Source organism: Planktosalinus lacus (assembly GCF_014640155.1).
In the GTDB taxonomy this organism is placed as follows: Bacteria; Bacteroidota; Bacteroidia; order Flavobacteriales; family Flavobacteriaceae; genus Planktosalinus; species Planktosalinus lacus.
The window spans coordinates 57672-115342 of sequence record NZ_BMGK01000003.1 but is presented as its reverse complement, the minus strand read 5'-3'; the positions used below and the strand labels follow the sequence as shown (position 1 = coordinate 115342).

Here is a 57671-nt window from a genome sequence, read left to right as displayed (position 1 = left end):
AACTCATAAAAAGTGGGATGACGATACACCTTGTCTGCGGCGGGCTCAAAGAATTCGCCATTTTCTTCGGGGTTGGAGGCTGTGATGTGTTTAGATTCCACAACCCAAATGCTTACGCCTTCATTACGGCGTGTATAGACATCCCGAGCGTTTTCCATAGCCATATCGGCATCGGCGGCGTGCAGGCTACCAAAGTGACGATGCTCCAATCCGTTTTTGCTTCTTACGAAGATTTCCCAGAGGGGCCAGTTTTTCTTTTCACTCATAATTATATGTTTTGAGTTCTTTTATTTTAAATAATTAACTTGCTTTTTCAACTTTCTTAGCTTGCTGCTTTTCGGCGTAAGCCATTGCAGCATCGCGCACCCATTCTCCATTGTTCCAGGCATTGACTCTTGCTGAAATACGCTCTTTGTTGCAGGGGCCATGACCTTTTACCACTTGCCAGAATTCATCCCAATCGATTGGTCCAAAATCGTAATGTCCGGTTTCTTCGTCCCATTTTAAATCCGGATCCGGGATGGTGATTCCCAGAATATCGGCTTGCGGGACCGTTTGGTCAATAAACTGCTGACGGAGTTCGTCGTTGGTTTTTCGCTTTAGCTTCCATTTCATGGATTGCGCGGTGTGTACCGATTCATCATCTGTGGGTCCCAGCATCATCAATGACGGCCACCACCAGCGGTTCAAAGCATCTTGTGCCATTTCCTTTTGCTCGGGTGTGCCGTTGCAAAGGGTGAGCATAATTTCGTAACCCTGACGTTGATGGAAACTTTCTTCCTTACACACACGCACCATCGCACGGGCATACGGCCCAAATGAAGTATTACACAGCGGCACCTGATTGATAATGGCGGCACCGTCAACCAACCAGCCAATTGCTCCCATATCTGCCCAGGTTAATGTGGGATAATTAAAAATACTGGAGTATTTGGCTTTTCCGCTGTGAAGTTGCTCATAGAGTTCGTCTCTGGAAATGCCTAATGTCTCACAGGCACTATATAGATAGAGTCCGTGGCCGGCTTCATCTTGCACTTTGGCTAGCAATGCTACTTTTCTGCGTAAAGAAGGCGCACGGGTAATCCAGTTGCCCTCAGGCAGCATGCCTACAATTTCAGAATGGGCGTGCTGCGAAATTTGCCTAATGTGCGTTTGACGATACTTCTCAGGCATCCAGTCTTTGGGTTCGATTTTTTCGTCGCGTACTATTTTGGCTTCGAAAATTTGTTCCAGGTTTTTTATTTCTTTTTCGCTCATAGCTTTTTGGTATTAAGTAGTGAGTATTAAGTACTCGCTTTAAGAATTAAAATTTCGTCTTTTTGTTGACGAGACACCCGCATTACTACTTCGCAAAAGCTTCGTAGCACAAAGTCGCGCGTGTTGGGTTAGACGTCAAAGTCTAATACAATTTTATCGGATGTTGGCACTGCCTGACAGCTTAATATTAAGTTTTGGGCGACTTCTTTTTCATCCAATGCATAGTTGACTTTCATTGCTACTGTGCCGTCTTTGATTTCGCATTTGCAGGTGCTGCATACTCCGCCTTTGCAGGCGAAGGGTAAATCAGCTCCGGCAGCGAGGGCTCCGTCCAGAAGATTGTCATATTCATCACTCATCACAAAGTGGAATTCTTTTCCACCGTCTATTATGGTGACTTCTGTTCCCTGCACCCGGCTTTCCATTGCCTTTTGGGCGCGCTCTTTATCGGCTTCTGTAAGTCCGGTAACAAAGAGTTCATAATGGATTTTGTTCTTATCTAATCCGGCATTTTGTAATTCATCGCGGATAAGGAAAATCATATCTTCGGGCCCACAGATAAAACAATGTGCCGTGTCTTGTATGTCGATGAACGTTTTGGTGAGCACGTCCATTTTTTGCTTGTCAAAACGACCGTTTAAAAACTCGATATCACGCTTTTCTTTGGTCAGGAAATAGAATATATGAAAACGGTCAAAATATTTATTTTTAAGCTGTTCGATTTCCTCTTTAAAGATAATGGATTTTGAATTACGATTCAAATAAAAGAGCTTAAAGGTGCTTTCCGGCTCCTGGCTTAAGTGTGCTTTGATCATCGAAAGCACGGGCGTGATTCCACTTCCGGCTGCAAAGGCGATGTAATTTTTTGGCGTTGAGGGGTCACAAGCTACACCAAACTCCCCACTGGGTGCCATCACTTCCAGTTCATCACCGGCTTTGAGCTCGTGATTCACAAAGGTGGAAAACTTGCCTTCAAATATTTGTTTTACAGCTACTTTCCATTCATTTTCTGATGGGTTGGAACATAGCGAATAGGTGCGGCGCACGTCTTCGCCGCCAATCATTTTGCGCAATGTGAGGTGCTGTCCTTGCCGAAATTGAAATTCCTGATGCAATTCCTGAGGCACATCAAAAGTGATGACCGAGCAGTCTTTGGTTTCTTTATAAATGTCTTTTACACGTATGTTGTGAAATGTTGCCATAGGTATTATAACCAACTATTTGTTGGATCGTTACAAAACTAACGATTGTTAGTTGTTTTTGCAAATGATTGTTTATTCAAATATATTACTTTATGATTCCTTTAAGGAGTGTGACAGGCAAATCGTTTTTTAAACTTACTGCGCTTACTCCGTCTTTTTTTGTATACCAAATATAAAGTGTTCTCAATGTGGAAAGCATGGAAAAAAGCATAATTTCAATATCACGGGAACCAATTTCGCCCTGAGCGATTCCTTTCTTTAAAATAGCACGGAAATTTTCTTCATAATCTTCCCGCATTTTAACAAAATAAGGTAATTTTTCTTCCAAATGCATCCAGTCGTTGTTAAGGCAGGCCATGGCTTCAGGGTTTTTTACTGTTAAATCGATATGTAATTCAATAATCTTTTGAAGTTTTTCCTGAGTGGTGAGCTGTGGTGTTTGAACTTCCACCATTCCACTTGTAAATGCTTCAGCAATTTCAATAATAATTGTCGCCAGTATTTCCTGTTTTGAATTGATATGGTTGTACAAACTGGCTGCTTTTATATTAAGGGAGTCAGCAATGTCGCGCATAGTGACTGCACTATAACCGCGTTTTTTAAAAAGCCTTGCTGCTTTGGAAATAATTTCTTTTTTTCTGGGGTTGTTATTCATTCCTAACGTGGTGTTACTATCATTAATTGGATAAATTCATTTCTGTAAATACTTCCGGTGAGCGGACTTCTTCACTGTTATATCGCAATGTCCATCCCATTGTATTTGTCAAAACATACACTTTTTGAAGTTCGGAAATGAGTCTGTTTTGTGCATTTGATTTTAAGCTTGAATTTTCAATTTTTTCTTTGATGAGTTGATCTACTTTACTTTTAACGATATTAAAATCCCTGGCTTCAAATTGATTGAGATAATCCTGAGTAACATCATAATATTCAATGGTGGGATGAATGGTGATTTCTTTTTCGGGAATATATATAATACTGACGGTTTTATTTTCCTCATCAATAGCAGTTTCTATTTGACTTAGGTCATAGGCTACTGTTACATTTGCATTGACAATAACAATGGCTTTTTTTCTTGCTGAAACCGCATCAAAGAAGTATTTTTTTGAATCTTCATATGTAAAAACCTGAGAAAAATGACCTTCTGTCACAATCAGCTTACCTACATTTTGAATCTGAAGCTGGATGAGCGCAGAATTCTCTGTAAGCTGTTCCCTATTCTCTCTTTTGTTTTCGCAATAGCGAAAAGCAAAAACAAAAATGAGGGTAAGTATCACACCAACGATTATTTTTCTCATAAAACAGTTTTTGTAAAAATAATCAAAATATGTACCCTGATTCTTAAAATTGAAAGTAATTGGGAAAGGTTTTAGATAATATTATGCCGTTTAGCTTTTTGAACGGCTTCCATTTTGCTGTGAACCTGAAGTTTTTTATAGATGTTTTCGATGTGCTTGCGAACAGTACTGGGTGAAAGAAAGAGATTGTCTGCGATAACGGTATAACTGAGCCCCTTGCTGAGTTGCTCCAAAACTTCCACTTCTCGTGTGGTGAGCGAAATGTCCTCCTTGTCCCTTGGGTTGTCAATATCAATAGGGTTTCTAAGCAATTTGAGTGTTTTCAATGCGATGGAAGGGTTCATTGCAGCACCGCCGTTTAAGGTTTCCTCGATCCCTTTGTGCAATTGTTCCGGATTTACTTCTTTGAGAAGGTAACCGTCCGCACCCGCTTTTATAGCATTAAAAATATTTTCATCGTTATCAAAAACCGTGAGCATGATGATTTTGATCTGGGGATATTTTTGTTTGACAATTTGGGTCGTTTCAATACCATTGAGTACAGGCATTTCTATATCCATCAAAATCACATCGATATTGTGGTTGTCTTCTAGTTTGGTAAGTAGTTCAGAGCCATTCAGAGAGCTGTGTTTTATTGTTATATCATCAAAAAATGACAGTTTTTCTTTAATGCTGTGTATCAAAAAAGTGTTATCATCAACAATGGCGACTTTTAATGACATGGACTAGAAGGTTTTAGAATTCTAAATTTACAATTTATTACTTTTATTTACATAGGGCAATTGCCTTATTTAAGAGGCTCTTTTAAGTCTGGCAGGAATTACTTTTTTGAGTGTGAGATGAATTTTAGTGCCTTTGTCCAAAAGGCTTTCCATGGAAATACTGGCCTTAATTTCTTTAGCCCTTTTTCTCATATTACTGATACCATTACCCATTTCAACTGATTCCTGATCATACCCAATACCATCATCCCTGATTATAATTTCAAGATTGGTTTGCGCTTGGTTTATTTCAACTGTAATGTTTCTTGCATTAGCATACTTCAAAGCATTGTGCACCGCTTCCTGAATAATGCGATAAAGATTCATACCTTCCACTGAAGAGAATGAAATATCATCCGAAATGTTCTTTATTGTAAAATCAAAGTTGATATTTTCTAAACTCTCCCTTGCTTTGTCCATAAAATTTGTGATACGCACTTTCAAGTCTTCAAGTGAAATTTCGGGCCTGTTCATTGCCCAAATAGTATCCCTAAGCTCAAAAATTGTGTTTGATGTGAAGTCACTTATGTTTTTAATTTTATCACCTAGTTTATCATTTTGCAATTTGAATCCATACTTGATGTTGTCCAGTGCCGAAATGATGAAAGTGAGCTGTGAACCGATATTATCGTGGAGATCACGGGAAATCCGTAAACGTTGTTCCTGCAATTTGTTTTGTGTTGCAATTTGATTAAGAGCTTCTTTTAACTCGTTCTCTTTTTGTAATTGCCTGTTTTTTAGTTTTTGTTGGTTATACAATAAATAACCCAAAATGGCCAGCAAGATTGCAAGTGTTGAAGTGCCATAAATAAGTAGGTTTTTTCTTCCCAACTTCAGTTCATTTTCAGCAAGCGCTGCACGTGTTTCAGCTAGTTGGATTTCTTTTTCCTGAGTTTTGAATTTAACTTCCAATCCTGCGATGGCATCTGCATTGTTTTTAGAAAAAACACTATCATTGATAGCAATATATGTTGATAAATATTCACTTCCTTTTTTGGTGTAGCCAAGCAAGTAATTGCTTTCAGCAGCATGTTTATAAAGAGTGCCTGCAAAATTTTTAAGAAGGGGATCATCATCAATTATTTCAAGTCCTTTTTCTGCAAAAGTTAGTGCAAGTTTTGGCTGGTTTAATAAAGCGTATGCAGCTGTTAAATTGCTGTATGTGCTTAAATCTGATTTTGGGTTTTCTCCCAGTGAAGCAGGTCTATCCAGTGCTTTTTTATAGTTATTAATTGCTGATTCATAATCTCCCATTTCTTGATATACATTAGCCAAATTGTTATGAAAAGAATAGTAGTTTCTCATACTATTTGCACTTTTTGCAAGTGCTATCGCTTTTTCATATGATTGAACAGCTTCTTCATATTTAGAAAGGTTATCATAACATACACCAATATTTGACAGCGAAATAGCTTGTTCTGATTCCAGCCTAATATCTTCCCTTATTTTAAGGGCTCTGTAATGATACTCTAGGGCTTTGTCATATTGCTTAAGCTCCTGATAAATGAGTCCTATATTGTTTAAATAAACCGATTCTCCCTGAATATTATTAGGGGTATTGATTCGGTTCATTTCGAGTGCCTGAAAAAAGTAATCTAAGGCTTCCTGAAAGTTTCCATTATTCCAATTGAACATTCCTAAGTTGTTCAATGACATTTGCTCTATGTTTTTATAGCCATATTTTTGGCTTAGTCTGAGTCCTTTCCCAAAATAAAACTTTGCAGAGTCTTTAATTCCAAGTACATCAAAATAAATTCCTTTAGTGTTTGTCAACTCAGTGTATCCAAAGTTGAAATTTATTTTTTGGGATTCCTCAATGCCATCATTCAAAAGTGTTGCTGCGTGTTCAATATCATTAAAAATAAAATAAAAAGAAACTTGGTTTGTGAGTCGTAATTTGATTGAATCGCTTGATGTGTTTTTAATTACCTGAATGAGGCTATCTATAACTTTAGGCTGTTGTGCATTTCCGGCAACGAAAAATAATATAATGATAAAAGTATAATGTAGTTTTTTCATCATCAATAAAGTCTTAGAGGTGAGTTAGTTTGATATAAATTTAGTAAAAAAAGTGATTGATTTACAGGATAAAAAAAATAATCAAATAATGGAGTGCTTGGATAATTGATATAAATGGTGGCATTTCACTTTTATAACATCAATTTTATAAAAGAGTACTTTTTCCCTTTTTATGAACTCATTCTCAGTAACTTTAATATCTTTAAATGAATTCTGCTCTGCAAGAATTTGAAAGAGTAATTTCTGTATTCTGCTTTTATGCAGTTGTTTTTCAAATCTTATTTGCTTTTGCATTAAAAAATTTATGAATAAAATTGTTATGCACAAAAACACAACTATTCCCATAATGACAATTTCAATTGAAATTTCACTTAAAATATATACTAGAAATATTTGTTTAGATAAAATAATCATGAGTCAAACTTTACATTAAATGAAAACCCCGAGAATTAATATCGGGGTTTTTCTTTCCCTAAAATCATCCCCATAATTTCAGGTACTTACAATTAAACAGCTTATTTTTTCAAATCATAAACATAAATAATACTATTGCTTGCCTGATAATACAAAACCCCGCCTATTTCATCCACTATATATTCCGGTTTTTTATCTTTCAGTACAATTTCTTTTGTAACAAGGCCTGAGTCCTTATTCACTTTTACAAGACCCACACCATCGTCAAGTTTAGCAAGTATAAACCTGTCATTTTTTGTAGCCGAAGTAGCCTTAAACCGCTTTAGCATTTCTGCAACCGAAGCCCCAGAAGCCATGGCCATTCCACTACCTAAATCTGCATAATTTTCCCCACGGTCTGTATATTGTCCTAATTTGTTTCTGTTTTGATTTGCTGCATTATATGCGGCCATTGCTGTTGCTGCTGTTGCCACAGCTGTAACGCCCGCAAGTATGGCCCCAAAAGCACTTTTACCGGGAGCACGATAATAATTGTGAAAAATCTGTTTGCCATCCCAATCAAGCATCATTATGTTTTGATCTGAAGTAAGCAATATTCCCTGACCCCTCACTTCAACCCCTGTAGGAGCTTCTTTTCCATCAAACTTAGAATTTGCCAGCACACTTGACTCACCTGTTTTAGCATCAATAGCGTGTAACTCTCCGTCTGCGCTTATCAAATAACGATTGTTTTTGGTATCAAAACCTGAGCTCACAGCATCTGCACGCTTGTATTTTAATGGTTTTTCCCATACCTGGTCACCGCTTTGAAGGTTTACTATGTTAGCATCACTGTCTGTAATATAAATCAATCCCTGTGGAGTTTCAGCCATTACCTGGATGTTTTCGCCGGTTTTTAAAGGCTTCTTAAAAAGGGTATTGCCGTCAAATGATATTTTATTAATCCCTCCTTCATAAATTCCGAAAAGGATACCGTCATCCATAATGTAAAAATGTTGCACGTAGCCTTTGGTTTTTGGTGCTTTATCCCAAAGATCCTCACCGTTTGCAGCGCTTAAAAAAGCTATTTTTGACTCTGATCGTGAGGCGGCAAGTTTAGCGATTCCACTTTTACCGCTGTTGTCAACATCACTTACCACGGCAAGGCCCTGTGGCAGTATTTCAAAATGACTAACGCCCCCTTTAACCCGTTGTTCTTTGGGCCAAAGAATACTGCCGGTGGTGCTTATTTTGGAAATTTTGGTATCACCGTTATTAGTGCCTTCAAATGTGTAAACTTCCTTGCCAGCATCATCTTCCTGCATCCATTTTACGCCTCCAACCTTTGCTTCCCAGGAAATGTTGCCTGAATTCATATCAATGTTGATAATTTCCTTTGTTGTGGGAAGCAGGATGTTGTTTTTTAACAACAAAGGCCTGCCACTTACAATCCTATTACCTTTTAAAATAAAAAAACTTTCCTGGTTTCCGGTATTTAAATCATATACAGCAACTGCATTGGCAAATTGTTCCTTTGATCTTCGCTGCCCGCTCACCACAAGTTTGTTTTCAGGCATTATCACATCGCAAGAATTGACTGTTTTCCACCCATTGCTTTCAGTACTAAAAAGCACTTTTCCTGACATATAATCGATAACAGCTTTTTTGGAAGATATTCCGCCAAAACCGCTTTGGTCTACCATCACATAAGGTGCATTTGGAACAAAAAACAGTTCTTCGGGTTTCACTCTGCCGTAATCTGTAAAATTAAAAATAGGATTAGTGACTCCGGGTTTAATTCCGGCAAGGCCGTCGTTAGTAGCAATCACAAGGGTTCCACCTTGTGTCAAGGTTGTTTCATTGATTTTTCCACCTAAGTCATAAGTAAAATCGGGTTGTTCTGCCTTTTGGGCCGTTAGTTGTGCAACATTTAAAATAATTGAAAGCAACACAACTGTTACTGAAAATGAGTAAAATGACTTCATAGAACTTGGTTTTTAGTTTATTCAAATTTGGCCTAAATATCAGTTGATTACAATAAGGCAATTGACCTATTTTAAAACAAAAAACCGAAAACAATATTTGTTTTCGGTTTCTTATATAAGCCTATAAATTTCTAAAAATCCATATTAAATGAGCCTTCTGTAATTTCTTTTGTAGAATTATCACCATTTACATTTTTACCTGTGAATTCAAACGTTCCCACTACTTTAGATGCTGTAAATTCAGATATGTTTATTTCACCTGCAACTGATGAATCGAAAGGTGCCTGCCAGGTTTGAGCAGCTGTGGGGTTTGATGCATCAACTTCAATGTAGCTGGCGCTTATTGATATATTTGCACCGCCACCAATATTGTAACTTCCCGTACCATCAACCCCGTTCATAACAAGAACGATTCCTTTGCCTGAGTTGTCATTGCCCTGAACAGTAATTGTGGTTGAGCCACCGGCATTTATTTGCGTGGCTGCACTTAACTGAGGGTTTGAACTGAAGTTTGACCCTGCCACTTTTGCTTTAATGGTCCCTGCTGCTGCATTTCCACCACTACCGCCATCATCATCTTTACTACAAGATGTTGCTGTAAAAATAACTGCAATTGCGATTAGCAGTGTATACATTGTGTTTTTCATTTTTTTCATAATAATTTGGTTTTAGTTTATAGTTGATTGTTTCTCTTAATTAAAAAATTGCTATCAAAACCTAAAAATTTTAAAAAGGTAAAAACTCAAACAATTTTTACTTTAAATTTTTCTTAACACAAAGATGTAATATGGAGATTTGTAATTCAATAAGGCAGATGCCCTATTTATTAAAAAGGATATGAGGAAATTCTTGTTGAAGTAAATTGATTTTCTGCTGAATATTTTTTAAAAACTTTTGATGAGAATCACTTTGAGGGTTAAACGGTTTATGAGCCAGCCCTTTTTGAATGTTCTCCACTTCAGTCATTGTTTTTTTAACTTGAATGGTAAAATAGGTTTCACCAAATCGCTCCCAAATATAATTTACAGCCAGCGAATTGGGGTGTACCATATCTGCTGTATAAAACCGGTAATCGCGCAACTCATCCATCATGATTTCATAAGAAGGAAAGTAATTCAAACCCTCTGCCAATCCAGAGTTGAGAGGAGCGCTTTTTTGTTTTAAAAATTGATGCATAGCCGCAATCAAATGGGATTTGCTGACCTGGTTTTCGGTAAATCCGTCTTTTAGATGACGAACGGGAGAGATGGTGTAAATGAAACAGATATTTGAGTTAACCCCTTTTACTTTCGTGACTATATTTTCTAAACTCGTAGTTATTTCCTCTATCGAGAGTAGCCTTTTTTCAAATGATTTTTGGGGTATTTTATGGCAATTAGCTACAGTCTCATTTGATTCTAAATAATGATACACCCACGCGGTTCCCAGGGTTAATATAAAATGTGAAGATTCTAAAATGTTATGACGAGTAGCCTTTAAGGTTGCATTCAGATTGGTAAGCATCACTTCTTTATCGGGATGACTCAAATTAGAATGTACATCAAAACAATGCCAACGTTCGTTGTGATAAAATAGATCTTTTGATTTAAACTGCTTTTCGCTTAAAGCGAAATTTATGACTTTCTCAATTGCCAAAGGATGGAAAAGTACCCCAAACGGATTGGTAAACTGCCGAAACTTGTAATAATCAAACTTTTTACCCACCTCATCTGCAAAGCAGGAACCAAAAGAAACTATCTTCGAATGGTAATCCACCGGAGAATTACTTTTTGGAATGGGTATGTTTGTTGACAGTTCCATAGTCCCCTTTCCCCAGACCTCTCCCCAAAGGGGAAAGAGTGAGGTTATCTTATATATTCTATTGCTTGATTCAATGCTTTAGATATTCCTTCTGGATCTTTACCGCCTGCTGTGGCAAAAAACGGTTGTCCGCCGCCACCGCCTTGGATATATTTTCCTAATTCACGAACAATTTGCCCGGCATTGAGTCCTTTCTCTGCAACCAATTCTTTTGAAATATAACACGTCAACATCGGTTTGTCATTTTGAACCGTGGCCAGGAATAAGAACAGGTTTTTTGAATTCGCACCCAATTCATAGGCTAAATCTTTCAAGGCATTGGCTTCCAAATCCACTTGTTTGGCTAAAAACTGTACACCATTGATTTCCTGAAGCTCAGTCTGTAACTCAATTTTCAGTCCTTTGGCCTTGTCTTTCAACAACTGTTCAATTTGTTTCTTTAATTCGTTGTTTTCTTCCTGAAGGTTTTTCACAGCCTTTACAGTATCCTGCGGGTTTTTAAAGAATTGGTTTATCGTTTCCAGTTTAGTTTCCTGTTCTTTAAAATAGTGCTTTACAGCATCTCCGGTGATGGCCTCAATACGGCGTATTCCAGATGCAACGGCACCTTCACCGGTTATTTTAAAATGCCAAATATTGGCTGTGTTCTTAACGTGAATGCCTCCACACAATTCCATACTATCACCAAATTTAATAGCACGAACACTATCACCATATTTTTCACCAAACAATGCAATAGCCCCTTCATCTATGGCTTGATTGTATGTAATGTTGCGCTTTTCTTCTAATGGCAATTGTTCTTCAATGCGTGTATTTACAAAATATTCTATTTTTTGCAATTCTTCGGTTGTAAGTTTTGAAAAGTGTGAAAAGTCAAATCGCAGGTAATCCGGACTCACAAGCGATCCTTTTTGTTCCACATGTGTTCCTAAGATATCTCGTAATGCTTGGTGAAGCAAATGTGTCGCTGTATGGTTTTTAGATGTTTTGTTTCGTAATTTGGTATCCACCTTTGCTAAAAACGTATCCTTGACATTTGCCGGAAGTTTTTCGGTGAAGTGCAAAATCAAATTATTTTCTTTTTTGGTGTCCAGGATTTTTACTTTTTCATCTTTTGATTCAAGAAATCCTTTATCTCCAACCTGTCCACCACCTTCAGGATAAAACGGAGTGCTATCCAATACAATTTGATACAACTCGCCGTCTTTTTTGGAATTCACTTTTCGGTAGCGGGTGATTTTTACTTCGGTTTCAGTATGGTCATAACCAATAAAGGGTTCTTTGTTTGAATTGTTTAAAACCGTCCAATCGTCTTTGGCTACTTCAGAGGCGGCACGTGAGCGGTCTTTTTGCTTTTGCAGTTCTTCATTGAACTCCTTTTCGTTTAATGTATAGCCTCTTTCACTAAGAATTAATGCCGTAAGATCAATGGGGAAGCCAAAAGTATCATACAATTCAAATGCTTTTTTTCCGGAAACTGTTTTGTTTTTCGCGTTAGCAATTACAGTATCCAACAATTGTAAACCTTGATCAAGGGTGCGTAAAAAAGAAATTTCTTCTTCCTGAATGACTTGAGAAATGAGTTTTTTTTGTGATTTGAGTTCAGGAAAAGCAACTCCCATTTGATCACTTAAAGTATCGACAAGTTGATAAATAAACGGCTCTTTGGTGTTTAAAAATGTAAATCCATAACGAATAGCGCGTCGCAGGATTCTTCGAATCACATAGCCCGCACCATTATTGCTTGGCAGCTGGCTATCAGAAATGGAGAAGGATACCGCACGAACGTGGTCGGCAATCACCCGAATGGCTATGTTGGTTTCTTCTTTTTTGCCATATGTTGACCCAGTAACTGTTTCTATTTTTTTAATAAGTGGTGTAAACACATCGGTATCATAGTTGCTTTGCTTATTTTGTAATACCATACAAAGGCGTTCAAAACCCATTCCGGTATCGACATGTTGTGCAGGAAGTTTTTCCAGCGTACCATTAGCTTTGCGGTTGAATTGCATAAAAACTAAGTTCCAGATTTCAACTACTTGCGGATGGTCTTGATTGACCAAATTCTTCCCGGGCACTTTGGCTTTTTCCTCTTCAGAACGGATATCAACGTGGATTTCAGAACAAGGCCCGCAGGGTCCCTGGTCGCCCATTTCCCAGAAGTTGTCTTTTTTATTTCCGTTTAGGATGCGGTTTTCGGGCACAAATTGTTTCCAGTAATTGTATGCTTCTGTATCTTTTTCTAATCCTTCTTTTTCATCGCCTTCAAATATGGTAACGTACAGGATACTTTTGTCAATTTTATAGACTTCGGTAAGTAATTCCCACGCCCAATCGATGGCTTCTTTTTTAAAATAATCACCAAAACTCCAGTTACCGAGCATTTCAAACATGGTATGATGGTAAGTATCTTTACCCACTTCTTCCAGGTCGTTGTGTTTTCCGGAAACTCTTAAGCATTTTTGGGTGTCTACAACGCGGCTACTTTTGGGCACTGAATTACCCAAAAAATATTCTTTAAATTGATTCATACCCGCATTGGTAAACATCAATGTAGGGTCATCTTTTATCACCATGGGTGCAGACGAAACAATGGTATGTTGTTTGGATTTGAAAAATTCTAAAAATTGTTTGCGAACGTCTTGTGACTTCATAAAAGCTAAAGGAATATTAATTTAAGAGCAGGTCTTATACTATTTTATATTTTTGCAAGTTAAAAAGTAATTGTTACTTTTAACCCACGATGCAAAAATAGCACATTTTAACTTATGTCAAAGGTTAAATATTATTACGACAGCGATACCCTATCCTACCGAAAAATAGAGAGAAAAAAAGGCCGGCGCTTTGGATTGATTTTAATCTATATCCTTGGTATGGTTCTGAGTGGTTTTATTTTACTTTTGGTTTATTTAAGCATTCCTTCTCTTGAAACACCCCGAGAAAAATTATTAAGCCGAGAGCTTGCAAACATGGAGCTTCAATATGAGTTGTTAAACCGAAAAATGACCGATATTGAAGATGTTCTAGCAGAAGTTGCTGAACGAGACGATAACATCTACAGGCTTTATTTCGAGGCAGAACCCATTCCCAAAGAGCAACGCAAAGCCGGATTTGGTGGTGTTAACAGGTATCGTGATCTTGAAGGTTTTGACAATTCCAGGTTGATTATGTCAACCCATAGAAGAATGGACATTTTAACCAAACAGTTGGTTGTACAATCAAAATCACTTGATGAAATTACTGTTTTGGCAGAAGAAAAAGAAAACTTATTAGCCGCTATTCCAGCTATACAACCTGTAGCTAATGAGGATTTATCACGTATGGCATCCGGTTATGGTTGGCGGAATGACCCCTTCACTAAAGTGAGAAAATTTCACTACGGGATGGATTTTACAGCACCACGAGGAACTCCTATTTATGCTACAGGAAACGGACGTGTAATGCGAGCAGACAACCGAGCCACCGGTTATGGAAACCATATTGTCATTGACCATGGGTTTGGATATGAAACGCTTTATGCTCATTTACACAAATACAATGTTAGAGTTGGGCAACTTGTGGAACGCGGTGATATTATAGGTTTTATTGGAAGTACAGGAAGGTCGCAAGCCCCTCACTTACATTATGAAGTGAGTAAAGATGGTCAACAAATTAACCCTATAAATTTCTATTACGGAAACTTAACTGCAGAAGAGTTTGAAATTCTTTTAAGAAAATCACAACAAGAAAATCAATCGCTGGATTAAAAGCCTGTGAATTATCATATTTTTATTTTAGCTTTATACTTTCCTTGTAAACCAAAACTGAAGCCTACATTTACACACCCTTTGGGTTAAAAAATAAAGATGAAAGCAAACCTTCCCGAAAAAAGATACTATAACATTGGTGAAGTGGCCAAGGCTTTTGATGTTAACCCTTCATTGATTCGTTTTTGGGAAAAGGAGTTTGCCGAAGTGAAACCAAAAAAAAACGCCAAAGGTAATCGAAAATTCACCCCTGATGATATCAAAAATCTGGAGCTCATTTTTTACCTTGTCAAAGAACGCGGTTTTACTTTAGAAGGAGCAAAAACACATTTAAAGGAAAACAGAAAAAAAACCATGGATTCGTTTGAAATCATTCAAAAGCTCGAACACGTCAAAGCTGAACTTCACAAATTGAAAGAGGGTCTATAAATAATCCACAAGAGGCTGTTACTCTTTACATTCCTTTTTTTAGTACCTTGTTAGCGATTAAACCAATCATTTTAAATTATGAAAGCACTTTTTACAAAATGCATGGGATTGATGTGCATTCTCTTTTTAAGCAGTCTAACCCTCTCTTCCCAAAACAAAACACCTTTTGATTATTTAGACGTTTTTGAAATGCAATATGCCGCCCAACCGGAAATTTCACCTGACGGAAGCCAAATTGTATATCTTAGAAACCAGTTTGATATCAAAACCGACAAAAAATTCACTAACCTGTGGCTGATTGATTATGACGGAACATCAGAAGTACCGCTCACCTCCGGAAAACAAAATTACAGCAATGCAAAATGGTCTCCCGATGGCGAAAAAATAGCCTATGTGAGTGCTGAAGAAGGAAGCTCACAAATTTTTGTGCGATGGATGAAAACCGGACAAACGGCTTCCATAACCAACTTAACAAAATCACCGGGAAACCTCAGCTGGTCACCCGATGGAAAGTGGATTGCTTTCACCATGTTTGTACCCTCGGAGGAAGCCAAAATAGGCAAATTTCCAGGTCCACCTGAAGGTGCTGAATGGGCAAAACCGGCAAAAATTATTGACAAGGTAAACTACAGGTCTGACGGGAATTTTGGTTTTGTTGAATCAGGTTTTAGGCATCTTTTTGTCGTAAGTGCCAATGGAGGGGCTGCCAGACAAATTACCTTTGGAGACTTCAACCATTCCACTTTCAGCTGGATGCCTGATGGGAAAACAATCATCGTTTCGGCCAACCGCGAAGAAAATGCTGAGCTCAACCCTAACAATTCACACCTTTATAAAGTCAATACGCTTTCAAACAGTATTGCTAAAATAACGACAGGCAAAGGGCCCTATCAAAGCCCCAAAGTTTCACCAGACGGCAAGAAGGTTCTTTTCTCACACTATGAGGATAAGTTTGTGGGCTATCAATTATCAAAAATATTCCATATGAATCCTGACGGGTCTCAAGTTACAGAAATCAAACATAACCTGGGATTGGATATTGATGATTATGAGTGGGATCGGAATAGTAAGAGTCTTTTTATAAAATATACCAAACACGGTGAAGGGGTTTTGGCGTCTATGGACCTCAATGGAAATACAACAAACATAACATCAAAAATTGGGAGTGAAAGCTATGGAAGACCATACAGCTCTGGTTCTTTTTCAATAGCCAAAAATGGGAATTATGTATTTACACAAGCAAGCACCTCACGTCCTGCAGAGCTTGCCGTGGGAAAATATCCTTCCAAAACAGAAGCGAAAAGAATCACTTCATTAAATGACAATTTTCTTATAAACAAAACAATTGGTGACGTTGAAGAAATCTGGTTTAAATCCTCTTATGACAACAAAGAAGTACAGGGTTGGATTATCTATCCACCCGATTTTGATGCTTCCAAAAAGTATCCTTTAATCCTTGAAATCCACGGTGGCCCATACCTTAGCTATGGCCCGCATTTCACTCCTGAACTTCAGCTAATGGCCACGCAGGGCTATGTAGTTTTATACACCAATCCGCGTGGGAGTACCAGTTATGGAGAAGAATTTGCCGCTTATATCAACAACAATTACCCCAGTGAAGATTATGACGATTTGATGAGTGGTATTGATGCTGTGATTGCAAAAGGGTTTATCAACACAGACAGGCTATACATCACAGGTGGAAGTGGCGGCGGTGTACTTTCCAGCTGGAGCATAGGAAAAACAGACCGTTTTGCTGCAGCCGTGGTTAGCAAACCTGTGATCAACTGGTATAGTTTTGCTTTGACCTCAGACGGCGGGTCGATATATTATCAATACTGGTTCAACAAAAAACCCTGGGAAGACCCCGATCAGTATTTGGATCATTCACCCATTTCACTGGTTGGAAACGTAAATACCCCGGCGATGATTATTTGCGGGGAAAATGATTACAGAACCCCCATGAGCGAATCTGAACAATATTACAATGCGTTGAAGATACAAGGCAAAGAAGCCATGTTAGTGCGCATCCCTGAGGCAAGTCATGGCATTACGGCCAGACCCTCAAATATTATCAGGCAGGTGGGCTATATCGTGGGATGGTTTGACAAGCATCAATAAATTTGGTACAGAACAACTTTTATATTCCTAAAGTTATTTTTAAAATGGTATTACTCTAGAAAAAGAAGAAAGGGCTACCCGTTTGGGTTTCGCCTTTCTTTCCCAATGTGTTAAATTTCCAGCTGAAGCTCACCATAAAATACTGTTGAAGCACGGTGCTTTGGACATCTTGTATATAATTTTGGCTAACAGAACGCCTGGCATTTGTATTTTGGTTTAACAAATCATAGGCTTTCACTGTAATGATGCCCCGGTCATTTAATATAGTATATGCGAGCGTGCTGTTCCAGAACCACGAACTTCTTTGGAATCCGGCTGCAACATTTGGATTGTAATTATAATTTATATCATTGCGCCACTCCAAGTTTTTGGGTAAAAAGGTAGCTGTTTGGAATCTTAGATTATGGCTTATGAATTCTTCTTCCTCAAAAATATCAATATCATATTCATTTTTGTTAAAACTAAGTCTGTAACTCGGTTTTATTTCCAAAACGTCCTTCCAGTTATAGGTAAATCCTACATTGGGTGTTAAACTAATAAACTTGGAGGCAAACTTTTCATCATTGTTAAAGTTTATTGCTTTTGTTAAATTGCCCCATATACCCGCATTGACCTTTAGCGTATGGATTGTATCGAGCTTAATTGATTTGCTGTAGTTACCTCCTAAATACCCGTTATAATTCCCATTAACATTGGTATAGGTTGTGGTTCTTTTTAAGTTTTCATCAAAAAATATGATGGGTGTTACCTGATTGTTTACGATAGAAAAATTGGAATAAAAATTCACTCCTGTCCCCTTTTGGAAATCATAGTTGTTGTAGCTTACATAAGCCCTGTGGGTATTGATTGGTTCCAAATCTGGGTTTCCTATGATTGTATTGAGCGGGTCAGAAACATCTTCAAAAGGCTGAAGCTGTTCTAAAGTTGGGGGTGAATTATTGAGGCTATAATTAAAATAAACCGACTTTTGAGGTGAAAACCTGTAGTTGAAAAAAGTGTTGTATTCCAGCGCTTCAAACTCTTGTTTGGCACTCAGCCCGGGTCGTAGTTTATCGGTGGTTTCAAGAACCCTATTCATATAGGAGCCGCTCACACTAAACGTGTAATCTTCTTTTCTTATCGTAAGACCAATGGCAGGGGTACTACGGTTGTTCTTAAAAATAAAATCTGTACTTAATAAAGAATTAAAGTCATCATACTCCTGTGTGTTTTCATTGAAATCAAAGGTGCTGCGCAAACTTTTTCGAGTGTCAGCACGATAGCTGTACCTTAAATCAATAAAGACTTCTTTTGCCACTATTGGAATATTGTATCTTACTGAGCCAAAAAAGCTGTTAAAAGTCTGGTTCCTGTCTGTTAACTGATTTCTGATTTCGTCATTTAAAGGATCTCCCGTAAAAATTGTTTCCGAATTAAGCAAATCGCTCCCCTCCAGATCATTCCATTCATTATTTATATTGACAGCCAAAGAAGCGCCTCTGTCCCCAAAACGTTTTGTAATATCCAGCGCGTTTTTGAAAACTTTGGAAGTTGAATTGGTCCTGTTATCCAGTGTGCTTTGGTTGGTGGTTTCTCCGTTTTCAGTAAGGGTCACTTCATCCCGCATATGGATACTTTCAGTGGTTCCGTAACTTATAGAAGGTTTTATATTGATTAAAAAAGTTGAATCTATTTTTACATCAAACTTCATATTGGAACTGTGCAAATCATTATTCTGCCTTGTGGATGCGGTTGAATTTGTAAAGAAACGCGTGTCAGGAAATATATTTTCCCTTTCTATTGTCTCATCATCCATTGAATTTGCCCCGGAATAAAAATAATCTGCCGAGAGATCCATTTTTTCCCCATAGGCATCAGCAAAGCTTGCACCAGCACTTCTGGAGTTAACAATTCCTTTGCCAAAACCAAAAGCCTTATCGTCTATTTGAAAGCCGCCTGAAGAGTTCATCATTACCATACTTCCCCCGCCAAACATTTTCTGTATTTCCCCAAAACTAAATCCCGGCGAATTTGTATTGTTTCCGCCGCCAAGGACACTGAGTCGCCTGTCACCGTCAAACCGGTTTACGATTCCTGCATATTCAAAACGCTCATCTGTGCCACCCCCGGCTGATAAACGGCCAAAAGTGCCTTTGTTTTTCTCCTCACTGATGGTTAGGTTAACCGTTTTATTTTCCTGGTCTCCTTCTTCATCTGTAAAGGCTTCTGCGTCGGTTTTGGTATCCATGACCTGCACTTTTTCAATCATTTCTTTGGTGAGATTGCGGGTAGCGATGGTAGGGTCATCACCAAAAAAGGGTTTTCCGTTGACTAAAAGCTTATTGACAGGTTTTCCATTTACAGTGATATTCCCTTCAAGATCGACCTCAACGCCGGGCAGTTCTTTCAATAAATCTTCAACGGTTGCACCAGCCCTTGTTTTAAAAGAAGCGGCATTAAATTCTAAAGTATCTTTTTTAATGGTGATGGGAGCTACAGAGCGTATGACAATTTCATCCAGCGCATTTGAGTCCAATAGCAATGCAATGGGCTCATCGAGCTCTATTTTCTCTGCATTAATAGCAACAATTTGTTTGTGAGGCGCATAGCCTACATAAGAAACAAACAAACTCAGTTTTTCTTCATATGTTTTCCCGAAAAGTTCAAAATTTCCGTTTTTGTCAGAAATGGTGTAGGTATTTAAAGTGCTGTCTCTTTCCCTCTCAAGGTAGACCGTAGCAGATTCCAATGGCTCGCCGGTGTCGCTGGCCACTATTTGTCCGGTAATTTCAAAGGGTTTTATTTGTGATTGTACAGTAGCTGTGAGTAGTAAAAACAATAAAAAAAAACCTATTCTCATAAATTGTATGCAATTAACCAATATCAATTTTTTAAATCAAACTTTAAAAATAGTTTAATTTATCGATAGAAATACATTTCAATTGAAAAATACGTGTAATTACGTAGTACACAAATGACTTAACCAATGATACTTTACCAACATATTCCTAAAAAAAAGTGAAGCATATTGCTTGATTCTTATTTTAATATTCATCAACAGAAAGACCTTATATGTAGATATATACTATTCTTTTTGATAATTTATTTAGACATATTAATTTATTTTCTAAATATTACTACATTTGAAAACCAACCAAACCAATTTATATGTATTTTAACTATTTTAAAGTAAGCCTATTGACCCTTGGCTTGATTTTCTGTTTCTCTACAGAAATATTAGCGCAAGGCTGTGTTGCCATTCGTGGAGGTTCCAGTTGCAGCACTGGTTTCGGAAATGTTTTTAACTTAAGTAAAGGAGAAGTTTTAGCCGGAATCAATTACAGACATTTTAAGTCTTTCAGACACTTTAGAGGTGACCATGAAGAACCCCATCGCGTGGAGCAAGGTACCGAGGTAATTAACTATTCAAATCTTTTAGATTTTAATGTTACTTATGGTATCACCAATCGACTGTATGCTACTGCAACTCTTCCTTTTGTTCATTTTGACCGTTCATCAATGTATGAACACGGCGGAAATCCTCCAAACGGACTTGGAGAAAGGCATTACACAACTGCTTATGGACTTGCAGACATTCGTGTTGGCGCCGGTTACTGGCTTTTTGATCCCATTGAAAACCATTCTTACAACTACGCCGTAGGCCTAGGCTTCAAGTTACCTACCGGAAAACATGATTATACCGATACTTTTTACAACCAAGGACCAGACAGAGATGAAACCCGAGAAGCTGTTGTTGATCAATCAATTCAACCCGGTGATGGAGGGTTTGGAATCACAGTTGACTTTCAAGGAAATCATTTTGTTAGTGATCACTTTGTGATGAGCACTTTTCTATACTATATGCTAAATGTCACAGAAACCAATGGTGTTTTAACCAGGAATGGTAATTCTGAATTTTCAAGTCCCGATCAATTTGCTGCTCTTTTAGGAGTTACATATATATCAAATTTAAAAGGTTTGGGTATTTACTTTGGAGGTAGGCTGGAAGGAGTTCCATCCAGTGACCTTATTGGTGGAAGTGAAGGTTATCGCAGACCCGGGTATGCAGTTTCTTTAGAACCCGGATTAAATTTCGCTAAAAACAATTTCATTTTTAACTTAACAGTTCCAATAGCTATTTATAGAAATAGAATCCAAAGTTATGCAGATAAACTCATTACACAGCAAACCGGAGAATTCAGAATAGGTGATGCCGCTTTTGCAGACTATCTAATTAACTTTAGTGTTGCATATAAGTTCGGTGGCAACCAACAAAAGGAAATTGAAGGTAGTGAGCTTGAATTTATAAATGATAGCAACTAATCATTATAAAAAAGATTCAGGGTTAAAATGATTATTTTTTTCTAAAATAAATAGTAATAGGTACCCCATGAAAATCAAATTTATCTCTCAATTTGTTTTCTATAAATCGCTTGTATGGATCTTTAATGTATTGAGGTAAATTACAGAAAAAAGCAAATGTTGGATGTGGAGTGGGTAGCTGTGTGCAGTATTTTATTTTCACATACTTCCCTTTATAAGCCGGTGGTGGAGTGTGATTAATGATTTCGAGCATGACATCATTAAATTTACTCGTGGGAATGCGTCTGCTTCTGTTTTCATACACCTCAACTGCAGTTTCAATTGCTTTAAAAATGCGTTGCTTAGTTAGTGCAGAAATAAAAACAATGGGCACGTCTGTAAAAGGTTCACAACGCTCCCTGATCATTTTTTCAAAGGTTTTGGTGGTATGGGTATCTTTTTCTACAAGGTCCCATTTATTGACCAATATGACAATTCCTTTATTGTTACGTTGGGCCAACCAAAATATATTTTGATCTTGTCCTTCAAAACCTCTTGTTGCATCAATTACTAACACGGCTACGTCACAATGTTCCAAAGCACGAACACTGCGCATCACTGAATAAAACTCCAGATCTTCTTTTACTTTTGATTTTCTTCTGATTCCGGCGGTATCGACCAGGTTAAATTCAAAACCAAACCTGTTGTACTTGGTATCAATTGCATCTCTTGTTGTTCCTGCCACATCGGTAACAATATATCGTTCTTCACCTATCAAAGCATTGATGAAAGATGATTTTCCGGCATTGGGTCTACCCACAATAGCGAAACGTGGAAGCTCGTCTTCCTCTTTTAGTTCTTTTTCAGGTAAGGTCTCAACCAAATCATCTAAAAGTTCTCCGGTTCCGCTTCCGTTGATGCTTGCAATAGTATAAATCTTTTCAAACCCTAAGGAATAAAATTCAGCAGCATCACCGGCTCTTTTTGCATTATCCACTTTATTGACGGCAAGAAATACCGGCTTACTGGTGCGGTGTAAAAGTTTGGCGACAACTTCATCCATTCCTGTCACACCGGCCTCAACATCCACCATAAAAATAATGGCATCTGCTTCATCAATGGCAAGCTCCACCTGTTTGTCAATTTCAGCTTCAAATACATCTTCACTGCCTTTTACATAACCACCGGTATCAATGAGAGAAAACTCTTTGCCGTTCCAGTCACTTTTTCCGTAATTTCTGTCACGGGTCACTCCACTCACAGCATCAACAATCGCTTCACGACGCTTGATCATTCTGTTAAAAAAAGTTGATTTACCAACATTGGGTCTTCCGACCACGGCTACAATTGCAGACATCCTTGAATTTAATTTTTTGCAAAGGTACGTGTTTTGTTGTTAGTTTTACATCAAGTTGCTATTTTAGGCGCTTCTATATAAAGTGTTATGGAAATCGAAAATCAAATTCAACTCAGGCCGCGTTTTGAACGCATAACACATAAATCAATGGAAGCAATCACGAAGCGGGTTATTTCGTTAAGCGAAAAGCTAAACCCTCATTTTGTCTTAAAACAACTTGATGAGCATTTATGGATTTCGATTGGGTCAGAAAATAAAAAGTATTACTCCCCTCATCTTCATATAGAATTTGAACCTCTTGAAGATGGAACTACCAAAGTAAAAGGGTTGTTTGGACCTGAACCTGCACTATGGACCTTGTTTATGTTTTTACATTTTGTGGTAGCAGGAATCTTCATCATTTTTGGCGTATTTTCTTATTCCAACTGGTCATTGAGACAGCCCTATGGAATTCATATACTCATTATGTTATTGATGGTTATTGCCTGGTTCAGTCTTTATTTTATAGCGAGAAGCAACCGAAAAAAAGGAATGCCTCAAGCCTATGAGCTTGAGAAAGTGATGGAAGAGTTATTGAAATGAGAGGAGTTGGATTTGGCATATTGGTTGAATGGGAAAAATTCCAAAAATTCAAGCATCAAGTCCCAAAGATTCACAAAGAAAATTTGTTAACTTGTGTAATTTAGCGCTTGGGTTTTGGTGCTTTCAAACACTCACCCTAGCTTCGGCAGACAAGCTCTGCTCAATAACCTCTATTTACTAAGAATCGTATCCAAACCTCCTCAACTGTCTTGCATCACTACGCCAGTTTTTATTAACTTTTACATACAGTTCCAGATGCACCTGTTTACCGAAGAATTTCTCCAGGTCTTTTCTTGATTCAACGCCCACACGTTTCAAAGCTTCGCCTTTGTGACCAATGATGATTCCTTTTTGGGTGTCACGTTCAACCATAATGACTGCCCGCATTCTGATGATGTTTTCTTCTTCAAAAAACTCTTCAGTATCCACCTCAACACTGTAAGGAATTTCCTTTTTGTAGTGCATTAGTATTTTTTCCCTGATGGTTTCATTTACAAAAAAGCGTTCGGGTTTATCGGTAAGCTGGTCTTTGGGATAAAAAGGGGGTGATTCAGGTAAAAGTTCAATTATTTTATCAAACACTTCCTTTACCTGAAAACCTTCCAGAGCCGAAATGGCAAATATTTCAGCATTGGGCACTTTTTGGGCCCAGAGCTGCACCTGCTCTTCCAGTTGCTCCTGATTGGATTTGTCAATTTTATTGATCAACAACAAAACGGGAATTTTTGAATGGACAATCTTATTAAAAAAAGCTTCATCTTTTAGTTCCTTTTCGCCGATTTCCACCATATAAATCAGTACATCTGCATCTTCAAAGGCAGATTTCACAAACCCCATCATCGATTCCTGCAGCTGATAAGCTGGTTTGATAATTCCGGGAGTGTCGCTTAGAATCATCTGAAAATCATCGCCATTCACGATGCCAAGAATACGATGCCTTGTCGTTTGTGCCTTGCTGGTGATGATGGACAGTTTTTCACCCACAAAGGCATTCATCAAGGTGGATTTTCCCACATTGGGGTTGCCTATAATGTTAACGAAACCGGCTTTGTGTTTTTGCATAGCAAGAATTTGAACTGCAAAAGTACGGCAAATTTTTCATCCAATTCTTTTGATTTCAAACCATCAGGTTTTAAAAAATCAATAAAATATTCTGAGTATTCCTAAAAATAGCTTAGCTTTGCCGCTGATATTAGCGATATAAAAAATCGAAAATAAATATCACTACTCTTTTTCTTTCCTAAGTTTCGGAAATAACCCTCCAAATTACATTTAAAGTTTAAGCAGTACAAAAAAGAATTCCTGTCTCAAAGACCGAGACAGTGAACCTTTTACAATTTATTCGGTCTTAAACTATATTAAAATGACATTTGAAAATTTAAATTTGATAGCCCCTATCCTTGAGGCTTTAAAAACGGAAGGATACACAACCCCCACACCCATACAAGCACAAACCATCCCACTCGCACTTGAAGGAAAAGATGTTTTGGGTTGCGCCCAAACCGGAACCGGAAAAACCGCCGCCTTTGCCATTCCCATCATTCAACTGATGAGTCAGGACCGTACACATCATAACGGAAAGCGTCCCATCAGAAGTTTGATCTTAACCCCCACACGAGAACTCGCCATACAAATTGCCGAAAGTTTTGAAAACTATGGTGCCAACACCAATCTAAAATATGAAGTGATTTTTGGCGGTGTGAGTCAAAACAGTCAGGTGAAATCATTACGATTGGGCATTGATGTTTTAATTGCCACACCGGGTCGTTTGCTGGATTTAATCAGTCAGAAATTTGTACATCTCAACCAACTGCAGTTTTTCGTGTTGGACGAAGCCGACCGTATGCTCGATATGGGTTTCTTAAACGATGTTAAGAAAATAATCGCCAAGATTCCCCAGAAAAGGCAATCCTTATTCTTTTCAGCTACCATGCCCGACCCCATAGTAAAACTCGCAAATACCATATTGGTCAATCCTTCCAAAGTGGAAGTAACACCGGTTTCCAGCACTGCAAACACCATCAATCAGGCGGTGTATTTTGTGGATAAAGAAAACAAAAAGCATCTCTTAAAAGAAGTGCTTTCAGATAAAAATATTGACAGGGCACTGGTCTTTACACGCACTAAACACGGTGCCGATAAAGTGGTAAAAGACCTTGTAAAAGCCGGTATTAAATCACAGGCCATTCACGGTAACAAATCACAGAACGCCCGCCAACGTGCGCTGAGCAGTTTCAAATCAAAAGAAACACGGGTGCTTGTTGCAACTGATATTGCCGCAAGGGGAATCGATATCGATGACCTGACACACGTAATCAACTATGAATTGCCCAACATTGCTGAGTCTTATGTTCATCGCATCGGGAGAACCGGAAGGGCCGGTGCTGATGGGATTGCTATCGCTTTCTGTGATGCTGAGGAGAAAGCCTATTTAAAAGATATTCAAAAACTGATTGGAAAACCTATTCCTGTATTGGAGAATGACAATTTTCCTTTGGTCAACCACCACGTGGAAAAAACCCCACAGCGTCAGCAACGTTCCTCAAGAGGATCCGGACAACGCAACAGTTCAAGAAGAAGGTAAAAAACCAATTTGCTAAAAAAAAAAACACCGCTATTTCTCCAATCTTTTGATTGAATTAATAGCGGTGTTTTCAATTAAATAATCCAGACTTATAGATTATTTATTTTTATACCTATCTAATGGACGGAATTCAAACTTTTGGCCACCCACGGAAACTTCGGCCATTAAACCAGCTTTGGGTTTCACAAATACAGCCAATCCGTCAGTAAATTTTGTATTCATTGATGTTCCTTCTTCAACTGCAATGGCAGCTACCTGTGAGGTTAACTCCAGTTCATTATTTTTAAGCTTCTTAAAAGCTTCTTCACTGTTGAAAAAAATCACCTCACTGTATGCTTTACCACCTATCTGGGCACCTACATCAAGCTGCTTCATACTGGCCATACCTACCAGTTTACCGTTTTTGTATACTGCTCCGTGACCGGAAGCGGCTCCTACAACTACAGCTCCTTTCCCTACATTTGGGAAGATTACATATGCAGTTGCATTGTCAAACTGGCTTTCAAGACCTCTGTCCAAGGCGATGAATTCCACTTTTACTGTTTCAGCATCGCTGATTATTTCCTTGTCTTTATCACTCTTTTGTGCAAAAACAATCATGCTCATAAATAGCATTGTTACTAAAATCAATTTTGTCTTTTTCATAATCCCCATGTTTTTATTGTTAGGCTCTGTAAATGTATACCTTAAAGCTACCTAACTTAGTTAAGGCCGTGTTATAAAGTGTAAATGTTCTATTAAAAAACCCATTCCGACAATTACTAGAATTATACAAAAAAAAAACGGTCTGGGCTTGATGTTTCATTTACATTTTTGTAAACGTAAGGGATTTGTTTACATCAACTGTTTCATACACCAACTGAATGGATATCGATGATGCAGCAACGATTTCCCAGTTTTCAGTCAGGCGGTCGAATGGTTCTTCAGGATTACTTCCAGTAAAGTTTATCTGAAATATTTCAGTAGATCCATTTTCATCAGAGCCCAAATAGTCCCAGCTTCCCGTGGCTGAAAAAAGATCAGTGCTGGCAATGACAGTGCCGTCAATAAAATCAAAGACATAGCTTTCAAACACGAAGGTTTCATTTTCACCGGCATTGGTATAGGTGCTAATTTCCCAGGAACCTTCTTGTAAATCGGTTTCAATGTTCTGGAATTGATTTTGAGCAGTATCATCATCTGAGCTACAGCTCATCATTAGTAGTGCAAAAAGTAAATAGAAATAATTTTTCATGATATTTTTCTTCTTGTTGATGCTTCAACTCTAGTTTATTGTAAGCCTTTTTTTACTGAAGAGGCAATCTTAAGAGTGCGTTTTGTCTGATGTGCTACTGCTTTTTGAATGATCTCTGTAACATTTTCAGGCCCATCAGAAACACTCACTCCATATGGGTTTCCTGCAGCTTCAAACTGTATTTTATCAGTATAGCCCGGTGCAGCAACAATTGCTCCCCAGTGACACATGGTTTTGTAAATGGAAAGCAACGTGGTTTCTTGTCCGCCGTGAGGGTTTGCGGCACTGGTCATAGCGCTTACTACTTTGTTGGCCAGTTTGCCGTTGGCCCACAAACCGCCGGTGGTATCGATAAAGCTCCCCAACTGTGAGGGCATATTACCATAACGTGTGGGTACGCTGAAAATAATGGCGTCTGCCCATTCCAGATCATCGAGCGAAACGGTGGGTGCATCTTTTGTTGCATTGTGATGCTTTTCCCATTTTTCATTTTGAGTGATGGCTTCCTGAGGCGCGGTTTCGGCTACCCGCAGAAGTTTTACTGTTGCACCGGTTTCTTTGGCTGCTTTTTCGGCAGTTTGGGCAAGTTTGTAATTGGTTCCGGTTGAACTGTAATAAATAATAGCAAGTTTTACATCTTTCATAGTCTTAAGTTTTGATTGTTAAAGCAATAATATACTGTGAAAGAGAGATAAACTGTAATAAAGTCCTTATAAAATTGTCCTAAAAAAAGTTAAGGATTAAGATGTTGAAGCTGTTTTAGGATGTGTTTCCTCTTTCCAGGTTTTATAAAGAACAATGTCTTTATAAACCAGTTTTAAACAAAATGCCAGCACGGTCGCATCGTCCAAATAACCGACAAAGGGAATAAAATCAGGTATGAGGTCTAAAGGCGAAATTACATAAAGTAAAGCTGCTCCAATGGAGGAAATGATAAACCAGGGCACTTTAGTGTATTTACGGGTAGCATAATCCCGAAGCATTGCAAATAACACCATAAAATCACTGAAATGCATTTTGAGCCGCTCTTGTCTTGTGAATTTTTCTTTCAGGGTTTTTTCCTTGGAAACCAGGCTCAAGAGGTCTTTTTTGGAAAAACGTTTTTGGCGCTTTTCCAGCTCAGATTTAGCCTTTTTGTTATTGAATAGTGCCATAAAGTATTATTGAATTAAAATAGATTAGATTGTAAACAAAGGTAAATCCTAAACAAGTAATTTTTAAAAAAGTAGCGTTAAAAATATAGCTTTATCTGGCAAGTTGGAATTTTCACTAACCGGAGTAAACTATTTGACTAATTATTCGTTCATTGATATTTATCATTCAATAAATGTTATAAAATCCCTATTTTTGAGAATATTAACCAGAATATACTTTCTATGACCGATTTAGACATCGCCAAAAAGGCCACTCCGATTCATATCGCAGACGTTGCAAAAAAACTAGGCATCAACCCTGATGCGTTAGAACTGTACGGAAAGCATAAAGCAAAACTTCCACTTTCACTAATAGACAAATCAAAAGCTGAAAGAAGCCATCTGATTTTAGTTTCAGCAATATCTCCTACTCCCGCAGGAGAAGGAAAAACCACCATTTCAATCGGGCTTTCTGAAGGTCTTAATCAAATTGGCAAAAAAACCACTGTTGTTTTAAGAGAACCCTCTTTAGGACCTGTTTTTGGAATTAAAGGCGGTGCGACTGGTGGCGGCTATGCACAGGTGATCCCTATGGAAGACATCAACCTGCATTTTACGGGTGATTTTTCAGCCATTGAAAAAGCACACAATTTACTTTCTGCTTTGATTGACAACAACATTCAAAGCAAAACAAACTCATTGGGAATTGATTCCCGCACAGTTGCCTGGAAACGCGTGATGGATGTCAATGACCGTTCGTTGAGAAAAATAGTTATTGGTCTGGGAGGCACAGGTTCAGGAGTTCCACGCGAATCGGGTTTTGATATAACAGCTGCTTCAGAAATTATGGCCATTCTCTGTCTTTCAAACAATTTGACCGATTTGAAAAAAAGACTGGGTAATATTTTTATAGGTTATACGTTTGATAAAAAACCCATCTTTGCCCGCGACCTGAAAGCTGAAGGCGCCATGGCAGTTTTGCTAAAAGACGCTATAAAACCTAACCTTGTTCAAACTCTTGAAGGTAATCCGGCGATTATTCACGGAGGTCCTTTTGCCAATATTGCACAGGGAACAAACACCGTGATAGCAACAAAAATGGGTATGAGTTTGTCTGACTATACTGTTACCGAAGCCGGTTTTGGTGCAGATCTTGGTGCAGAAAAGTTTTTGGACATCAAGTGTCAAAGTGCCGATTTGAAACCCAAAGTGGTCGTACTCACAGCTACCATCAGAGCCTTAAAATATCACGGTGGCGCTCCTTTAGATGATTTAAAAACACCCCATACTGAAGCTCTTAAAAAAGGATTGCCCAACCTAGAAAAACATCTTGAAAACATTCTTCAGTTCCAATTAACTCCGGTAATCGCCATCAACAAGTTTATCACAGACAGTGATGAAGAAATTGAAGTCATCAAAGCGTTTGCAAAATCAAAAGGTGTTCGTGTGGCACTTGCTGAAGTTTGGGCTGAAGGCGGAAAAGGCGCCATCGATTTAGCAAATGAAGTTGTTGCCGCTGTTGAAGAAAACAAATCAAACTTCACCCCTCTTTACGATTGGGAATCTGATGTACAGTCAAAAATTGAAACCATTGCAACCAAAATTTATGGTGCAGCCAAAGTTGAATATGCTTCAAGAGCAAAGCTTGATTTAAAGAAAATTGCCAATCTGGGACTCAATCAACTTCCTGTGTGTATAGCAAAAACTCAGAAATCACTTTCAGACAATCCGGCGTTGATTGGACGACCATCGGGCTTTACAATCACTGTCAGGGAAATTGAAATAGCAGCAGGTGCCGGGTTTTTGGTGCCTATTACAGGTGATATGATGCGCATGCCCGGATTGCCTGCACATCCGGCTTCTGAAACTATTGATATTGATGATAATGGAACTATTACGGGATTGTTTTAAAGAAAGTTTTATTCATTCGTATTGCAGAAATAGAAATCTGTTGTATATTTGCAATCCAAAAGGAAAGATGGTCAATGTATGGTTGACATTAAAAAAACATTTTTTCTTTTAAATCCATATCGCGGGAAAGAGCAGTAGGTAGCTCGTCGGGCTCATATCCGCCAAAGGCGGACACAGGTTCGAGTTGAAAAGTAATAAAGTATTGAAAATATATATCGCGGGATAGAGCAGTAGGTAGCTCGTCGGGCTCATAACCCGAAGGTCACAGGTTCGAGTCCTGTTCCCGCTACTAAGCAATAGGGCTAAATGGTTGATAAAAAGCTATTTAGCTCTTTTTTTATACCTTAAATCCCCTAATAATCCCCTAAATTAAGTGAATTTTCCTTTTATTTTTAGGCTTGTTAATATGTCTGATAGATGCTTTAAGAATGAAATTGTCTCCAAGAAATATTTTTTCTTACGCTCACCAAGATTGTTTTTTTTTTACAGATAACAAGACCTAAAAGAGTTTATTAAATATACAATAGAAGAATTGAAAAGCTTATTATTAAAGAGTGAGAGTATTTTTTAACATTTTCACAAGAATATGTTAATATATAATGTATTTTGTCGAAAACAACATCAACTACACTTCTAAACAGATATCTTATATTATCTTTGTTCCAATCGAACTCGCCACGCTTCCCTCGATCAGCGCACCCAGGCGGGTCTTTTTTTTTAATTTTGAGCAAAGAAGACTATCCAAAAAATATTCTGACTATTGATAATCAAATCAAGCAACTAAAGCAAAGAGGTTTAGTTATTGAAGATGATAATTTAGCTAAACAATATTTAAAAAATATAAGCTATTTTAGATTACAGGGTTTTTGGTGGGAACTACAAGCAGATAAAAAAAAGCATCTTTTTAAAAAAGGAACAACATTTGAAACAGTTGTATCCCTATATACATTTGATAGAAAATTGAGACTCTTAATTTTTGATGCCATTGAAAGAATTGAAGTTGCATTAAGAACTAAAATGATATATTATATTTCAATTGAAAATAATAATTGGTGGTGGTATGAGAACAAAAATCTATTTTTTAATATGGATTTTTTCGAAGAGTCAATAAAAGATATTGATAAAGAGCTTAATAGATCAAAAGAAGTATTTATTGAAACTCATTTTGAAAATTATGGCTCCCAAGATAGACCGCCTTGTTATAAAACTTTTGAAATATTGTCGCTTGGAACTTTGTCTAAAATTTATGGCAACTTGAAAAATGATTTAGATTGTAAAAAAAGACTTGCAATCGAATTTGATCTTCCTAATGAAAATTTTTTAAAAAGTTGGATGAACTCATTTAATGTGGTAAGAAATATTTGCGCCCATCATAGTAGATTATGGAACAGAAATATTCATATACCTCCAAAGCAATTATCTAAGCCAAATAGTAATTTTATTTTAATACCAAATAATGATATGTCTGTTTATTATTCTTTGTCTTGCATCATATACATATTAAACAAAGTTTCTCCAGGTCACACCACAAAAGAAAGTCTTGTTAGCCTATTTAATAATAATCCAGATAGGTTAGCTGAAATGGGATTTTCTGAAAATTGGAGAAATCAATTATTGTGGGCGTAAAAAACCATCAACGGCTCCGTTTCAGTTTGAGCAACAATTACTTTTTGATAATGTACTATATTTTCATATTTCCTAAATCAAGCTATTTTTCCTTTTGTTTTTAAGCTTGTTAGAATGTCAGATAAATACTTTAAAAAAGAAATTGCCTTTAAGCTATTTGTTTTGTTTCCATAACTAACTGAAGAACCGTGTATAATTTGATGTCTATTAAATTTACAAGGGAAACCGCCTAAATATTTTTCATTTACCATTATTGGAGTTTGGTTTTGAAGTGGTGAAATGTAATAATCTAAAAAGCCTTCAGTTTCTGCTTTAATTAATGCTGAAAATTCAGGTAAATGATTGTATTTTTTTTCTTTTTTTGTAAAAAAAGCTTTTTTAGTAAAGTCATTACTTATCCCATCTATTTGGGTAAAAATACAAGGTATGATCATCCGGTAATTCTTTTCTTTATATCCATTCAAAATATCTTCAAGGATAAATTTTCTTCGTTTATGTCTTTTTTTAAGTGTATCAAATACATCATCAATATATTCATGATAATAATCTCCAATTACCTTGTCTCCTGCCTTTATATTTCCTGACTTAAACAAAGTATAGGCATTTGCCGGCATATCTATTGGAGCTATTAAATCTATAAACCATCCGTGTCTTGAAACCAGCAATGTATGAACAGAAACGTTTTGTGTATATTCATTGAGCCTTTCACCAATAGCCTTAAATGCATCATAGTCAATGTTGATTTCTATTTTGTTTTCTTCAAAGACTTTTAAACTTTTAACGAGTCGTTCAATTGATGATTTAAGTTCATCAGGAAATTTTAATTTAGGTTGGAACTCATCAATTGAATCTCTTAAATTTGATAAAATTTGATCAAGATTAAAATTTCTATCGTTTTTCATTCAGAAGGGATATTTTAAAAAATTACATTTGCTTTAAGATTCTTTTTCCCCATTCATAGGTTTATTCTCATTCTTAATTTTATCAAGCAACATATTCAAAGCTCCAACATCTTTATCAAATAATTTCTCTAAAATTTCTTTATCACTGTCTAATGCAATTTTTAAAATTTCGAATTGTTCTTTATGTATTTGCTTTCTCATTTTTAGAATATATTTTAAAATAAATAAGCCAAATAACATTACAATTATTACAGCCAAGAGACTTACAATGATTAGATTAATTTCCCCTTTGTAATTGATAATAACAAATAATACTAATACAATTGTTAAGGATAAAAATAAATTTTTTAAAATTAGATTGAGTATTTTATTTAATTTTAGCTTAATAAAAAATTTGAAAACTATATGAACTAAAAGACTTACAAATGCTGTATACAATGTAAACAAGTGCTCTTCATAAGTCATGTCATATAAAAACTCAATCATAAAAATAATATTAATTAATCCCAAAATTATCAAACTCCACCATAAACCATAAAGTTTCCGAATGCTAAATAATGATTTTTTAATGTTGAAATACCAATGTACATGAGGAAATAAGATTTAATGATACACACTTAATTCTTTAAAAACTTAAATAATTCAATGCTGCTTTTATCTGTTTTAAAAATTTCATCAAGTAATAATAGTCGCAAATTCTTTTTTGACAAGGTGTATTCAGGTCTCCAAAATGAATTATAATCTGTTTTTTCTATTGTTTTGGATTCTTGAAGATGAATCTTATTTCTTAATTTTCTTAAATGATTTAAATCTTTAAAAAATTGATTTTCTTGATTTAACACTTTTTTTCTCTCGATTTTCTTTATCATTTGATCAAAAGTCATTGATTCAAATTCAGTTACTGTATTTTTCTTATAGATTTTAGTTTCGCTTTTAAGAGAATTACCTTCAAGGAAAAACTCAGATTTTCCTACTGTCTTAATTTCATTCCAAACTATTTTTTTTCTTAAATTCTCTTTGCAACATATTATGTAAAAAATAGCTTCTATTATTGACGTGCTAATGATTATAAAGCTTTTTATTGTCTGAATTAACAATACTTCTGAAAGATTTAGTTCATTTAAAGTTTTTCTTAAATATTCAATATATTGAATGTTATAACTAATGTTTGCTATGATGTATTTTGAGTCAGAATTAATGGTGTGATCAAAACAATATTTTGATAAATGATTCTTTATTTTATGTATAGGAATAGGGTACCATCTTTCTTTAGAACCTTTTCCAATTAATTCGCTCATACTATTTTTATTTATATATGTTTAGTTTATTATATAAACTCTGGGTCGCGTATTTTTTAGTTATTCATTTTTGCTATTCTTGTCCTTATCAGTAAGATTAACCACAATATTAATTTTATTTTTTTGAATCTTTTAAGCTCTCTTTTCCATAAATTTCTGATAAATCAAAATAATCTTCATACCTGCTAACTAAAGTGTTGATTATTATTTCACTTTCTAAAACAATTTTGTCCGCCGTACTTTTTCTTTTAAACTGTCCATTATGAACAACTGAATTTCTTTCTTTATTTATATCTTGTACTTGCTTAAGTAGTTTTTTTAATTCATTATAATAGTCTGTTCCTTTAAATATTGGCAGTAAAAGCTTGTCAAATTTACCTTGAATCCCATTTGCCCAACGTAATAAATGATTAACAAAATCTGAATCTAAATTCCTTTCTCCTTCTAATTCCTTTCTTATCACAAAATTTGCAGATAATTCAACAGCGGTTGCTGCTCGAATTATTACTGAAGACCATTCTTTTCGGCTATAAAGTCCTTGGACTTTGTTCCAATTGGATATTATTTTCGCAATATCATTTCTCTCAAGGTAGTTTTCTTTCTTTAAAGATTTTTTCATATATTATAAATTCATTCAAATTAACTTTCAATAATTACTCCTGCCAAACCCCATCAACCTCCCCCATCAACCGCTCCGTCTCCGAAAGCGCAACAATAATTTTTTGATAGTGTAAAATATCATCAAAGTTTAATTCACGGCCAACCCGGTCTTTAAGCCATTTTTGGGCGGGTTGGTAGCCTCCAATGTAAAATTCCCACGCAACGTGGGGCACGTTGTCAAAATATTGCGTATCGTTGATCCAAACACGTCCCGTTGCGGTGTCGTTGTCATACGGTTCATAACCAGGGCTGTTTTTAGTTTGTTTCCGGGTGATGATGTTATCTCCTGTTTCCGGGTAAGTTGTGATGCATTGCTCTACAACCGGGCTTTCCAGTAAATGTATTTGCCTAAGTTGGCCACCCAACGCAACCAGATGCCAAAACGCAACCGGGTCAGTTGGATAGGGAACTCTTGGGAAGTCAATTTTCAAAAACTCCTTGTATTTTTCCCGGTATTCAGAGGAGTGTAAAACCGCATAGATATAATCTAAAATTTCAATGGGAGCAAAAGTACTTTCACGGTTTTCTCTTTCAGGAACAAACTCCAACCCTAATTTTTCTTCAATTTGTGTGAGAATTTCCGGGTTTAGGTTTGGGGTTCTCTTTGGATAAGTTTCAATGGATTGCTGTTTTTTATTTTCGTGGTAAATATACAATGGTAAATTCATTGCATTAGAACCCGTTTGTGAAGATAAAAAAATCGCTTCTGAAATTTTGTCTGTTATAAAAATATGCGAAAAAGAAGCGTCTTTAAAAGCTTTTGGACACAATAAACCAAAATTATTGCCATTATAATTACTCATTACCTTCTTAACAGTTCTCCAAACTAATTTATCTTCATAAAAAATATATTTATCGTCAAACGGTCTATAACTTAATTTTTTGGCATATATATTTAAGTCCTCTACATTTTTGATGTTATCGTAACCCTCAAGAATATTCCAGCCTTTTTTCTTTTTTACTTGAAATTTATTGTGTAGTAAGTCCTCATTTCTCTCAGAGTTTTTAAAATCATTAAACCATTGTAAAAGTTCCTTTTTGGAGTCTTTTATTACAAAAGTATCGTGTGCAGTTGTAATTCCATTTCCATTAACTATAAACAAATCATTTAAAGAGAAACCTTTCAAATAATCTTCTTCTTTATCTAAATCCCTTTGTACCATGTAAAACATCGGTTCTTTTTTCTCTATTATTTTAAAACCGATTGAAGACAAATTATTATTGTTTAGAAATTCATATTTAAATTCTCGCTTGCCGAATAAATCATAATGATATACTTCTCCAAGTTCATTAAGCTTTTTCTTCCCTGTTTTAACAAAAATTGTGATTGCCACACCTTGCATAATATCAAATACATTGATGTCAGGAGAGCCATCTGGACAAGTTTCTTTCTTCTTGCTATTACCATGTAAATCTAAAGTATATATTTTATCATAGGTTTTAAGCAAGTGCCATCGCATTCCTCTAAAAGTAGGGTTATCCAAAAACCCATGCGGGTTGATAAAAGCCAAAACGCCACTTCCATTTTTTTCTATGAAATGCTGTCCATAACGTAAGAACTTGACGTAATCATCATTTATCCATTTTGAGGTTTGTTCTTTGAGTTTTTCCTTTCCGCCTGGTTCTTTTTTGTAATCTTCCATCAAACTCATAATCCAGTCACCTTTATTTGCACTTTCTCCACTATAAGGGGGATTCCCAATCACACACATCACCGGGGTATCACGTTTAATATGATTGGCTTCGTTGGCTTCGGTGCTTAACCAGTTTGAAAACAGAGTTCCGGTGTCGGGGTGGCTTTCTTCCAGGCTGTTTGTTAAAAAAACTCTTAGCCTTTGATTGGTTGTGGGTTTAAACCCGGTTTCAGTCAACAATAAATCCAGTTTTAAATGCGCCATGGCATATGAGGCCATTAGCAACTCAAAACCATTCAAACGAGGTATAAGATGTTGCTCTACATAATTACTCCAAATGCCTTGTTGCCCTTCAAAGCGTTTATAAATGTGCTTTACAGTTTCGGCCAAAAAGGTTCCCGTTCCCGTTGCGGGGTCAAGTATTTGTACTTTATGCACTTCTTGGTCATACATTTTATAACCTGAGGGTGATCGTTTGTCAGGCACCTGTGAATTTAGCTTAATAGTAGTTTTTGAGGTATCGGCCAGTCCGGCAGGTAGGTCAAATTCTGTTTTTAATATATCATCAACGGCTCTTACAATAAAATCAACAACGGGTTGCGGGGTGTACCAAACGCCCCGGGATTTGCGCAACTTGGGGTCATATTCACTTAGAAACGTTTCGTAAAAATGAATGATTGGGTCTTCCATTTTGGTGGATTTCCCGTAATTTCTTAAAAGTTGGCTCACATCACAAGCCAAAAACACTTCGGAAAGGCTTTCTACAATCCATTTTATACGATCGTCAATATCGGGGCCGGCAATGTAACCAAACAACTTTCGTAAAAAGGGATTTGATTTTGGAATGAGTTCTGCGGCCTCCTGTCTGGAGAAGTTGCTCATCGTTGGGTCGTGCAACCTGGCCGCAAACATTCCATAGGCAATGGTTTGTGCGTAAACATCGGCAAAAGCTTTGGGAGTTATATCATGTATCAATATTTCCTTAAAAGCATTCATTTGTTCTTTTAGAGTCGTGTTGGCTTGTGTCTCTTCATCACTCTCCAGGGCATTTTTTAAAACATCAGCCAGTAAACGGGCTTTTCCGGCCATCATTTCAGCCAGTTTTTTGGGACTTTTAATTGTCAGTCCTATATGAACACAAAAATCCTTAATTAAATTTTCAAATCTTTTGAAGTTTTCAGGCAATGGAACAAGGGTGTTGTTTTGTATTTCTGCGATTGAAATTTTACAAACAAAATCCTGATAATGATAAAAATGAAATTCGATATAATCAGTAAAAACAAGATTTGGCAATGAAGCTTTGTATCTATCAAATTGTTCTTTGTTCCCAGTTCTCTTTTTTCCCTCCAGGTCTTTATCACCAATGTCTTTTGCTTCGATATACCCAACGTCAATGCCGTTGCGAGACAAAATATAGTCAGGTGCCCCGCAGGCTTGGCGTTTGGGTTCGTTGGTTGCTCTTATTTCCGGCACCAAAGTTTCCAGGAGTTGTTGAAGATCACCTCTAAAAGTATGTTCGGTTGCGTTGCCTTGTTTATAGCGTTGGTTGATCGTTGCCAGATATTGTTCTATGGTCATGCCGGGTTGATTGGTTAGTTGTAATCAAATTAGGGGATAGATAAAAGCGGCTCTTACAAAGTAACGGAAAGTTTTTAATAAATAAAATGAAAAGTTTTTTCACTTTAAAAATGAAAAATAATAGAATAATTCCAATTTGGGGTTGCGGCCTGTTGCGTCCTTGCTGGAGACAAGTTAATTGTATAAATTACTGATATCGTGTCGTTTACTAAAATATAGAACATTTGCAACAACGCTGCAACGTAGGCACGTTGCGTGAAATGTTGCGTAATACGTTTTGGGTCGTTGTCTTGGACGTTGGTATTTAAACTTCAAAAATCATCAAACAAAGATGGGTATTCTACATACTTAATAGTTTCCGGATTGTTAGGATTTTTATTTTTATAGAGGTTTTTATTTACACTGTGTACCTGAAACTCGTCTTTTGTGAATCCGAATTTCATCAATTCTTTTAGTTTTTCTTTTGTAGTGTCAAATCTTAGCCATTCCTGGTGAAATTCTTCATCTAATACCAAAGGCATTCTATTGGCGCTGTTGTGTACTTTTTCAAACAATGAGTTTGCCGGAACTGTGATAATGGATGCTGTATAAGCATCTGAAGGTATTTCAGTATATATACCAGCAAAAACAAATATTTTTCTGTTATCCTCGCTGTCTTTGTCCGGGATGTAACAATAATAAGGAACAATTTCTTCTCCCCGGTGGTGTGGCTCAAAAAAACCATCTGCAATAATCAAACAACGGTTTTTAGGCATACACTGAACCCATTCAGATACTTTCCATAAACTTTCAGATCTGGCATTCAAGTTGTGGTTTCTTTTTTGGTAATCATCTATGAACTCATACATCTGCGGAGGAATGAGACCCCAAGTTGCGGGAACAATTTCTTCAGGTTGCTGTTGTGGAATTATATAAATGTTTTGGTGCCAAAAGCCTCTTTGATGAAAATATGATTCATAAACCAATGGCGGATTAAACTGGAGGTCGTGAGCTTTATAAAAGTTCTCAATGGATTTTTTTGATTTGGTTAGTGAAATGTCGTAACACATTTTTCAAAATTCTGAAAACCAAATATAAGAAATTGAGATAGTATTTTTTTATTTGTCGAAACTTGTTTCATTGGGCAACGTCTTTATACGTTGCGGCGCGTTGCGTAGTTATACAACTAATTACTTTTTTTAAGTATCTGATATTCAATTGTATAAAAATTTAAGAGATTTAATGGCAACGTTGATGTTTTAAGGACGTTGCGGGGGGTGTTGTACTATTAAGTTGCGATTGTGTTTAGGTTACTGGAACAAAAAAACGCCCATTATTCAAGACTAAAAAGCTTATTACTCTCAATAAGCAAATCTCTTAATGATTCGTAAGTTGAAATAATTGAATCTCGATCTGGCCGGTGATCATCATCAGCTCTTACAAAACACATAAAAATTTCGTGTAGGTTTTCAAGATGTTGCTCGTTCCCACGATTTTCAAAAAATAAAGATTCCAATAGTTCATAGGATTTCTTTTGGGGTTGCTCTAAAGTGTTGACTATTTTTTCCATTTTTATATAGTTTATTATTTTAGTTTTATAAGCTCTGTTAGTTGATTTATTATAGCTAATTTTATCTGTTCAGTTGTCCATTTTCCTGTTACTGTTGCACGCATAAATTCAGCTTGGTGCTCCTTTAAAATATTTTTTTCAATTAATCTTTCCTCATCTGTCATTTCAGCCGGATGATTGATTTTTAAGCCATGTTTTTTTAAAAAAGTTTGATATTCTAAAAGGTTTAAGTAGTCCCTAAACTCCTCAAATATTTGTTCAAGATCAACCTTATGTAGTTTTTTATTTAATTGCTTACTTGCAAAGTTAACCTCCTGAAATTTTATTGTTTCGTGTTCAAGTAAGAGAACATAACACTTGGTCAATAGAACATTATCTTTAACTATCTGTTTTTTTTCATTGTTTATCCAATCCACTATAAAATTCAGTGCGTTGCAATCGTTATCATTAGGTATAAATTTTCCGTTTTCAAATCTCCATTTGATTCTTTCTAAAGCTTGTTTTATAGTATTCATTGTCATTTGTTTAAATGTGTCATAATTTTTGACACGTGTAATTGACACGATATTCAAGATATAAGTGTCAAGTGTCAAGTGCATATATAATATGCACTGACACTACACGTCATTATATTTTCCAATCTTATATGGTTTTCTGTCGGCTTCTTGAATAACCCAACCGTTATTTTTAAATTCATTTATCATTTCCCGGCATTTGTGTTCGGGTAGCTTTTTTGAAAAATTATTGAAAAATGTTTCTTTGATAATATCTTTCAAATCTTGATAGGAATATTCTTCATGCTTTGAAAACACTTCTGTCAACATCTGATACAGTTTGAATTGATCAATTTTTTCAATTTCAATGCTTTGTTTTCGGGTCGAGGCTTGAATTTCAAAATCATCTACCAACACTGGGAGGCCATTAATTATTTCAAATGCAAAAGGTTGAGGCTCTTTATTTCTACATAATTCAGGTTTAACAATGCTGATGTTATCATTATCTTTGCATTTTTCAACACTTAAAACTGTTTCAGCTTTATTTATTAACTCTGAACCTAAATGTCCTCTTGCGTGATCGTTCCCTTTATTTTGATGTATTACAGTCAAAATATGAATATTTTTTTCTTCTGTCCAACGGAGTAGGTCTGTTGATAAATCCATAGCCTCGCCTTCATCATTTATAGATTTTACTAAATCACGAATGCCATCAATAATTACAAAACCTATCCTTTCTTTTGTTTTAATTAGGTGATTAATTATACGTCTTCTGTCTTCAGGATTTTTCGACCGTAAAAAGTACATTTCTATTGGTAAGTCATTTTTATTACAGAGCTCATAAATCATTTTTAGTGATTTTTGACAATGGTACCGGCCTTGTTCTGTATCAAAGTAGAGTATTCGGTTGTTTTCTGATTGTAATTTGCCGAAAAAACTATCATTTGGTTTAAGTATAAATGATGTTATCAGACCAGTTAAAAAGGACTTTTTGCTTTTTGCTTTACCAATGAGAACAGAAAAGTTTCCAAGTGTTCCCATAATAATCTCATTTCCATCAATCATTTGACACCAAGCTACTGGAGGAGGAGGAATAGTTTCATTTGGATCTATTAATAGTTTTGAAATATCATTCGGGTTAAACTCAATTTTCCCAGGTAGTTCTATCTTTGATATGTTTAATATATTATCCATTTTTAACCTCCTTGCTTTTAAAAACTCTCTTTAAATTAAATAGATTGTTGTTTACCATGATCAAGAGGTTGAAAAATCTTCTTCTCCAAAACAATTCATTTTTTGCATTGCCTCTATAACTTCTCCTTTTTTATACCTAACTCTATTACCAATGCGATATGCCGCAATAATATCATCTTTAGTCCACTTCCAAAGGGTCACCAAACTCACTGAAAGCATATCAGCGGTTTCTTGTCTGGTTAATAAAGTATCGTTGTTTTTGTTACTCTGAAATTGAGTAGAATAATTTTTCAGAGCTTCATTTACACTTGAGAGAATTTCGGATCTTAGATCCTCTACTGAGGTGTTTTCAATTTGTAGAATTTGTTTAGTCATTGCCTTGTTTTTAAAGTTACAAGGACAAATCTATGTGAGAAAAAAACTTATATTTTATTCAATATTAATCATATTTTATTCAAATTTTATTCTGAATAAAACTTTTCTGTTAGTTTTTTGAATGTTTCTTGCATTCTCTCTTTTGTAGGACTATAGTCTGGATATGGAATCACTTTTGAAAAGCTTTCAATTTTATACTCTGGATTTAACAATATATAATCCCTATACTCTTTGCTATCTTTACCACCTGTGTGTAAACTTTTAAGCTCATCATTGAAATAGGAATATAATAGACTAAAAAAGGCTCTGTCTAATTTCCCTTCATAATTCTTTACTATAAATTTAAAAAGCAATTCACTGTCATTTTTGAATATCGGCTGAATTTTCTTAATATGCCCCGACAATTTTGTTTCATTGGTATTTATCAATATATTTTTTTGTTTAATATTTTCAATGTTTTGTGATCCTTCTAATTCAAAAATCCTCTTTTCAATAAAATCTTTAATGAATGATAGTTCGTAACACCTGCACCAAAACTCAAAAATATTTTTTTCAAAGTCAATATCTTTATGGATTTTGAACTCTTCTAAGGTTTCTCTATCTCTCCATTCGATCATAAAATCATATTTCAAATAATAAATAATATGACACTGATTAATATGGCTTAGTATAAATTCCTTCCAATTATTGTAATAACTGTATTTTTTTCCAAAGTATAACATCGAATATGGTGATTCTGTCAGTTCTTTTGTCGTTTCTGAATATTTTTTTTTTAATAACTTTAGTTTTTGTTTTCTGGTTAAACATATTGAAAGCTCATATTCAATTTCAGCCATATTATACAAAGGATGAGTTTTTATTTTATCCAATAAAAAGATATATATTTCATCTAATACATCATCATTAATTCTATAATACTTTTCATTATAAGGAAAGGAGACATTAAATGTAATTTCTCTGTTTTTGTCCAAAATTTCAAATGCTATTACATTTGGATCTATACGGTAAATATTCTTTTCTAATAAAAAAGAAATTAATTCGTCATTTAAATGAAGGTTTTCAAATCCTTGTAATATCAATTCAAATTTATTGTTATCATTCATTGATGTGCTGTTTTTCTTGTTCATTTGCCCAATGCTTTTTCAGGGTTTCTGCATGTTCCGTATTCGTTATTTTGATATACTTTAAAAACTGACTTTCTGTTTTATGAGAGGTTATGGCCATTATTACCATATTAGGAAGTTTTCCATATAAATTTGAAGCAAAGGATCTTCTACAAGTGTGTGAAGATATAAGGTCGTGTTTGGGATAATTGCCTATAACTTTTCGATATCTTACTTTAGTTTTTCCTTCCTCTTCTAATTTGACTTTTTTAGAACCTTCAATCAATTCATTTATCCCGGCAGTCTCGCACACTTCTTTTACATACAAATTGAATTTTTGATCTGAAATTGAATAAGGAAGTTGGCCACCCCTTTTTTCTAAAATACTTTTTATTTGGTGGTGTAAGGGAATCACAACAGGTTCTCCGGTTTTCATTGTTTCAATTTCAATATATCCGTCTTTAAGGTTGATCTGTTTCAGTCTTAAAAAGTCAGATATACGCAATCCGGTTCTCAACCCTATAATAAACAAGTCCCGGGCGTTATCTAACCGTGTTGATTTTGAAAAGTCATGGTTGAACACCTTGTTAATTTCTTCCTCAGATAGATAGGTGTCTTTGGTTTTGTTGGAGACAGTCATAAACTCTGAATGTTTATACTGTTGGTTGATAGGTAATCCTTCTAAGTCTATTAGTTTACACCATTTTTTAATATCGGCAATATACTTGCCGATAGTATTATTCAACAGTTTTTCTTCACTTCTACAATACTCTAAAAAAGCTCTATAAAATTTTAAGTCAATATTTTCAAATCTGTATTTTGTCTTGGAATAATTTTCAAATGCGTGAAGCTTTGCCAGTGTTGTTTTGTGCTTTTGCACCGTTCTATCAGATAATGATTTCCCCTTATAAATGTGGGTTTCTGTGTCATCAACATAACTCTCCACCCAATCTGAAAAAAAGATTTTTCTTTTGTCTTTTACGTTAGCGGTTCCGAGGTTTGAGCCAACAATGTTTCTGAGCCAATCTTTTGAAATTTGAACATTTTTGAGATTATCATTTAGCCATTTATCAGCAATAGTGGTTTCCAATAATCTTAACTTAGCGTTGATAAGATCTTTATTAGTTGAATTGGCCTTTGGCTTAACAGATTGTTTTGCTTGGCTCCAATCAGTCCGTTTTATCCAAATGCCAGTTGCGCACATGAAATCAAAACTTTGAGAAGGCTTAAACCGACAAACAATATTTGTGGGGTTATTTTTTCCTTTTAGGATGAAGTTGACTTTCATTGCATATTAATAAAAGTCAAATGTAGATATAATCCCCTAATAATCCCCTAAAATGATTAACTTTTCTTAATTCAGGTTAATTCAAGTTAGAGTGTCTTTAAACTTTATTTTATTTATATACAGTAAGTTACAGCCGTTTTATCAATGATTACAAGGGGGCAAAAAAAATAACATTTAATGGGGTGTCAGTCCTGTTCCCGCTACAAAGCAAAAGCACTGATTTTCAGTGCTTTTTGCGTTTAAATCAGGCAATTACAGTAAGACATAACTACCTTTTTTTATTTCTGTAAAACATTTGTAAACTACTACAAGCATTAGCGCATGGAAACTTTCAAGCAAGTTTAAAAAACATAAAATGAGGATAGCTCTTTTACACATTTCACAATCATAACTGATTATATTTTTATTATAATTATAAGTAAATGTTAATATTTAGCAGATGCTGTTTTTTTAGGTATCTTTAGTAGATGAGTAAAAGAACACGCATAATTCTTGGAAGCATAACAGGATTCTTGATTCTGTTTGTGATTGCATCATTTGTGGCAAATCCCATTATTGAAAGCAAAATTAAAAAAACCATCGTTCAGGAAGTTCCTGATGGTTTTCAACTCAACGAATATGAGATTTCTGTAAGTTCATTTAGTGGCTCTGCAACCATTGAAAACCTCCAAATTTCAGTAACAGACACTATTGCTGAATTTAAAGATGCTCAGCTTAGCCTTTCAAAAGCATCCTTTGAAGGTCTTAGTTACTGGACGTACCTTTTCTCAGGTAAGATTGACTTTAACTCCATTACACTTTATGACCTGTATGTGAAGACATACAGGGATAGTACAAAGACTGACGACCGCAAAAAACAACAAAAGGACTTTGAAGAAAACATAAGCACCGAAAAGTTTACTTTGGAAAACGCCTCTTTCTTGATGAAGAATGCCGATGAAAGTAATGCTTTGCAACTGGACAGCCTTAATTTTTCAATCACAGATGTTAAAGTAAACAACACTACCCTACAAGAAAAAATCCCTTTTCATTTTTCAGAAATGGAAGTCGATACCAAAGATTTTTTTTATGAGTTGAATGAAAATGAAACCCTTTCTTTAAAAGAATTCACCATCGTTGATCAACATCTTAAAATCAAGGATTTTGCCATTCAAACCAAAAGTGACAGCCTAAAACCTAACCTGGAACCCGCAAGTGAGATTGGACGCAAAGACATAAAAATTCCATCACTAACCCTAAGCGATCTTCACTTTAAGGTGATTGACAGTACATTTATGCTTTTTGGTGAAGATTTAGAGATTAAAAACCCTTCTGTATGGATTCAAGAAGGTATTAAAAAGGAACCGGAAAATATTGAAAGTACGCAAAAAGAAAACAATAAAAAAACGGAGATGCCGCTTCCCTTCTCCATAGCGTCCATTTCCATAAATGATGCAGAAACTACTCTACTAAACCCTGATGAGAGCTCATTTTTGCAGGTAGAAGATTTTAATATTACACTCAAAGAAGTATTGGTAAATACCGCTACCTTACAACACATGATTCCTTGTCAATTTTCAGATGTGGAGTTTGATAGCAAATCGATACAATATCAATTGAATGATTATGACTTACTTTCACTCACCACAATTTACTTATCCAATCAGGAGCTTCAAATTGAAGATTTAGCCATTAAAACGAAATATTCCAAAAGGGAACTTTCAAAAGTACTTGACAAGGAACGTGACCATATGGATGCTGAAATGCCTTTGGTAACCTTACAGGGTTTACAGTTTAAAGTTAGCGACAGCACCTTTCAGGTTTCCGGCAATAATTTAATTATAGAAAATCCTGTTTTAAAGATTTACAGAGACAAGCTAGTTACTGATGATACCAGTATCAAACCTCTGTACAGCAAATCGATTCGAAACATTCCTTTTCAGTTAACTTTAGATTCTTTACACATCAACAATGGGTCAATCACTTATGAAGAAAAGGTAAATATCAAACAATCTGCAGGGACAATCAATTTTTCAAATTTGAATGCTTCAATTGGTAATGTCAGCAACACTTATGCTCAGGGCGAAAAGAAAACAACCATCCATATAAACTCCACCTTTATGGATGAGAGTCCGCTCAAAATTGACTGGAGCTTTGATGTAAATGACCTGAAAGACACGTTTCAGATTCAAGGGGAGCTCGATGCTTTGAATGCCACAAAGATGAACTCATTTACAAAAGCAAGCCTGAATGTAGAACTTGAAGGGAAGGTTAAAAAAACCTATTTTAATATTCATGGAGACAATGATACTTCCAGTGTTGATTTACGCATTAGTTATGACAACTTTAAAGTGGAAATACTGAATAAAGAAAATAAGCGAAGTTGGTTATTGTCTGCTGTTGCCAATATTTTTGTGAAAAAAAATTCAGACTCAAAAGGAGCTAATTTTAAAGAAGGAAATGCCACAGCTGAAAGAAACAAAGACAAGTCATTTTTCAACTATTTATGGATCAATATCCAGGAAGGCTTGAAAGACGTTATGGTTTCTATTTAAGTATTATTGCTCGATACCGGTTGCTTCAAATTGAACCAATTCTTTATTACTAAAAACAACAGTTAGTTGAATAGGATTGCAACACACCTCACAATCTTCAACATACACCTGCTTGCTCACCGATGGATCTAGCAACATGGAAATTTCCTCCCAGCAATAAGGGCATTGAAAAAAGTGTTCATACATAATTAAAAAGCTACATCAAGTAGTTTCCCTGTGAGTTGCAGCAATTCCAATTCGGCCAATTTGGCTTCATATTTTGCCAGGTTTTTATTTGTTTGGGCATTGATTAAATTAATCTGCGCCTGACGCAGTTCCAACGAAGAGATCTGACCCAGTTTATATCGCTCGTTTGAGCGTTCAAAGTTACTGCTTGCAGTCGCTACATTTTGCTGCTGCAACTCATATATTTTTTTCCTGTTTTCATAATTGCCTTTTGCATTGGCAATGTTTCTGTAGACTTCAACTTGCAACTGTTCTTTGATAAGTTGTCTGTTTTCAAGTTGAATCTTAGTGTTTTTAGTATTGACAATTCCACTTCCGCCATCAAAGAAACTCCAAGTGAGGTTTAGTCCGGCACTAAAGCCGGTTGAGGTATTGGAAGCTAAAAAATTGGTTGTGGGAAAATTTCCTTCATTCCAGCCATAAGAACCTGATAATCCCAACGATGGCAAAAACACAGATTTACTCGCTTTTCGGGCATAATCACTTATCAAAACATTTTGCTCTGCCTGTAGCAGTGTCACATTGCTTTGGGATGCTTGATTGATGTGATTTTCGATTTCAAGCGGACTAATAAATTGAATGAGTGTGTCAATTTGAAATTGCTGCTCCATATCTCTGTTTAAAACCACATTCAAATCGCGCTTGGCATTTATTAATGCTTGATTTGCGTTCATCACATTGACACTATCTGTAGTGATATCAACTTTTGCATTGAGCACTTCCAATTGTGTGTTTTGACCATATTCAAACTGATACTCAGCTCTTATTAGTCGTTCCTTAGTGTTTTCAAGAGTTTCTTCCAGTACACTTAAATTTTCAGTGAGGCGGGCTACTTCAAAATAAACTGAAAACAATTGCAATAGGGTTACTTCAATACTTTCTCTTGCTTCGAGTGCGCTTAAATTATATTGTTCCTTCAGGCTTTTATAGTTGTAGTGCCTTCCTAAACCATCAAATAAAGTTACGTCTAAATTAATAGAGGCATTGTAGCGATCTGTTTCTGCACCCATCACTTCACTGCTTGTTCCATCCTGAAAGGCCGCTTCCTGGTCTTCAATTGAATATTGAGCGCCGGCAATTCCGGTAAGTGATGGCAAATACCCTGAGTTCAAAATCTGAGCGTTGTTTTTGGCAACCAAAACTTCATTTTTAGCCACCTGAATACCAAAATTATTTGCAAGTGTTAATTGAATTGCTTCCTGTTTTGTTAACAATTCCTGTGCTTTCATTTGAAAGCTTATACAAACCAACAGTCCAAAAAAAACATATTTAATCGTCATACTTCTCATCAAGTCGTTTTTCTTTAATCGCACGTTCAACATCTTCTTTATTGACTTTTTTTCCGGTTGCCAACCAGAAGGTTCCGGTCTTGATTTTGTTATTAATGGTTAAAAATAAAGGTAGTAAAAACAAAGTCAAAACAGTTGCAATTCCAATTCCGTAAGCAATAGAGATAGCCATTGGTTTTAAAAACTGGGCTTGTCTGCTCTTTTCCATCAGTAAAGGAGCCAATCCTGCAATGGTAGTTAAAGAGGTTAAAAAGATCGCTCTAAAACGTGCTCTACCTGCTTCATAGAGTGCTTTGTCAAAATCCAGCCCTTCCTTGAGAAATGAATTGAATTTGGTAATTAAAACCAAGCCGTCATTGACCATAATTCCTATCAACGCTATGATTCCCATAGCACTCAACATATTCACAGGGAACCCGTGAATCCAATGACCCCAAGCTACACCAATCACACTAAAAGGAATCAACAAAAGCAACAACAATGGCTGACTGTAACTTCTAAAGGTAAACGCAATGGTAGCATAAATTAAAAATAATATAATGGGAATAATGGATGATGCTGAATTAGATAGTTTTTGAGCTTCTCTGTTTTGTCCTTCATAAGAAACAGAAACGGTGCTGTATTTTGATAGAATTTCTGGAATGATGCCTTGCTGAATTTCAAATAAAATTTCGGTGGCACTGTCGTTGGGGTTTTCAAGGTCGGCATTAACCTGAATTTCACGTTTTCCGTCAAGATGTCTAATGGATTCATCGCCACGTTCAATGGTATATGTTGCAATTTCGCCAAATGGCACCCGATCGCCTGTGGGTGTAACAATTCGCATAGCATTCAAATCATTGATTGAAGATCTGCCTTCACGGTCATAGCGCACCCAGACCCTTATTTCATCTTGTCCTCTTTGAAAGCGCTGTGCTTGGGCACCAAAAAACCCGGCCCTTATTTGCTGCATTACATCATTAAGCGTTAGACCAAGTGCATAAGCACTTTGATTCAATACCACTCTTATTTCTTTAATTCCCTGTGGGTCAGTATCTGTTACATCTTTTAAACGTGAATCATTTAGAAAATGTGCTTTCAATTCCTCTTTCGCAGCTTTGAGTTGTTCTGTATTGTTACCTAAAAATGCTACTGAAACAGGCGACCCTCCAAAACTACCTCCTGAACCAAAAGTAAGTTGTTCCACTCCATATACCGGCCCCACTGCATCACGAATTGCTGTGGTAATTTCAGGTGATGAAAAATCACGGTTTTCTCCCGGTAATAAATTAATGTCTAAAGACGCTTTGTTATTTCCGGGGCCTACCCGTTTTATGATGTTTTGAATCACTTGTAAATTCCCTGTTTGTTTTTTAGTAAATTCTTCATTGACTTCCCAGGCTTTGGCTTCTACATAGGATATGATTGAATCTGTCGTCGCCGGGTTAACTCCTTCACTCAACAATAAATTAACAGATACACGATCGCTGGCAATACTTGGAAAAATTGTTACCTTAATGATTCCGCCCATAATCGAAGCAACTGTAAGCATTAAAACAGCAACAATCACAGCCAGTGATAAAAAGTTGTTCTTTAAAATAAAAGCTAGCACAGGGCTATAAAATTTATCCCTTAAAAAACGCATGCTTTGATCCCCCAGTTTATTGAGGATTCTAAGTTTGCCAAAAAATTTATCCAGAGTACTTTGAGATTCTGCTTGCCCTGTTTTTCTCACCAAAGCTTTAGAATGGGCAATGTGAGCAGGCAATATAATAAAAGCTTCCACCAGGGAGATGATCAAAGTCAAAATCACTACCACAGAAACCTCTGCATAAAATTTCCCGATGCGACTGTCTAAAAATTGAAAAGTTAAAAAGGCCAAAACAGTCGTGATGATGGCAGACAAAATGGGAGGCATTACCTCGAGGGTGCCATCAATGGCCGCCCTTACGGGACCTTTTCCTTTTTCATAATGCTGATAAATATTTTCAGAAATGACAATCCCGTCATCCACTAGAATTCCGATGACGATAATCATTCCAAAGAGAGAAAGAATATTGATGGTTACACCAAAAAAGGGTGCTAGCATAAACATTCCCATAAAAGCGATGGGCAAACCAAAAGCTACCCAAAATGCTACTCTGGTGTTTAGGAAAAACGAAAGAAAGAACAGCACTAACAGGATTCCCATAGCACCGTTTTCAACCAAAATTTGTGTTCGCTGGTTTAATGAAATTGAAGAATCATTTACCACATCAAGCCTGATGTTGTTATTCTTTTGGTTAAATTCTTCAATGTATTGATTTACATTGGCTGCTGTTGATATTAAATCTTCATCGTTTGTGTTGCTTATGGTGATATTTACAGAAAGGTTTCCATTAAAAAAAGTAGCATTGGGGGTTTCTGAGAACCGATCTCTAACAGAAGCCACATCTTTTAACCTGATTATAGTTCCTGAAGCATCAGACCGCACTACAATGTTGTCTAATTCGTCTGCAAAATAACCTCTGTTGTTGGCTCTGATGAGATAATCTTCCACATCTGTTTTAATGGTCCCACCGGTTGTAAAAATATTTGCCCCTCTCACTGCCTGAGCCACTTCCTGAAAAGTAAGGTTGTAAGCTAACAAGTCATTTTCTCTCACCGATATTTCGATTTCCTCTGCGGGATATCCCGTAATTTCAATTTGTGAGATTCCGGGAATGACCCGTAAATCATTTTCAATGCTTCTTGCTATTTGTTTGAGCGTTGCCAGGGGAATGTTCGTACCGCTCACGGCAAAACTTATCGTTTCCCTCACCGGAATTTGCTTTGAGACGACCAGTGGCTCCATATCGGCCGGAAAAGAGGGAACCCTGTCAACGGCATTTTTTACTTCTGCAAGAATGACGTCAATGTTTTCACCCCGGGCAGTTTCGATCGTTATGGAACCACCACTTTCACGAGCCGTTGAGGTTACCCGCTCAATTCCTTCCAGACCTTTTAAGTTGTCTTCAATTTTTATGATGATGCCCTCCTCAATTTCTTGTGGAGAGGCTGCCGGATAGGTGATATTGATGTTGATAATTTCTGAATCAACCAGAGGAAAAAAAGAAGATTTTAAACTGCTAACCCCAAAAATACCGAAGATGATAAATGCAAAAATAACAACGTTTACCGCAACACTGTATTTAATAAAATATTCAATTACCTTTCGCATTGCCGCTTTATTTAATTTGTGATCTCGCTGTTTGGATCATTGATTTTAACAGGTTGACCTTCAAAAGCACCGGGTAAAACTTCACGTAAAATTATCGTGTTATCAGGAATGCCTTTTACAACAACTTCTCTATCTGTTGAATAAACTAGCTCTACATCCAAAAGTTGGATTTTATCGTCTTTCACAATATAGATTTGTGACTCGTTAACGATGAGCTTACGGGCAATTGAATAAGCATTGCTTTCTTCACGGGCATCGAGTTGTGCTTCTAGAAACATACCTTCCCTTAGGTTTTCCCCTTTTACGGTTACAAATACATTTACAGTTTGGGTATTTTGATCTATTCGGGCATTAATGCGGCTAATGGTACCTTGAAATTCTTTTGTTTTATCTATAGTGGATAGTTTAACAGTTTTTCCGGTCTCAAGAAAATCAACAAAGTTTTTAGGTACAGAAACTTCCATTTCAAAAATTTCAGGGTTGATAAATTCTCCTAATTTTTGTCCCGGTCTGATTAAACTCCCTTTTGTAACCAAAGCTTCAGTTAAAATACCGGTAAATGGAGCCCTGATATTAAACTTACCCAAGCGTTCTTCTCTATTTTTTATATCAAAATAAGTTGTTGTGATATTTCTTCCGGTAATAAAATATTTTTCTTGTTCTGAACTAGCTTCAGGCAATGCAGGTGTTGTTTTTCTAATGTCAAAATCACTGAGGTACTCCTGCCATTTTTGAAAAGAATCAGGATAATCCAATCTCAAATCGGGCATCATAGCAGTAATCAAATTATAAAGGTTGCTTCTTGCTGATTGCACAGAGGCCTCAAATTCTGAAGAATTGATTTGGAGTAATAGTTCGCCTCTATTGTACTGTTGACCGGGTTTAAAATCATGGGCACTTTTCAAAAAAAGCCCTTCTACTTCAGCAAAAATTGCCAGCCTTTCTTTGGCCATTAAAGTACCGGTTGCCGGTACTATGATAGGAATATTTTTGTTGGTAACCGTGTCGACAAAAACTGTTTTTAAAATTTTTTCCGGGGCTTCTTCAACCTTTTTTTCGACATCGGCAATACTTCGTGCCCAGAAGAAGGCCACAAGTAAAATGAGCACTCCCAGTACAATCAGGATAATTCTTCGCATCAATTTAAAAGCTAAAGGTTATATGTAGGATACAAATCTATTCTATTGAAACGGCAAAGAAGGTTAATAAAATCTTAAAAAAGAATGGACTGTTATATGTTTTCTAGTGATTCCTGAACAGTTTCCCACTCATTCATTTTGCGTTCCAAATCGGCTTTCATTTTTTCATACGTGCTGAAAAATTGGGGATTTGAAGCATGTTTTTCATAATCTGAAGCCAGATCAACATCCATTTTTTTGATTTCTGTTTCTAGTTTTTGAATATTAGACTCCAGATTGCTCAATTTGTTTTTTAAAGACTTCTCTTTCTTTTGATCACGGTAGTCTTGCTTATTTGAAGAGTCTTTAGGCGATTTTTTTTCTATGGTAGCCAATTCTGCTTCCCGCATAGATGTTATTTTTCGTTGTTCGAGATAAAAATCGATATCGCCGAGATATTCTTTTATTTTTTTGTCTTTAAACTCGTAAACTTTATCACAAAGACCTTGTAAAAAATCACGGTCATGCGAAACCAGAATAAGTGTCCCTTCAAAACTTTTCAGGGATTCTTTCAGTACATTTTTTGACTTTATGTCCAGGTGGTTTGTAGGTTCGTCCATCACCAACACATTTAATGGTTGTAAGAGTAATTTTGCCAATGCAAGCCGGTTGCGTTCCCCTCCTGAGAGAACTCTTACAAACTTTTCAACTTCTTCACCCCTGAATAGAAACGAACCTAAAATATCTCTTACTTTACTTCTGTTAGATTCATTGGCTGCGTTGATCATTGTGTCAAGTACGGTCAAGTTTCCATCGAGATAATCAGCCTGATTTTGTGCAAAATATCCTATTTGCACATTATGACCCAGTTTCACCGTTCCATCATGTGGGATTTCACCAACAATTATTTTTGCCAAAGTTGATTTTCCCTGACCGTTTTGCCCCACAAAAGCCGTCTTTAAACCCCGCTCTATTGTGAGGTTTACACCTTCAAGTACGTGATTTTTTCCGTAATTTTTGGATACATTTTGAGCTTCGATAACCACTTTTCCGGGTTGTAGCGAAATGGGAAAACGCACATTCATCACTGCATTATCGTCTTCATCCACCTCAATGCGATCAACCTTGTCTAATTTTTTTATGAGTGATTGCGCCATAGAAGCTTTTGAAGCTTTTGCCCTGAACTTTTCAATTAAACGCTCGGTTTGTTGAATTTGTTTTTCCTGGTTTTTTTGAGATGCGAGCTGTTGTTCACGCAACTCTTTACGCAATACCAAATATTTTGAGTAAGGCTTGTTGTAGTCGTAGATTCTTCCCAATGAAATTTCAATGGTTCGGTTAGTCACATTATCGAGAAACATTTTATCGTGGGAAACGATCATCATTGCTCCGGTATAGTTGTTTAAAAAGCTTTCAAGCCAAATAATCGATTCAATATCCAAATGGTTTGTGGGCTCATCGAGCAAGAGGATATCATTACTTTGCAGTAAAAGCTTGGCCAATTCAATTCTCATGCGCCAGCCACCGGAAAACTCTTCTGTTTTTTTGTTGAATTCTTCCCGTTTAAAACCTAATCCCTGAAGGATCTTTTCAGTATCCCCCTGATAATTATAACCACCTAGAATTTCAAATTGATGCGTAAGATCACTTATTGCAACCATCAAATCGTGATATTCTTCAGATTCATAATCTGTTCTGGTGGCTAGTTGGTGGTTTATTTCGTCCATTTTGGCTTCGGTCGATTTGATTTCTTCAAACGCCTGATAGGCTTCTTCGAGTACAGTCCGGCCTTCTTCAAAGTCGATGTCCTGCTTCAAAAAACCAATTTTAATTTGTTTGTCTGACGCTATTTCACCGGTGTCAGGCTGCATTTCTTTTGCTAATATTTTTAGCATCGTGGACTTTCCTGCACCATTTTTACCTACCAATCCCACGCGGTCGCCCGGCTTCAACTGAAATGAAATTTCTTCAAACAGATTTTCTCCCTGAAAAGCAACCGATAAATTATAAACGTTCAACATGAATGTAACCTTTGTGACAAATAATTGTGCAAAGATGCTTAATTTTGTGTTGTTAAAAAAATAGAATTTGCTATGTTAAAAGGCACTAAAATTTACAGCATTTTTACGGGAACTTGTCCTGTTTGCCAAAACGAATCTATGTATGAAGAATCAAATCCTTATAAGATTTCCAAAATATTCAACATGCACGAAAGATGTGGTCATTGCAATACTAAATACAAGATAGAGCCTTCATTTTTCTATGGTGCCATGTATGTGAGTTATGCTTTGGGAGTTGCTTTTGCTGTCGCCGCTTTTGTTATTTCTTATCTCTTTTTAGGTGGTGGCTTGATGACTTCATTTTTTGCCATTGTTGGCACCCTTATCGTTTTTATGCCTGTTATCATGCGGCTTTCACGAAATATATGGATTAATCTATTTAAGCATTACGACAAAGAGAAAGCCTCAAAATCACAAAAATCGCTCAATTGAAACTTCATAATCAAGGGGTATTGATGCTTCAATAAAATCATATAGATTGCCTGCCACTGTGGGAGCAATCAGCACCCCACGACTACCCAAACCATTTAAAACATACATATTTTCAAATTTTGGATGTCTTCCTAACAGTGGTTTTCTATCTTTTGTAGTGGGCCGAATTCCTGCTTGATGTTCTATAACTTCAAATTCACAGGTTAAAAATTTATTCAATTTCTTCAGTAGCTCTGTTCGTGCCACATCGGTTGGGTCTGTTGTTTTATCCCGGTGGTTGTATGTTGAACCCACCCGAAAATAATTTCCGCCATCAGGGATGATAAAAACACCTGATTTGATAATTGTATCCAGTTTTAATTCATCTGATTGAATTGTTATGAGTTCTCCTTTATTTCCCGGCAAGGGTAAAAAATTAAAAAAGGGGTTGTTATTTAATCCAAAGCCTTCGGCAAACACAATTTTAGATGCTGAAATATCCTTGTATTCAATCGATTTGTCTATGATTAATTCATCATACTGAACATACGCTTCAATAAGCTGATTTTCTTTGAGGAGGTGCATTCTATAGGTTTCCAGCAGCAAGCCGGTATCTACACGGCCACTCTGCAAAACTTCACCAAAACCAAAAGGTGCATGGATATGTGGGTTTGTATTGTGGTGAATTTGCTTTGCTATAAACGGTTCTAAACCGGGTTTATCTGACACCTCAAACCAAAGGTTTTGTTCTTCGACTGATGCAAACAATCTAAAAACGGGTGTATTGTAAATGAGTTTGACTTTCAGTTTTTGCTCGAGCTTTTCATAAAAAGGAATTGCACTTTTAAGTTGGTTTTCAGCATTCCAGGCAGGTGTAAATCGTTTTAAAATCACAGGGTTAAACAAGCCACCGGCAATTGTGGAGGAGGTATTGATCCCACTGTCAATCACTACAAAACTTTTATTGTTTGCACGCAGGGACTCGCAAAAAGCAATTCCTGCAAGGCCTAATCCAACAATAATATAGTCCACTTTCATAGTGCTAAAATAAAAAAACTCCCGTCATATTGCGGGAGTTTTTGATTGTATATAGTTTCTTTAGAATTAGTAATTCCAAAGATCAATTTCTATGTTTCTGATAACTTCTTTAATACGTTCAGATTCCAAGAGCTGCATCAAAGCGTTGTCACTAATGTACTCACTCACTTTGCGGTCACCATACTCATTGTCCTCTTTGTAAATCACTCCGCTAAATCGTCTGGAGTTTAGCATATGATCAAATGAAATAGGCATAGAGGTATTCAACCTGTTGAACGCTTTGGCTTCATGTAGCACTTCGCGAGCTTCCGGGAAAAACACCCAGAACAATTCAACCATTGTTGAGTTTTCATCATCGATAAAGTTAACATCGGGTGCAACCGGTGCAATACCAATCAAACGGTATTTCAATTCACCCAATCGCTTATCAACATACCAGTAACCACGCACGCGGTATTCTTCAATATCGGCAGAAGTGATGTCTCTTCTGTCAATGTATTGTGCGTCCAGTTCTTCACCGGCATTTAACTGCGCAATACCCAAATCTGTCGTATCCACTTTTGAAAGAGTTGCCTGAATATCTGCCAAGGTTCTCTTTTCTGTAAAATATGAATCTGTATAGATGTTTGGGATTCTACCGTTCTTAATGTTTTTCATCAAAACATCATAGAGTGATCTACGCTCAGGACCAATGTTATTGGTGTCGATTGGATAATAGAGTGGAAAGTTCATTCTTTCATCCAAGTCAATAATTTCCCAAACGGTTTTTGCCCAAAGCACATCGCGCTTGTTCACATAGCCATAGGACAATGGTTCATCATTATCATAGGCTATTTCAGCTTCGGTTTTTTGATTAATATCTTCAGGTGTTTTGGCGTTTAACAAATTTGTTTGACCAAAACCACTTGTTGATATCAACGTAGCAACCAGGATTATTAAAAAAGATTTCAGATTCATAAATTTAAGTATTATTAATTTGTAAGCTCAACAAAAACAGGAGATATTTTTTGTAAACGATATCCTGATGCCCCTGCAAGGTTTGCAGTGATGTCAAAGATTTGTACAGTTTCTCCTCTTCTTGCTCTTCTTAGGGTATTTTTAGCAGCTTCATTCAATCTGCCACCATTCACAACCACTGTTGGTTGCCCGGGCACATTGAATTTAAATCCTGTAACATTTAATGAAATTTCAAAATCAAAATCTGGAATCATGGCTCCAATTGTTGAAATTTCCAATGCGTTACGCTGCATTTTTATCAAACCGTCTTCACCTCTTACGGTTCCAACAGGTCTTGGGATGTCTTTGATACGGAATGATTTTGAATCACTTACAGTTTCACCTCCAGGGAGACTACCGGTCACATTAATATTAACTTCCCTTCCTTGAACAGTAGTAACATCCATCACATACTTTCCAGAACCACCGGCTGATGTAAGTCCGGGAGCAGTAGCATTTGCTTGGCCAACTCCCGGAATGGAGATGGTCATCGGGTTTTTTACACCACGATATACCACATTCATTTTATCTGCAGAGATTACTGCTGCATTGGGTTTAGGAATAACTGCATAAGAACTTTTAATTTCTATAGACTTAACAGAGTCATTTTCCACATACTGAATAACTCCGCTAATTTCCTGTTCTCCAACATTTCCAGCAGGAAAATCAAGCAAAACCTGTCCTGCTTGTGTACTTTCAATATCATTACCATTTACCGTAACTTTGTCGAAAGTCATAGAATTGTCAAACCGACCAAGAATCACTCTACCTTTGAAATTTTCACCACTAAAGAATGCTGTTTTTTCCGGAACGACAATCGCCTCATAGTTATCCAATGAAACATCTGATTGTAATTGACCTTCCAACAAAGTAGAAAGAACCTCAGTATTTGTAGTTTTAACGTCAGATTGCATTTGAGTTAACTTGGTTAGCGAAGCAATCATGGGAAAACCTTCATAATGATACTTCAGCCAATCTACTTTAACACCGTCACGACGGTCTTCTGGTGCAGTATCAAATTTATCGTT

Annotated in this window: 48 protein-coding genes and 1 tRNA gene (2 of these 49 cut by a window edge); 11 read left to right on the top strand and 38 right to left on the bottom strand. The window is 36.3% G+C overall.

The features are described from left to right. From paaB to alaS, 11 genes are all read right to left on the bottom strand, one after another. Positions 1 to 266, bottom strand: the 5' portion of a protein-coding gene (gene paaB, locus IEV69_RS04255) for a 1,2-phenylacetyl-CoA epoxidase subunit PaaB (RefSeq protein WP_188439808.1). The gene continues 25 nt to the left of window position 1, outside the view; the window shows 266 of its 291 coding nt (coding positions 1–266); its start codon is at positions 264 to 266; its stop codon lies beyond the left edge, outside the window. Positions 267 to 300: 34 nt separating this feature from the next. Continuing rightward, a complete protein-coding gene (paaA, locus tag IEV69_RS04250; protein WP_188439806.1) occupies positions 301 to 1257 on the bottom strand; it encodes a 1,2-phenylacetyl-CoA epoxidase subunit PaaA in 957 nt (318 codons plus the stop codon). Between the two features lie 128 nt (positions 1258 to 1385). Next, positions 1386 to 2459: a 2Fe-2S iron-sulfur cluster-binding protein gene (locus IEV69_RS04245; RefSeq protein WP_188439804.1), complete on the bottom strand. Its 1074-nt coding sequence runs from the start codon at positions 2457 to 2459 to the stop codon at positions 1386 to 1388. 85 nt (positions 2460 to 2544) lie between these two features. Further along, positions 2545 to 3114, bottom strand: a complete 570-nt coding sequence (locus tag IEV69_RS04240; RefSeq protein ID WP_188439802.1) for a TetR/AcrR family transcriptional regulator — start codon at positions 3112 to 3114, stop codon at positions 2545 to 2547. A gap of 22 nt (positions 3115 to 3136) precedes the next feature. Next, positions 3137 to 3757 (bottom strand): DUF4230 domain-containing protein, encoded by a 621-nt coding sequence (locus tag IEV69_RS04235; protein WP_188439800.1) that lies wholly within the window; start codon positions 3755 to 3757, stop codon positions 3137 to 3139. Between the two features lie 71 nt (positions 3758 to 3828). Continuing rightward, complete coding sequence (locus IEV69_RS04230) at positions 3829 to 4479, bottom strand: response regulator (protein WP_188439798.1); 651 nt, start codon at positions 4477 to 4479, stop codon at positions 3829 to 3831. Between the two features lie 69 nt (positions 4480 to 4548). Beyond that, a complete protein-coding gene (locus IEV69_RS04225) occupies positions 4549 to 6540 on the bottom strand; it encodes a tetratricopeptide repeat-containing sensor histidine kinase (protein WP_188439797.1) in 1992 nt (663 codons plus the stop codon). Between the two features lie 512 nt (positions 6541 to 7052). Then, the gene (locus IEV69_RS04220; RefSeq protein WP_188439795.1) at positions 7053 to 8915 is read right to left on the bottom strand and encodes an outer membrane protein assembly factor BamB family protein; all 1863 of its coding nucleotides are present in this window, start codon (positions 8913 to 8915) and stop codon (positions 7053 to 7055) included. 131 nt (positions 8916 to 9046) lie between these two features. Beyond that, positions 9047 to 9571: a DUF6252 domain-containing protein gene (locus IEV69_RS04215; RefSeq protein ID WP_188439793.1), complete on the bottom strand. Its 525-nt coding sequence runs from the start codon at positions 9569 to 9571 to the stop codon at positions 9047 to 9049. A gap of 163 nt (positions 9572 to 9734) precedes the next feature. Continuing rightward, entirely contained in the window at positions 9735 to 10715 is a 981-nt protein-coding gene (locus IEV69_RS04210; RefSeq protein ID WP_188439791.1) for a GSCFA domain-containing protein, read from the bottom strand. 44 nt (positions 10716 to 10759) lie between these two features. Further along, entirely contained in the window at positions 10760 to 13369 is a 2610-nt protein-coding gene (gene alaS / locus IEV69_RS04205; RefSeq protein WP_188439789.1) for an alanine--tRNA ligase, read from the bottom strand. 114 nt (positions 13370 to 13483) lie between these two features. On the opposite strand from alaS, the gene IEV69_RS04200 reads away from it, so the two are divergent. The 3 genes from IEV69_RS04200 to IEV69_RS04190 all read left to right on the top strand — a co-directional run bounded on the left by IEV69_RS04200 (position 13484) and on the right by IEV69_RS04190 (position 17011). Next, positions 13484 to 14461, top strand: coding sequence for a M23 family metallopeptidase (locus IEV69_RS04200; RefSeq protein ID WP_188439787.1), 978 nt, complete (start codon positions 13484 to 13486; stop codon positions 14459 to 14461). A 99-nt stretch (positions 14462 to 14560) separates the two neighbouring features. Next, positions 14561 to 14890, top strand: a complete 330-nt coding sequence (locus IEV69_RS04195) for a MerR family transcriptional regulator (protein ID WP_188439785.1) — start codon at positions 14561 to 14563, stop codon at positions 14888 to 14890. 78 nt (positions 14891 to 14968) lie between these two features. Continuing rightward, positions 14969 to 17011, top strand: coding sequence for an alpha/beta hydrolase family protein (locus IEV69_RS04190; RefSeq protein WP_188439783.1), 2043 nt, complete (start codon positions 14969 to 14971; stop codon positions 17009 to 17011). A 55-nt stretch (positions 17012 to 17066) separates the two neighbouring features. On the opposite strand, the gene IEV69_RS04185 is transcribed toward IEV69_RS04190, so the two are convergent. Continuing rightward, positions 17067 to 19850, bottom strand: coding sequence for an outer membrane beta-barrel protein (locus tag IEV69_RS04185; RefSeq protein ID WP_188439781.1), 2784 nt, complete (start codon positions 19848 to 19850; stop codon positions 17067 to 17069). Between the two features lie 308 nt (positions 19851 to 20158). On the opposite strand from IEV69_RS04185, the gene IEV69_RS04180 reads away from it, so the two are divergent. Next, positions 20159 to 21313, top strand: coding sequence for a transporter (locus tag IEV69_RS04180; RefSeq protein WP_188439779.1), 1155 nt, complete (start codon positions 20159 to 20161; stop codon positions 21311 to 21313). A gap of 31 nt (positions 21314 to 21344) precedes the next feature. Here the strand turns inward: IEV69_RS04180 and der are convergent, their stop codons facing one another. Next, the gene (der, locus tag IEV69_RS04175) at positions 21345 to 22649 is read right to left on the bottom strand and encodes a ribosome biogenesis GTPase Der (protein WP_188439777.1); all 1305 of its coding nucleotides are present in this window, start codon (positions 22647 to 22649) and stop codon (positions 21345 to 21347) included. Positions 22650 to 22736: 87 nt separating this feature from the next. Here der and IEV69_RS04170 point away from each other — a divergent pair, with 87 nt between their 5' ends. Beyond that, positions 22737 to 23231, top strand: coding sequence for a hypothetical protein (locus IEV69_RS04170; protein WP_188439775.1), 495 nt, complete (start codon positions 22737 to 22739; stop codon positions 23229 to 23231). A 177-nt stretch (positions 23232 to 23408) separates the two neighbouring features. On the opposite strand, the gene era is transcribed toward IEV69_RS04170, so the two are convergent. Further along, a complete protein-coding gene (gene era / locus IEV69_RS04165; RefSeq protein WP_188439773.1) occupies positions 23409 to 24293 on the bottom strand; it encodes a GTPase Era in 885 nt (294 codons plus the stop codon). Positions 24294 to 24594: 301 nt separating this feature from the next. On the opposite strand from era, the gene IEV69_RS04160 reads away from it, so the two are divergent. Continuing rightward, entirely contained in the window at positions 24595 to 25815 is a 1221-nt protein-coding gene (locus tag IEV69_RS04160) for a DEAD/DEAH box helicase (RefSeq protein WP_188439771.1), read from the top strand. Positions 25816 to 25911: 96 nt separating this feature from the next. Here IEV69_RS04160 and IEV69_RS04155 read toward each other — a convergent pair whose 3' ends face one another. The 4 genes from IEV69_RS04155 to IEV69_RS04140 all read right to left on the bottom strand — a co-directional run bounded on the left by IEV69_RS04155 (position 25912) and on the right by IEV69_RS04140 (position 28203). Continuing rightward, the gene (locus tag IEV69_RS04155) at positions 25912 to 26460 is read right to left on the bottom strand and encodes a lipid-binding SYLF domain-containing protein (RefSeq protein WP_188439769.1); all 549 of its coding nucleotides are present in this window, start codon (positions 26458 to 26460) and stop codon (positions 25912 to 25914) included. 160 nt (positions 26461 to 26620) lie between these two features. Continuing rightward, positions 26621 to 27049, bottom strand: coding sequence for a hypothetical protein (locus tag IEV69_RS04150; RefSeq protein ID WP_188439767.1), 429 nt, complete (start codon positions 27047 to 27049; stop codon positions 26621 to 26623). 35 nt (positions 27050 to 27084) lie between these two features. Then, positions 27085 to 27693 (bottom strand): NAD(P)H:quinone oxidoreductase, encoded by a 609-nt coding sequence (gene wrbA, locus IEV69_RS04145; RefSeq protein ID WP_188439765.1) that lies wholly within the window; start codon positions 27691 to 27693, stop codon positions 27085 to 27087. Positions 27694 to 27789: 96 nt separating this feature from the next. Further along, entirely contained in the window at positions 27790 to 28203 is a 414-nt protein-coding gene (locus tag IEV69_RS04140; protein WP_188439763.1) for a YkvA family protein, read from the bottom strand. Between the two features lie 222 nt (positions 28204 to 28425). On the opposite strand from IEV69_RS04140, the gene IEV69_RS04135 reads away from it, so the two are divergent. The 3 genes from IEV69_RS04135 (at position 28426) to IEV69_RS04125 (ending at position 31719) form a co-directional block, all read left to right on the top strand. Beyond that, entirely contained in the window at positions 28426 to 30093 is a 1668-nt protein-coding gene (locus IEV69_RS04135; protein ID WP_188439761.1) for a formate--tetrahydrofolate ligase, read from the top strand. Between the two features lie 216 nt (positions 30094 to 30309). Next, positions 30310 to 30382, top strand: a tRNA-Met gene (locus tag IEV69_RS04130). Between the two features lie 434 nt (positions 30383 to 30816). Further along, on the top strand, positions 30817 to 31719 hold the full coding sequence (locus IEV69_RS04125) for an Abi family protein (protein ID WP_188439759.1): 903 nt from the start codon (positions 30817 to 30819) through the stop codon (positions 31717 to 31719). 77 nt (positions 31720 to 31796) lie between these two features. Here IEV69_RS04125 and IEV69_RS04120 read toward each other — a convergent pair whose 3' ends face one another. The 12 genes from IEV69_RS04120 to IEV69_RS04065 all read right to left on the bottom strand — a co-directional run bounded on the left by IEV69_RS04120 (position 31797) and on the right by IEV69_RS04065 (position 43710). Beyond that, positions 31797 to 32621, bottom strand: coding sequence for a hypothetical protein (locus tag IEV69_RS04120; protein ID WP_188439758.1), 825 nt, complete (start codon positions 32619 to 32621; stop codon positions 31797 to 31799). 33 nt (positions 32622 to 32654) lie between these two features. Continuing rightward, positions 32655 to 33107: a hypothetical protein gene (locus IEV69_RS04115; protein ID WP_188439756.1), complete on the bottom strand. Its 453-nt coding sequence runs from the start codon at positions 33105 to 33107 to the stop codon at positions 32655 to 32657. A 131-nt stretch (positions 33108 to 33238) separates the two neighbouring features. After that, entirely contained in the window at positions 33239 to 33919 is a 681-nt protein-coding gene (locus tag IEV69_RS04110; protein WP_188439754.1) for a hypothetical protein, read from the bottom strand. Between the two features lie 115 nt (positions 33920 to 34034). Further along, positions 34035 to 34538, bottom strand: coding sequence for a hypothetical protein (locus tag IEV69_RS04105; protein ID WP_188439752.1), 504 nt, complete (start codon positions 34536 to 34538; stop codon positions 34035 to 34037). 34 nt (positions 34539 to 34572) lie between these two features. Next, the gene (locus tag IEV69_RS04100) at positions 34573 to 37791 is read right to left on the bottom strand and encodes a type ISP restriction/modification enzyme (protein WP_188439750.1); all 3219 of its coding nucleotides are present in this window, start codon (positions 37789 to 37791) and stop codon (positions 34573 to 34575) included. A gap of 311 nt (positions 37792 to 38102) precedes the next feature. After that, on the bottom strand, positions 38103 to 38840 hold the full coding sequence (locus IEV69_RS04095) for an SOS response-associated peptidase (protein ID WP_188439749.1): 738 nt from the start codon (positions 38838 to 38840) through the stop codon (positions 38103 to 38105). Positions 38841 to 39103: 263 nt separating this feature from the next. Continuing rightward, positions 39104 to 39340 (bottom strand): hypothetical protein, encoded by a 237-nt coding sequence (locus IEV69_RS04090; protein WP_188439747.1) that lies wholly within the window; start codon positions 39338 to 39340, stop codon positions 39104 to 39106. A 14-nt stretch (positions 39341 to 39354) separates the two neighbouring features. After that, positions 39355 to 39855: a hypothetical protein gene (locus IEV69_RS04085; protein WP_188439745.1), complete on the bottom strand. Its 501-nt coding sequence runs from the start codon at positions 39853 to 39855 to the stop codon at positions 39355 to 39357. Positions 39856 to 39957: 102 nt separating this feature from the next. After that, positions 39958 to 41028: an AAA family ATPase gene (locus IEV69_RS04080; RefSeq protein WP_188439743.1), complete on the bottom strand. Its 1071-nt coding sequence runs from the start codon at positions 41026 to 41028 to the stop codon at positions 39958 to 39960. 60 nt (positions 41029 to 41088) lie between these two features. Beyond that, positions 41089 to 41403, bottom strand: a complete 315-nt coding sequence (locus tag IEV69_RS04075) for a helix-turn-helix domain-containing protein (RefSeq protein ID WP_188439741.1) — start codon at positions 41401 to 41403, stop codon at positions 41089 to 41091. A gap of 86 nt (positions 41404 to 41489) precedes the next feature. Next, positions 41490 to 42530, bottom strand: coding sequence for a hypothetical protein (locus IEV69_RS04070; protein ID WP_229741322.1), 1041 nt, complete (start codon positions 42528 to 42530; stop codon positions 41490 to 41492). After that, the gene (locus IEV69_RS04065; RefSeq protein ID WP_229741320.1) at positions 42499 to 43710 is read right to left on the bottom strand and encodes a tyrosine-type recombinase/integrase; all 1212 of its coding nucleotides are present in this window, start codon (positions 43708 to 43710) and stop codon (positions 42499 to 42501) included. The genes IEV69_RS04070 and IEV69_RS04065 overlap by 32 nt, the downstream gene beginning before the upstream one ends. 551 nt (positions 43711 to 44261) lie before the next feature. On the opposite strand from IEV69_RS04065, the gene IEV69_RS04060 reads away from it, so the two are divergent. Continuing rightward, positions 44262 to 46328 (top strand): AsmA family protein, encoded by a 2067-nt coding sequence (locus IEV69_RS04060; protein WP_188439735.1) that lies wholly within the window; start codon positions 44262 to 44264, stop codon positions 46326 to 46328. 3 nt (positions 46329 to 46331) lie between these two features. Here the strand turns inward: IEV69_RS04060 and IEV69_RS04055 are convergent, their stop codons facing one another. The 5 genes from IEV69_RS04055 to IEV69_RS04035 form a co-directional block, all read right to left on the bottom strand. Continuing rightward, complete coding sequence (locus IEV69_RS04055; protein ID WP_188439733.1) at positions 46332 to 46514, bottom strand: CPXCG motif-containing cysteine-rich protein; 183 nt, start codon at positions 46512 to 46514, stop codon at positions 46332 to 46334. 2 nt (positions 46515 to 46516) lie between these two features. Further along, positions 46517 to 47782 (bottom strand): TolC family protein, encoded by a 1266-nt coding sequence (locus tag IEV69_RS04050; protein ID WP_229741318.1) that lies wholly within the window; start codon positions 47780 to 47782, stop codon positions 46517 to 46519. A gap of 40 nt (positions 47783 to 47822) precedes the next feature. Continuing rightward, on the bottom strand, positions 47823 to 51020 hold the full coding sequence (locus IEV69_RS04045; protein WP_188439730.1) for an efflux RND transporter permease subunit: 3198 nt from the start codon (positions 51018 to 51020) through the stop codon (positions 47823 to 47825). Between the two features lie 11 nt (positions 51021 to 51031). Next, positions 51032 to 52159, bottom strand: coding sequence for an efflux RND transporter periplasmic adaptor subunit (locus IEV69_RS04040; protein ID WP_188439728.1), 1128 nt, complete (start codon positions 52157 to 52159; stop codon positions 51032 to 51034). A 92-nt stretch (positions 52160 to 52251) separates the two neighbouring features. Further along, the gene (locus tag IEV69_RS04035; protein WP_188439726.1) at positions 52252 to 54159 is read right to left on the bottom strand and encodes an ABC-F family ATP-binding cassette domain-containing protein; all 1908 of its coding nucleotides are present in this window, start codon (positions 54157 to 54159) and stop codon (positions 52252 to 52254) included. 72 nt (positions 54160 to 54231) lie between these two features. On the opposite strand from IEV69_RS04035, the gene IEV69_RS04030 reads away from it, so the two are divergent. Continuing rightward, positions 54232 to 54630, top strand: a complete 399-nt coding sequence (locus IEV69_RS04030) for a DUF983 domain-containing protein (RefSeq protein ID WP_188439724.1) — start codon at positions 54232 to 54234, stop codon at positions 54628 to 54630. Here the strand turns inward: IEV69_RS04030 and IEV69_RS04025 are convergent. The 3 genes from IEV69_RS04025 to porM all read right to left on the bottom strand — a co-directional run. Beyond that, a complete protein-coding gene (locus tag IEV69_RS04025) occupies positions 54610 to 55647 on the bottom strand; it encodes an NAD(P)/FAD-dependent oxidoreductase (RefSeq protein ID WP_188439722.1) in 1038 nt (345 codons plus the stop codon). The genes IEV69_RS04030 and IEV69_RS04025 overlap by 21 nt on opposite strands. A gap of 66 nt (positions 55648 to 55713) precedes the next feature. Then, complete coding sequence (gene porN / locus IEV69_RS04020; protein ID WP_188439720.1) at positions 55714 to 56604, bottom strand: type IX secretion system ring subunit PorN/GldN; 891 nt, start codon at positions 56602 to 56604, stop codon at positions 55714 to 55716. Between the two features lie 14 nt (positions 56605 to 56618). Then, positions 56619 to 57671, bottom strand: partial view of a type IX secretion system motor protein PorM/GldM gene (porM, locus tag IEV69_RS04015; protein ID WP_188439718.1) — the 3' portion only. It continues 510 nt past the right edge of the window; the window shows 1053 of its 1563 coding nt (coding positions 511–1563); its start codon lies beyond the right edge, outside the window — the gene reads right to left on this strand; its stop codon occupies positions 56619 to 56621.

Coding starts and splice junctions, on each gene's coding strand:
- IEV69_RS04160 (WP_188439771.1), top strand. CDS start 24,595: ATGACATTTGAAAATTTAAATTTGATAGCCCCTATCCTTGAGGCTTTA.
- IEV69_RS04065 (WP_229741320.1), bottom strand. CDS start 43,710: ATGTGCGCAACTGGCATTTGGATAAAACGGACTGATTGGAGCCAAGCA.
- IEV69_RS04210 (WP_188439791.1), bottom strand. CDS start 10,715: ATGGAACTGTCAACAAACATACCCATTCCAAAAAGTAATTCTCCGGTG.
- IEV69_RS04190 (WP_188439783.1), top strand. CDS start 14,969: ATGAAAGCACTTTTTACAAAATGCATGGGATTGATGTGCATTCTCTTT.
- IEV69_RS04055 (WP_188439733.1), bottom strand. CDS start 46,514: ATGTATGAACACTTTTTTCAATGCCCTTATTGCTGGGAGGAAATTTCC.
- IEV69_RS04040 (WP_188439728.1), bottom strand. CDS start 52,159: ATGCGAAGAATTATCCTGATTGTACTGGGAGTGCTCATTTTACTTGTG.
- IEV69_RS04140 (WP_188439763.1), bottom strand. CDS start 28,203: ATGGCACTATTCAATAACAAAAAGGCTAAATCTGAGCTGGAAAAGCGC.
- IEV69_RS04025 (WP_188439722.1), bottom strand. CDS start 55,647: ATGAAAGTGGACTATATTATTGTTGGATTAGGCCTTGCAGGAATTGCT.
- alaS (WP_188439789.1), bottom strand. CDS start 13,369: ATGAAGTCACAAGACGTTCGCAAACAATTTTTAGAATTTTTCAAATCC.
- IEV69_RS04195 (WP_188439785.1), top strand. CDS start 14,561: ATGAAAGCAAACCTTCCCGAAAAAAGATACTATAACATTGGTGAAGTG.
- wrbA (WP_188439765.1), bottom strand. CDS start 27,693: ATGAAAGATGTAAAACTTGCTATTATTTATTACAGTTCAACCGGAACC.
- IEV69_RS04245 (WP_188439804.1), bottom strand. CDS start 2,459: ATGGCAACATTTCACAACATACGTGTAAAAGACATTTATAAAGAAACC.
- IEV69_RS04220 (WP_188439795.1), bottom strand. CDS start 8,915: ATGAAGTCATTTTACTCATTTTCAGTAACAGTTGTGTTGCTTTCAATT.
- IEV69_RS04185 (WP_188439781.1), bottom strand. CDS start 19,850: ATGAGAATAGGTTTTTTTTTATTGTTTTTACTACTCACAGCTACTGTA.
- IEV69_RS04085 (WP_188439745.1), bottom strand. CDS start 39,855: ATGAATACTATAAAACAAGCTTTAGAAAGAATCAAATGGAGATTTGAA.
- IEV69_RS04050 (WP_229741318.1), bottom strand. CDS start 47,782: ATGAAAGCACAGGAATTGTTAACAAAACAGGAAGCAATTCAATTAACA.
- IEV69_RS04240 (WP_188439802.1), bottom strand. CDS start 3,114: ATGAATAACAACCCCAGAAAAAAAGAAATTATTTCCAAAGCAGCAAGG.
- IEV69_RS04230 (WP_188439798.1), bottom strand. CDS start 4,479: ATGTCATTAAAAGTCGCCATTGTTGATGATAACACTTTTTTGATACAC.
- IEV69_RS04095 (WP_188439749.1), bottom strand. CDS start 38,840: ATGTGTTACGACATTTCACTAACCAAATCAAAAAAATCCATTGAGAAC.
- IEV69_RS04090 (WP_188439747.1), bottom strand. CDS start 39,340: ATGGAAAAAATAGTCAACACTTTAGAGCAACCCCAAAAGAAATCCTAT.
- IEV69_RS04200 (WP_188439787.1), top strand. CDS start 13,484: ATGTCAAAGGTTAAATATTATTACGACAGCGATACCCTATCCTACCGA.
- IEV69_RS04150 (WP_188439767.1), bottom strand. CDS start 27,049: ATGAAAAATTATTTCTATTTACTTTTTGCACTACTAATGATGAGCTGT.
- der (WP_188439777.1), bottom strand. CDS start 22,649: ATGTCTGCAATTGTAGCCGTGGTCGGAAGACCCAATGTTGGTAAATCA.
- IEV69_RS04115 (WP_188439756.1), bottom strand. CDS start 33,107: ATGATTGAGTTTTTATATGACATGACTTATGAAGAGCACTTGTTTACA.
- IEV69_RS04155 (WP_188439769.1), bottom strand. CDS start 26,460: ATGAAAAAGACAAAATTGATTTTAGTAACAATGCTATTTATGAGCATG.
- IEV69_RS04060 (WP_188439735.1), top strand. CDS start 44,262: ATGAGTAAAAGAACACGCATAATTCTTGGAAGCATAACAGGATTCTTG.
- IEV69_RS04235 (WP_188439800.1), bottom strand. CDS start 3,757: ATGAGAAAAATAATCGTTGGTGTGATACTTACCCTCATTTTTGTTTTT.
- era (WP_188439773.1), bottom strand. CDS start 24,293: ATGCAAAAACACAAAGCCGGTTTCGTTAACATTATAGGCAACCCCAAT.
- IEV69_RS04070 (WP_229741322.1), bottom strand. CDS start 42,530: ATGAACAAGAAAAACAGCACATCAATGAATGATAACAATAAATTTGAA.
- IEV69_RS04075 (WP_188439741.1), bottom strand. CDS start 41,403: ATGACTAAACAAATTCTACAAATTGAAAACACCTCAGTAGAGGATCTA.
- IEV69_RS04180 (WP_188439779.1), top strand. CDS start 20,159: ATGTATTTTAACTATTTTAAAGTAAGCCTATTGACCCTTGGCTTGATT.
- IEV69_RS04080 (WP_188439743.1), bottom strand. CDS start 41,028: ATGGATAATATATTAAACATATCAAAGATAGAACTACCTGGGAAAATT.
- IEV69_RS04100 (WP_188439750.1), bottom strand. CDS start 37,791: ATGACCATAGAACAATATCTGGCAACGATCAACCAACGCTATAAACAA.
- IEV69_RS04045 (WP_188439730.1), bottom strand. CDS start 51,020: ATGCGAAAGGTAATTGAATATTTTATTAAATACAGTGTTGCGGTAAAC.
- IEV69_RS04120 (WP_188439758.1), bottom strand. CDS start 32,621: ATGAAAAACGATAGAAATTTTAATCTTGATCAAATTTTATCAAATTTA.
- IEV69_RS04030 (WP_188439724.1), top strand. CDS start 54,232: ATGTTAAAAGGCACTAAAATTTACAGCATTTTTACGGGAACTTGTCCT.
- IEV69_RS04110 (WP_188439754.1), bottom strand. CDS start 33,919: ATGAGCGAATTAATTGGAAAAGGTTCTAAAGAAAGATGGTACCCTATT.
- IEV69_RS04225 (WP_188439797.1), bottom strand. CDS start 6,540: ATGATGAAAAAACTACATTATACTTTTATCATTATATTATTTTTCGTT.
- paaA (WP_188439806.1), bottom strand. CDS start 1,257: ATGAGCGAAAAAGAAATAAAAAACCTGGAACAAATTTTCGAAGCCAAA.
- IEV69_RS04135 (WP_188439761.1), top strand. CDS start 28,426: ATGACCGATTTAGACATCGCCAAAAAGGCCACTCCGATTCATATCGCA.
- IEV69_RS04105 (WP_188439752.1), bottom strand. CDS start 34,538: ATGAAAAAATCTTTAAAGAAAGAAAACTACCTTGAGAGAAATGATATT.
- IEV69_RS04035 (WP_188439726.1), bottom strand. CDS start 54,159: ATGTTGAACGTTTATAATTTATCGGTTGCTTTTCAGGGAGAAAATCTG.
- IEV69_RS04215 (WP_188439793.1), bottom strand. CDS start 9,571: ATGAAAAAAATGAAAAACACAATGTATACACTGCTAATCGCAATTGCA.
- IEV69_RS04170 (WP_188439775.1), top strand. CDS start 22,737: ATGGAAATCGAAAATCAAATTCAACTCAGGCCGCGTTTTGAACGCATA.
- porN (WP_188439720.1), bottom strand. CDS start 56,604: ATGAATCTGAAATCTTTTTTAATAATCCTGGTTGCTACGTTGATATCA.